This is a genomic window from Rhizobium sp. NFR07 (assembly GCF_900111905.1).
Lineage (GTDB): Bacteria > Pseudomonadota > Alphaproteobacteria > Rhizobiales > Rhizobiaceae > Neorhizobium.
Window position 1 is genome coordinate 1 of sequence record NZ_FOKM01000022.1, and the last position, 57,671, is coordinate 57,671.

A 57,671-nucleotide genomic window follows, 5' to 3' on the forward strand; every position below is an offset into this window, starting at 1 on the left:
GGTAAGCGGTGTTCCGCTCCCACGTTGTCCTCGCCGCCGTGATCTGTGATCGCCTTTCCACGGACGAGCAACTGGAGTTTCTCCATGGAGAGTACATTGGAGTTTCTCACGACCAGAAAGTCTGGGCGTGAGCAGCATCGGCACTGGCCGGACGAGATCAAGGCGCAGATCGTTTCGGAAAGCCTACGGCCCGGAGCGTTGGTGAATGAAGTAGCTGAGCGATATGGGCTGAAGCCGAACCACCTGTCGACTTGGCGAACGATGGCACGGCAGGGCAAGCTGGTTCTGCCAGCACCCGAGGATGCGGTGGAGTTCGCGGCGGTTGTCGTCGATCCACCAGTTGTGGAGCCGCCCATCAAGAAAGCCAGCCGTCCCGAGATCATTGTCGGCGCTGTCACCATCCGCTTGGAGGAAGGCGCGTCCGCCTCCCGGATCGCCGCCGTTGCGCGGGCTTGTGCGGTTCCGGCATGATCTTTCCGTCGAACCGGGTTCGGATCATGGTGGCGACCAAGCCTGTCGATTTTCGCAAGGGTCACGACGGCTTGGCCGCACTGGTCAAGAACGAGCTGCACAAGGACCCATTTACGGGGACGGTCTTCGTATTCCGATCACGCAAGGCGGACCGATTGAAGCTGATCTACTGGGATGGCAGCGGTCTGGTGATGGCCTACAAACGACTGGAGGAGCACACGTTCACTTGGCCAGACATCCGGGACGGTCTGATGACCTTAGGCCATGCCCAGTTTGAGGCGCTATTTGCGGGGCTCGACTGGCGGCGGGTCCGTTCTGTTGAGGTAAGAGCGCCAACGGCAATCGAGTAGGTGCGTCACGATGACTCGGTTCGTAAATTCCGACAGCGAGACGCCGCCCAATTTGATAAACTTCCAGTATGTTGGATGCGGTCGATCTTCCAGACGATATCGATGCCCTGAAGGCGATGCTGGTTGCGTCGCAGGCGCGTGAAGCCCGCAAGGATGAGCGGATCGAGCGGCTGGAGAAACTGGTCGCTGCTTTTAAGCAGGCAGCCTTCGGTCGTAAATCCGAGAAGACTGACCCTGAGCAGTTCGATCTTGCACTGGAAGACTTGGAAACGGCCATTGCGGCGATTCATGCCGAAGACGAGGCCGACAGTGCTCCGGGCAAACCGCAACCCAAACCACGCGCCGCCAATCGGGGCTCTCTTCCCGCGCACCTTCCTCGTGTCGAAGAGGTGATCGAGCCGGAAAGCTTGATCTGCACCTGTGGTGGCGGCTTGCATTGCATCGGGGAGGACGTGTCCGAGCGACTGGATGTCATCCCGGCGCAGTTCCGCGTCATCGTCACTCGTCGTCCCAAATATGCCTGCCGTGCTTGCACCGATGGCGTTTCCCAGGCTCCAGCGCCTGCACGATTGATCCACGCTGGACTGCCGACCGAGGCGACCATCGCGCATGTGTTGGTGTCCAAATATGCCGATCACCTGCCGCTCTATCGGCAGGCTCAGATCATGAGTCGACAGGGCATCGATCTTGATCGATCCACTCTTGCCGACTGGGTTGGCCGGGCAGGATTCGAACTCCGCCCGGTCTTCGACGCTCTTATCGCCGACCTGAAGCGGTCGACGAAGCTGTTCATGGACGAGACACGTGCGCCGGTCCTCGATCCTGGCTCCCGGAAGACCAAGACCGGATACTTCTGGGCCTTGGCTCGTGATGACCGACCGTGGCGCGGCGGTGCGCCGCCCGGTGTTGCCCTTACCTACGCACCCGGTCGCAGTGGTCTATATGCCGAGCGGATATTGCAAGGGTTCGCAGGCATCCTCCAAGTCGATGGATATGCCGGATATAATCGCCTGATCGCACCGGATCGCGTTGGACCGGATATCCGGCTTGCCTATTGTTGGGCCCATGCTCGTCGCAAGCTGGTCGAGATCACGCGCAGCGGATCGGCACCAATTGCAGAGGACGGCGTACGGCGGATAGGCGAACTCTATCGGATAGAGACCGAACTACGCGGGCTCTCCGCAGAAGCTCGCCTCGCCGGGCGGCAAGAACGATCATCGCCATTGATTGCGGACATGCGAACTTGGCTGACGCATCATCGCGCCCGTGTCGCTGGCAAGTCGCCGCTCGGTGAGGCTCTTGCCTACATCGACAAATACTGGAACGGACTCTGCCTATTTCTCAGCGACGGCCGCATTGAGATCGACAACAACACAGTCGAAAGAACAATCAGGCCGATTGCCTTGAACAGGAAGAATACGCTCTTCGCCGGACACGATGCAGGAGCCGAGAACTGGGCGACCATCGCCTCGCTCATCGAAACCTGCAAGCTCAACGCTGTCGATCCGTTCGCCTACCTGTCCGCCACGCTCAGCACCATCGTCAATGGGCACAGGCAGAGTCAGATTGACGTGCTGATGCCGTGGAATTATCCGCAGCCAGCACAAGGCTGAAGTCTGCTATCGAGCCAATTCGCTCGTGACATCGAATTTCACCATCCCAACTTGACAGCATCGCGGCGACGTAATCTGCTCGCAATCGCTTCAACGCTGCTGGGGATCATAGATGAATACTGGGCGCTTGTTTCTGATTGCCTATCTCACGATCACTGGTCACGCTGTCGCACAAGGCAATCCGCAGCCCTTGAACGCCGAAACATTCGAATACAGCGCATCCATAATTCGGCAGCTTCCATCCACGCATGACGAGATGATCAAGGGCTGCCCCAAAACTGGTTTTCTGGAGCTGAGCGAAGCTGGACTAAAGGAGCTTCGGCAAAAGAGCGGCTTAACTCGCTCCGCTCTACAGGAGCGCCTGTGTCGTGATATCATTGAAGGAATTGCGTCAGGCGAGATTACCTATCGAACTTGGCGTGATTGGATCAGCACTCCTGATACCGAACGAAAAATCAATGTGTCCGGAAAGTGAGCCACCATTTGAAGCAATTCACTACGGAGTAGCTGTAGGCGAATTCTAAGCATCTCTGTCTCAGCGGTAGCGCTGGAAACGAGCTACTTCAAATGGGTCAAGGTAGCGGGGAGACAGCGCTTACCTTTCATGTACCGGCATGACTGCTCTAAGTCGCGGGGGAAACGCGATATGGTCGTCCATTCGTGCCCTTGGCAAATGCGCACGGCAAAACTCAGGATGGGCTAATTAGACATTTGGAGCATACCCTAATAACCATATCTCCATTCGCTCTGGTTCCTCATCGTCAAGATATGGGCATGATGTTGCGGGCTCGCCTGTTTGCCCTGCGATCGATCCTTCATCGAATATAGCCGCGCGATCCGCACCTGATAGGCTTATCATATCGACTGAGGCATGCCCTTCAACCCAAGCGGCTAAACAGATCGCGTCAGCTTGCATGTATGGATTTGCGATCGGCGACAAACCAATCCGCCCTGCTCGTCGCCCTTCAGCGAAGCATCTGGCGAACTCCTGGTCTTCATCAGCCTCTGACATCGAAAGCCTCTTCTGCGTGACATAGCAACACCGCGAGCCGTTGTGGATGTTTGGAAGGCGGACGACTGCAACTGGCAGAGCTACTGCAGTTGAAGCAAGGTCACCCAGCGTGCAGAGACGCAGGGCATTAACGGATTCAGCCAGGCAATCCTCTACCTTACCGGACTGAGTCCGAGATGACTTATCGGGAGGCGCGGCTTCAATTCAAGCAGGTTCTTCTGTCTGACCACTGGTACACCGACTTGATCATGTGCCGACTCGCCAGAAGCCAGTTCGATATGTCCCGGAACAACAGATGCCTGAAGCGGTCCGGAAAAGGCGAGACTAATCACGCTGGTGTTTCTGCACTGGAACTCCTGCCGACCCGTCCTCGGCAGTTTTTTCAATTTTGTGCGGTGCGGAACTTATCTCGCACGTGCGAATTAGATTAGTGCTGATCCGATCCTCCTCCCTAATTTCCGGATCAGCGCCCTCCCCAAGACCTAGTCGGACTCTCCCTCCGGCTAGGTCACCGCCCTATTCCTTCTCGTGCGCGCCCTTGGTGGCGGATTGTATGTACACAACCACATCAACTCGCCAGAGATCGACATCCTTCAGCAGCGCAACGCCACGCCACCCTGCCTGAAGGAACGGCATGCGGTCGCCCGTTGAGTTCGAGAAGCAGCAGAGAATCTAACCCGAGGGCGTCTCGAAACTCGGCGCTATTCAAACTGCGAATTTTCACTAGCGTGCCGAAACGCATAATCGTGATGCCGCTCAATTTAAAATGGCTCCCTGTTTGATATTCTGTGGAAACCCCTAACTTTCGTGGTTTGAACGCATTTCAGCTTCGGCTTATATTCACATTCGTGCGTTTGGGGGAATAAGCAATGGTCTACGCCTTCATCACGATCCTCATCATCGCAGCAGCGGCACATTTCTACCTTGGACATCTGAATGACAAGCAAGGTGAAGAAGCGCTTCGACGTGGCGTCTACTGCGATCGATCGGCAAATTATTACTGGATAGATGTTGCTGACGATCTTTGCCCGCCCGCACTGCGCAAAGCATATGTTGTTACCAACCGACTGATCAACGTGAACTTTGCTGTCTTCACACTGGCACTATGCCTTATCGTCTGGATAGCTTGAAGCGGAAGACAGCCCGGCTTCCAACAGGCGCCTTCCGCTCGTCGGGAAGCTTCCTTGGCGAGAGCCTTCGACGCCCATCCGATAACGAAGGCGGCTGCTTAACACAATGGTAAAACAGCCGCACAAAGGAAGCATTGTTCGAAAACAACGGGGGTGACTTCCACAAACGGCGGTAAGTCGCGAAGATGTTCAGAATGTGGTAGGCGAGGAAGACCAGCCCGCAGTGCGACCATCCTTCGACTATCGTCAATCCAATGGGGGAAATCCGACGACGTATCGGATCTATTACATTGCAGGAAATACAAGAGGCGAACGGCACGATGAGGTCCTCCAACAACAAGGTACCGCCCGCCAAAGCCACACGGTTCTTAGAAGCCTTCCAAGACTCGCGCGGCCGACCTATCATCAGTTGCGTATGCTTAATTAGCAAGAACGCGGTGGCTGTGTCCGCTACCGGACGGAAGTTACTCCGTTGAGCTAAGGCAAATATTAGCCATCGATGGCTATCGTCGCGGAACTGACGGATGCACGGCGTGTTTGCATTCTTGCTGTCGTGTTCAAATCGAGCCAAACTCAACGTGAGCAAGAAAGCCGTGAGGGTGTCATCAATAGCCTCCAGCAGCTAGCAGGAACCATGAACGGCTTTATGAAAGGCGGCGCCTAGCAGTTGAAGATGGGCCAGTCCCCCAAGTTCCACGCAGCGGCGAGGACGGTTGACCAGCCCATCGAACACGCCAAAGTAGGTTGAGGCAACGAAATGGCCCTCACCCTATCTCTTTATTCGATAACGACAGGCGACAAAACCAGTCGCCGAGCGAGGCCTTGTAATGCGTAGCAAGCCCAAACCACTTGTCAGAGAACCAAGCGTTGCCCGATCGAAGCCGCGTAAGCGACGAGACCCCGAGCAGCCTGAGCTACCCTTCGATGAGATGCCTGAGCGTATTGAGCCTGCGCTTGCGCTTCTTAAAACAGTGGCTCCAAGCGCTGGAAACTGGGCTTACGAGTTGAAATTCGACGGCTATCGCCTCGCCGTCCACATAGACCCTAAAGGTGTTCGGCTTCTCACACGCGGCGGCCACGACTGGACGCATCGATTTCCGGAGATCGCACTGGCTGCAAGCATGCTGGGTGTAGGCACCGCAATTCTTGACGGCGAAGCCGTGGTTTTGGACGAAGAAGGTCGCTCCGATTTCGGCGCTCTTCAACGCTCCCTCGGCGGCAGAGGCGGCAAACGAGCATCGTCAGAGGCTGTATTTTACGCTTTCGACCTGATCTATTTCGACGGGCATCTTCTGACCGAGACAGAGCTCTCAGTCCGAAGACACCTGCTGGCGGATTTAATTGGCGAAGGCGCGAATGGTGCAATCAGGCTTTCTGAAGAGATAGCCGGAGATGGTGCTGAACTATTGCAGGCAGCCTGCGACCTTGGGCTCGAAGGTATCATCGCAAAAGACCGAGACAGCATATACCGGTCCGGCCGCACTGGCGACTGGCTGAAGATCAAGTGCGTGCAGAGCGAAAGCTTCGTCATCGTGGGATACGAGAAGTCCTCGCTCGCCAGGGGCGGTGTCGGGAGCTTGCTGCTTGCCGCCCGGAAGGGTGATGGGTGGGTTTCGGTGGGGTCGGTCGGCACAGGTTTCAAAGAACGGGAGGCCACAGAGCTGAGGACCACGTTAGATAAGCTGAAGGTTGCCAAGCCTGTCGTTCCGCTGAAGGGGAAAAATTATGTGTTTTCGGCCCCTACCCTGATTGCCGAGATCAATTTTCGAGGTTGGACCAACGATGGGAGCCTGAGGCACGCCTCTTACAAAGGTCTGCGCGAGCGTCAAGACAATGCTGACATCTACGAGCTCTGAAGCAGAGTTAGCCCCGCCCGACGAGCGCGGCGGCTTTAGGCGAACGATGGGCGACCATCCAAAAGCGCCATCGTCTATAGCGCGGCAATCAGGATGAGACGAATCTCACCTAGATCGCCGTTATGCAATCGTCCGCCACGCTCGCGCTACATCTGGAGAAGACCAACAGACTTGTGTTCCAACTCATGGTTTTAACAGGCTTGATCGGCAATGGGCATCCTACGCGTCGCCGGTTCAGAGTAAGCAGCAGACCAGATGTTTCCGTAGCTCCGGATCCAACGCGCTGCCAAACCACTTGGGTGGTCGGGGTCGTACTCGCTCGTGCAGAGCTGCCTGAACGTGAGGCGTGTCGGCTATCCCAATTTGGTGGAAAAGATGGAAGGTCGTAGTTTAGAACTGGGCCACAGTAGCGCCCGCAGCACTCTGGATGGAGGCGCTGGCCTCCGATGACGGCCCGGGACATTGCTTCCTGCCACCCGAAAACGGTTGGTACGTGTTGTCCTCAACCCGATACGAGCTGTATCGCTCCATGCACCAGCGCTCGCTTGCGGATGGCTTGCTTAAACCAACTTCGGCAACCCGCTGAACAGTAACTGCTTCGATCGGAGCTGCACACGTCCTCCGCGGCCCGCCACCGTAAGGCTGGTAGGTGTTGTCGGCAGGATTATATGAGCGGTACCGGGCGCCGCACCACTCCCGGGTCTTCCCGGCCAACGTATCGGCCAATGGAGCAACCTGATCGCCGACGACCTCTGGCTTGCTCGTCAAGTCGAGCGCCACTTTGTTGCTCTCTTCGGGCCTAGCCGTTGCCACGAGCGTATCTGTGGCCAACACCGCCGGAAGCCGCTCGTAAGCTTGCAAGCTTGGATCAACCCTCCGGACCTCGGACGACCACAATGGCTCGCCAAGCAAATCAGTAAACTCATGCGGGGCAACAGGTTCCGATAGGTAGGTTGACACCCGCATCCCCGCCGCTGCAACCGGGAGGAGGCAAGAGGCCAGCACGAGGCCTGTTAGTAGTTCGCGCATACGATATTAACCTAATGGATTTGCTATTCAAAATGTCGATCGAGACCGTTTTGTTCCCAAGGTTAGTCCGATATCGTGCTAACCTTTCAAGTATGGGACATCTTGCTCTGACCGAAGCTCGCGAGGACCTGGAGGCGGCCCGAATAACATGCGCGAATAGAAACTGCAGCAGATGACGAGGATCGCGGGAAACATCTGGTGATTTTCAGGGTCTCACATCATCTCAAGCGAAGTGTAGATTTGACCCTTGGAGTTTCTCACTTCGCCTGACACATCAAGCCCAAGCAACCATGGATGCCGTCAAGAGTGACATTCCTACGCTCTTGGACGGTGAAGCCTCAGCACATGATGGCGGTCGTTTAGAAAGGGCAACCGAGACAGGCTAAACGACCTAGCATCTCCGTCACCAGAGCCAGGTGACAAACGCGATCAAGGCAAGCCACATGGCAAGCGAAAGGGCAAAAGCCAGTAGATAGTTTCGAAGACGCTTCGTCATCGTCACACCATGCGTCAACTCGGCATGATGGTTAAAACCAAATCAACCGACATGGTCAATCGATCCTTAAAAGGAGAGGCTATCTTCTTGCCAGACGGCAGAGTCGTTTCGTTTCGATCCGATAGTTCCGCACACGGCCGGTATATTCAGGATCAATCGCAACCGGGGCTCTCGTGACCAGTCAGCAGCGTCATTTCGCGACGATTCGTCCAAAGCCCTGGCCGGACGCGTTTACCGCTGTTCGCGAGCCGCGCTTGCGAGCAAGCGCTGCAGAGAGGTACGTTGTCGCTTGTTCCAGTTAAGGGCGGCCCGTCGAGCAGCCTCACTCGATCTTGTCTGCTGCGCGACATTGTCGAAAAGTGCAAGAACTGCATTTGCGAAGGCTTGCGGATCGTAGTCATCGACCACGGTCACACCTTGGAGGTCCTGTAAATCAAGTCCCTCCATGCCTTTCTTGGTACTGACGACTGGCACGCCATGCGCCATCGATTCAAGGAGTTTGATCTTGACGCCCGTGCCGGCAGTGATCGGATTTATGGAGATCGGCGCGCGGCGGAAGGCCTGTTTGAGATCGGCGACAAAGTGGAGTTTTTCGACATTCGGATGGTCGGGAATATCGTTGCAGATAGTGCCACAAACCAAAAGCTTAAAATTGGGACGGCGTTTCAGGATCAGGGGAAGGACGTCGTTAAGGAAATAATGGATCGACTGACGATTGGCAGCGAAAGAGGATCCGATGAAGGTTGCTCCAAGATTGTCAACAGGGCAAACACCTGTCGTCGAGGGAACGATATGACTGATCGTGAAGATCTCTTGGTCTGACTGTTCGAGCTGCTGCTTGAAAACCTCTGCCTCCTGCTCCTGGATGGCGACGACCGCGTCAGCTCGTTTCAATGCAGTTGCTTCAACATTGTCGCCGGCGACCTGGGCGAAACTGTCATGGGTGTCGATGACCTTATAGACGTGGGACGGCAATGATCGCAGCGCGCTTGAGAACCAGATATAGGTAACGATTGCCGCATCATAATCGTGCTTTAAATTGAGCCTGCGGATCTGGCTTGAAAAAGGGTGATAATAGATCTCGTCGAGAAAATGCGTCGAGGATATCGGGGCTCCGACGCCACGTGCGAGCGCGCGGAAGATCCGGTAGGCGGCTCGTTTGCCGAGATATAGGCCGGCGCGTAAGCCTTGGCGCTTCAGCTCGTGGAAGTGTTCCGCCCCCAGAAACTCGAGATGCTCGTCCCTTCGATACTCGCCTTGCTGGCGGGAAGGCAAAAATATGAAATCAACCTCGTGGCCGAGGGCCTTGATTTCGCGGATCAAGGTCCATTGCCTAGCGCGATTGCCGCCCGACAGGGGGAAGATCGGGATAGTCGAAATGAATGCAACTCTCACCGCGCGCCTCCGGCTGACTGGACGTCTATTCAAAACCAACGGATCAGAGTGGCCAAACTTTATTCAATCCTGCCTATCTTTCAGAAAATCGATGCGTGAGAATCGCCCCATCTCCAGCGCCGATGTCGCTCTCGAGATCTGCGCGAGAGACGCTTGTTGCGGTGATACAACGTCGGCAATTGTGCCAGCTAGGAAACCAGGTCAATCTGCCGCCAGACGTAAGTATTTCATACACATATCCGCACCACTCACGGAGCCTTACGTCTGATGTAAATCCAACTCCATCGTAGACATGCGCCCATCAATAATCAATACATCCATATATCATCGTAGAACTATAATATATACGCAAAATAGCCCTCACCAACCCTCTTGACTACATCATTTTAGATACTCATACTCAACATATTCAGTGGCACATTAAAGACCATAGAGCGCTCCATCATGAACAACGAACGCAGTCTGCTGCGGCGCGCGCGAGGGCGCCTGCACACGACATCGGTTCTGATAGCCTTTGTTTTTCCTGTAAGCGGTTTTGCCGCTGAGGGGTACCAGCTTGGCCCGATGGACAAGCTGAACATCAAGGTTGTGGAATCGCGTGACAGCCAAGATAGCTTCAAGGAATGGCCGGCACTTAATGGGCTATATATAGTTGGTCCAACCGGCTCGATCCTTCTGCCTTATGCAGGAGAGGTTGCCGTGTCAGGCAAGAATCCTGCAGATATTGCCGCCGAGATAGCCGTCAATATCCAGCTAAAATTCGGTCTTTCGGCGCTACCGGAGACGGCGGTTGAGATAGCCGAGTATCGTGGCATCTACGTCGTCGGCGACGTCGCAACGCCCGGGACGTACGCGTTTTCGCCGGATCTGACGCCGTTAAAGGCGGTCGCATTGGCTGGAGGTATGAGCCGCGGTGGTGAATCGCCGGAAAAAACCACACAGGATTTTCTGGCTGTGAGCGGTGAACTTGCCGTATTGATTGCGCAGCGCGATTTCCTGTTGATCAAGCAGGCACGCTTGAGTGCTGAGTTAGAAGAAGCCAAACAGATCGCCTCGCCGGCTGACGCCAGGCCAGGCGACTATACGAGTGACCTCCTCGAAAGCCAAAAGAAGCTGATGACGGCCAGGCAGGAAACGATGGCCTCGCAGCTCAATTCGCTCAATGAGATCAAGTCGCTCTACTCAAATGAAGTCGTCTCGCTTGAGCAGAAGTCGGTCACGCAATCGCGACAGATCCAGCTGGTGACCAAAGAGCTCGAAAAAGCCAATAAGCTTGCCGACCAGGGCCTTGTTCTTAGTGCCCGGGTACTGGGACTGGAATCGACTATTGCCGACTTGCAAGGCAATCTCATCGATCTTGGAACAGCGACCCTGCGGGCCAAGCAGGAGATCAGCAAAGCGGATCGTGAGACTTCGGAATTGCACAACGAACGTCGCGCAGAACTGGTTGTTGAAGTTCAAGATACGCAGTCGCAGTTGAAGGAAACCGAGCTCAAAATCACCAACGCACATGAGCGGCTTGCGGCGCTCGCGTTGGCTTCGCCGGCCATTGCCGGCCAGTCGATGTCAGATCTGCAAGATAGACTAAGCTATCGGATTACGCGTGTCATCGATGGCAAATCGCAGGATATCGATGCCTTAGCGCATACTGCTCTGACCCCCGGCGACCTCATCAATGTCAAGCTACAGCGACAAGGCTTCACACCGATCAGCGGATCGACTCCGGCCAGTATCAAAACGGTCTCAGCCGATCGGTAGTCGCCATGGTCGATCGATCTCACGCAGTCCCTGGGACGTTGTCTCCGACAGGAGACATGCTGAAGGTCGGTAGATCAAGGATTAAATGGGTTGATAGCGCGCGAGGTATCGGGATCGTCCTTGTGGTTTTCGGCCACACGCTTGGCGGGATGCTTTCGGCCCGCCAGCTGGATCCGACCGGTCTCGGAAAATTGGTATTCGACGCGATATACACTTTCCATATGCCGCTTTTTTTTCTGCTAAGCGGCTTGTTCATCGTCCCGCGGCTGGACAGAGGGACACGGCAATTTCTCTCTGCAAGCCTTTCGTCGATCGTTCTTCCGTATTTCCTGTGGGGCGCAATTCAGAGTATTGTGATTGCCACGGCAAGCTCTCTGGTGACGGCGCCGGTGCCATTGAGCGGCATGCTGATCGTTCGGATGCTGTGGTCTCCTCCGTCGCAGTTTTGGTTTCTTTATGCGTTGTTCTTCATGCAGGTACTGGCGGTGATGATCCTGCCAACGCTTGGTGCTTGGCGCTTTTTCCTCTGCGCAATTGTCGCTAGGCTTTCGCTAGAGTTTTCCCTGTTGCCGAATGTCTTTGATATCGTCATGCGCAACTGGCTCTACTTTGCACTCGGAGCATGGCTTGGTCACCACGCCGTAGATGCCATCGCAACATCCCGGCCACGCGGCGAGCTCATCACGACTACCGGCTTGGTGTTTGTTACCTTTGCCTATGACTGTGTCCGTAGAGGCGGCGACTATGCATCGCTTTCGGCCATGCCTGCTGCCGCTTCAGGCATTGTGTTGACCATCGTCTTATCACTCAAACTTCCTGACGCCCTTACCCCTACCATGACCTATCTTGGTCAACGGTCCATGCCTATCTATCTTCTCCACGTGTTTATCGTTGCCGGTACCCGCATTCTGTTCGTGCGCATTCTGCAGATCGATGAACCGATCTTTATCATGGCTATTGCTGTGACGCTTGGTCTAGCTTTGCCGCTTGCAGCAGACTGGATAGCTCGGAGGATCGGCGTTGGTCGAGCCGTCGGGTTTCCGTAAGCTCGGACATAACAGGTTATTGGCAAATCGCCTTCGACACATCCGCAGAAGCGGTGAACCGTCGATCTTATCTGAGCCGGATGCCAGCCACAGTCCTGATCGCAAGATCCCGCATCTCTTCTGTTGCCTTGGTCAGCATGGTAGCCCTGACATCTTCGGGCCGGCTTTTATCGATGGCATCTGAGAACAGCCGAAACTCTACTTGGCACGCCGCCATTGTTGCCTCAGCCAGCCCGTCGACCGTGTCATCAAGTTTGGCGAATTTCCCGGCGGCATAAAGGACGCATTTGCTCAATACCTGGTAGGCGCGATGCTCGTCCTGGGTCTTCGGCCGTTCCTGAGCACCAGTTGGCGAGGCAAAGAGCGCTAGGACGATTGCGACGCAGTATCTCATAGTGAATTTGTGCGCCAAACACTTGCTGCTGGCAACCCCCGGGACATTCACCACCGATCGGAATCTCGCTCTAGAAACGAACGGGATGCCCCGCCGCGTATTGCCGGGCGCCGGCGAGTGGCAAAGCCGCAAGCTCGTCGCTTGGGCTATGCAGCGCGCTTCAATCGATCTGTCCGATCACCGTCGTCGGCGTCAACCATCTCGTTGATCGAAATATCTTCCTGGTAGGCCTCACGCACGGCGCGAGACTGGGCACAAAGAGAGGTTATTAGCATGACGGTGAGAACCGACAGGGCTGATGCCGCGAGGATCACGGCGTAGAGGAAACGATGACTATGCATGCGCGCAATCCACCTGAGGGCTGTTATAGCGGCTTGCTCATACGCTTGACTCGACATTGCCGCAAGATTGCGACTTACCTTGCAACGATGGCACGTTCGTTGGGGCGTCAGGCCGTTACCGGAGCCTGTTACCGGTAGCCTTTCTTACCGGATGTCAGGCGAAGTGAGAAACTAACCTCCCAGGGGGTCAAATCCTCACTTCGCTTGACACCGGACCAACGACCTACTTGAAGGCTTGACGTTGTTCACCTGCGCGCCATGCCCCGATCTGAGAAGTCCGAAAAGATGAGGACGCAAGCGTCGGCAAGTCAGCCCTTCGCCCCTTAGTCCCCACTAGCTGTCCTTTGCCTCGCGCAAAGCTGTGTTTCGGCGCAGCCGCAGCTTGTTAGTGACATCATGCCTTCTCTACAATTGTCGCTCGTTGAAGGGCGGTGGCGCTTGAGGCCATTTTCGGCCAAAGGCACCGAGCCTTTCACATCACCAACGACGCGCATGGTTACGACATGCGACGGAGGATCCGGTGGAGGCTTTCTATTCTCGGGGCGGAGCGTCTGTTTATTTAAAAGAGCAGCACCCATCCCTCCGAATTGATTAAGCTCGGGTGAGTAGAGAAATAGGAAAATGACGTTCAATGACATGCTGTCTGTTGAAGATGAGGACGGTTTGGCGACTAGCGATCCATGACAGCGGCAACGACTAGTGCGACCACACGAAGAGCCACAGGATAAACAGAATAACCACGACGGCTGCGATCGCGACACACCACGCCGATCTTATCTGTCCTCGCGAGGCTTCTTCCTCTGCCCATATTCGGTCGACCTGTCACCAGTGCCGTAGGGGTCCTGATCTGACGGCGTCATTGACCTGTTTCTCCTGACGTAGAACCGAATTTACCTCCGGGTGTTCCACAGACCTTGCGCAGATGCGTTGATCTTACCACCTTCGAGTAGCGTTTCCCTCGGGGTACGTCGACCGCTTCGCCCTTCCTGCATTTCACATCCAGGCCTGCTTGATGTTTCACCTCATATTCAGTCTTCCGTGGCTGATTGTCGTTTTGCGCTTTATCGAGCCGATGCCCTGGCCAACAACCTTTAAGATTGTTGTCAGCGCCGTTCTTCTGGTCGCATCGCAATATCACCTGATAAGCCGCCTATCCTCAGGGTCGGTGCTTTCGCCGGAGTTTCCGCGTCCTGTTGTCATCGCCTTCAATGTGCTCTTTGGCGCGATCGCATTTCTGGCGGTTTTCCAGATCGCATTGGACGTCCTCTCGCTTGCGGTCGCAGCCGTGATCTGGCGATTTCCAGAGACGCCGCTCGAACTACGATACGGTATCGCAGCCCTTGCGTTCAGTCTGGCAGCCTATGGTGTCAGCCAAGCGGTACGCGTTCCGCCCGTGAAGACGATCGAAGTCGAGATAGGTGGTCTGCCCAAAGCCTTTGAAGGATATCGCCTCCTGCAACTGACCGATCTCCATATTAGCCGACTGTTTGCGAAAGCCTGGGCGAGCGAGGTTGTTGCCCGCTCCAACGTACTTGACGTGGATCTGATTGTTGTGACTGGCGACTTTATCGATGGCGACATTGACGTGCGACGGGAGGATGTCGCTCCGCTTGCGGGGCTTCGCGCGCGCGACGGCGTGATGGCGATCCCTGGGAACCACGAATATTATTTCGGCTACGAGGATTGGATGGCGCATGATGCCGGACTGGGTATCCGCATGCTCCTCAATCAGCATGCCGTAATTCGACGGGACGGCGAGGAGATTGTCATCGCAGGTGTCACGGATATAGCGGCAATCGGAGGGCCCTACCCGCCACCCGATATCGACGCTGCGCTGAAAAATGCCCCTAGTGGTGCGCCGGTCATTCTCCTTGCCCATCAACCGAGGATGGCAGCCCGCGCGGCCCGAGCCGGAATTGCTCTTCAGCTTGCCGGCCACACGCATGGCGGCATGGTGCGTGGGCTGGATCTGCTGGTTGCGCGCGGCAATGATGGATATGTCTCTGGCATGTATAGCGTTGGCGGCATGCAGCTTTACGTCAACAATGGAACAGGCCTATGGCCCGGGTTCGCACTCCGTGTTGCCGTCCCGTCTGAACTCACTGTTATCGTCCTGAAAGGAAGGATGTAGGGATCTTTTTGCCGGCACCTGATCGTCTCGGTCGATCCTTAACCGCTCGCTTCAACGCATTTGTATCGACCGCTTAGGCGTTTGGGTCCACGTTTTGAGCAATTCCCCGTCGTAAATCTGCGGGCATCTCGGCCTTGGCGCCAATTGGACCGAGGAGCTATATGGTGGTGACCTTGGAAACACAGTGCTCTTGTCTTCCTTAAAGGGCGATCGGATGTCGAGCGAAAGGACATTGATTGAAGACGCGTTTTCCCCTGATCCTCACCGCGTCCATTGCAGAGCGCGATCGCGAGCTTTTCGATGATCTGCGGCGCCAGCATTTTCCGCCGGACCGCAACTTACTGAAAGCTCATTTGACGATGTTCCACCGGTTGCCGGGCGAGTATCGTGAGCAGATTGTGGCTCAGATCACGATGAGTGCCTCTGCCGTTCGCGCGTTTGAGGCAAGCGTCGTCGGTATCCGTCATCTTGGAGCAGGCGTGGCGTTCGACATCGACAACGATGCCTTGGCGGCAGTGCGTGCCGAATTAAAATCCGCGTTCAAGGCCTGGCTTGGCCCGCAAGACATGCAGCCGTGGCGCCCACATATTACAGTGCAGAACAAAGTATCAAGGGTGATCGCCGATAGACTATACGGCGACCTGACGGTCGATTTTCGCCCACGTGCCATCAGAGTGATAGGCCTGGATCTCTGGAGATATCTGGGGGGCCCATGGCAACACGACAGCTTCATCCCATTCGCCAACGACAGCCGAGTTCCCGACGGCGCCGAAAACGGATCTTAGCCACGCGCTCTATCTGGCTTTGGACGCGCGATCGAACAATCGCGATCCGAAAGGCCAAGTGACGATGTCTCCAGCGAACAACGCTGCCCAGATGAAGACCGGCTGAAGTGGGAGCCGGATGATATGATAGGTCCATTCCCAGACCGACGAATCGCTCGCCCCCAAACCGTCCAACGCGTGCTTGATATTGGCAGGGAATACGCAACACGCGTAAAGAGCGAGTGTAGCAGCAGCAAGCCGGCTTACTCGTGGCGTGCAAAGACCGATCGCGCCCGCGATCTCGCATAACCCGGTCAGGGCAATTACCGTTTCAGGATGAGAAACCCAGGTTGGAGTGATCGACAAGAAGGGCTGCGGCCAGGTGAGGTGTAATATCCCGGCGACACAATAGAATACGGACAGGCTCTTGACGATCCGCGGACGCCAGGCCCTAGTTGCTGCGGTCATTTGCTATTTTCTTTTCAACCCTGCGGACGGCGGCGAAAAGATCTACCTTGCGGCCGGCAATGCGTTTGATCGCGGCAATCGCGAGATCCCCGGCAACATAGTCGGACTTGTGTCCGAGGTTATGGACGACGATCAACCTGGCGCCTGGGATATCACGCGCCAAATGCCGGGCATGGATGTCCGGAGAGACGATCTTGTCGGCATCGCCGGTGATGATGATCGTCGGCACCCTTATATGCCGATAGTGCTTGCTGGCCAATTTCGCCCAGTCGCTGAGTGCTGCAATTTCTCTCGCATTGTGTCGAAACGCAGCCGGACGAAGTGCCTGCACCGCCTTGGTGTCTTTGACGTATCCAGGAGGTGGCGAGTTGGGGGAGAACACAGCCTTTGTGGCGCGGTTGATCGCCAAAAGGCCGAGCGGCGGCACGACGAACGTCGTGAACAATGCGCCAGTGACCGGAGCACGCGCTGCATCGTAATACCAGGCCACTCCGCTCGACCACGAGTAGACGGCCGGAGATAGGAAAACGAGGCCGCGTATCTTGTCGGGATGGCGTATCGCCAATGCCGCAGCTATTGCACCGCCGAATGAGTGCCCGACGATGATCGCCCGGCCAATGCCGCGCTTTTCCATCAGCGTCGCGATCGCATCGGCTTGCCCATCGGGCAAAATATTCTCGGGCCCACCCGGATCCGACCGTCCATGGCCTGGCCTGTCGACAAATAAAAGCGTCGCCCTGCCCTCGAGCTTTTTGCGAAACGACAGAACCGGATCATAAAGGCTCGTGCTTGCACCATGAATGAAAACGATCGGCGGAAGATCTTTCCGCCGATCCGCTTCGATGAGAATGCTGTTGAGATAATAGCCACCGACATCGATCCGCACCGGGGGCGCTTCGCGATCCCGCGCTACGGCCTGTCCGAAACTCATTGACCAGCAGATGAGCAGAGACATCAGAAAGATGCTGGAACGTCGGGCGCGCACCTGCCTACCCGTCACCGCCACGGACCGTTTATGCTCAGGCACTCCGTTCACCGCCCAACCTCTTTGTGGATCGACATGCGCAACAGACGCGCGGTCACCCGATAGCCGGCACCACTTGCGATGGCGGAGAGGAATGTGCCCCAGCATAGATCGGCGATCGTCAAGGCCGTCGACCAGCGTATCAGGGTCGCCTGGTTGGTCAGGTCATAGGTGGCGTAGGCAGTAAAGCCCATCACAGCGCCCGAGAGGATTGCCACTTGAAGCGATCCTTGGTTGAAGGCCGGCCGAACCGCGAGAAAAACCAGTCCGACGGGATAGATCAGATAAAAAATGACTGCCGGAACCAGCCTGAACTCCGGCGCCAGCATGTCGCCGATCGCCGGACGGTATAGCAGGTCGGCCATGGTGCTGAGCCACACGGCATCGATCAGGACCATCACGATCAACGTCACGAGATAGGCAACGACATACTTCCTCATCGGCATTTCCTTTTTGTCGCGCTCAATCGAGCCGTGTCCACTCGATGCCCTTGCACAACAGACCGGCAACGATGCAGCCTTTCGTCGTCATCGTGTCACCCTTGACGTTCACCGTGAGCCGGTAGGTCAGGTTGCGTTGCGGATCAAACGCGCTGCCGGAATAAATGCCGTCTGCATCGGGCTTGATCGTCATAACCAGCTTGTCGCCCTTCTTCTCCTTCGGCGTGCCAGGCTTGATCCAGGTATTGACCGCGCAGATATCGGAGCCACATGGCGCGATCGTCACCCTGGCGTTTCCATCGCCTCGGGCCCAGCGGCCATCAATATCGGCGGCACCGGCGGCTGTTGCCGATGCGAGGCAAACACCGATTGTCACAATGCTGATCGTCCTCATCACAAACCTCCTCCCTGCTGCGCCGGTGCATGCTCGACCGTGTAGAGCCCGACACTGATTGTCTCTTCCTCAAAACCCGCCTGGCAGTAACAGAGGTAATAGAGCCACAGGCGCCGAAATCGCTCGTCGAAGCCGAGCGCGGCAATCTGGGGCCAGTGCTCTTCGAAACGAATTCGCCATTCTGCCAAGGTGCGGGCGTATGACATCCCGAAATGCTCGATTTCGCTGACGGCGAGACCCGCATCGGCAACCGACGCCAACAGGGCGTTGTCGGATGGCAGAAAGCCACCTGGAAAGACGTATTTCTGGATGAAGTCGGTGCTGCCGCGATATGTCCTGAACCGCTCTTCTTCGATCGAGATGATCTGCAGGACGGCACGGCCGCCAGGCTTCAGGCACCGTTTCAAAGCATCGAAATAGCTTGGCCAGTAGGCCTCGCCGACAGCTTCAAACATCTCGATGGAGACGACGCGGTCAAACTGGCCGTTGATGTCGCGATAGTCCTGGAGGAGGAGCGTGACATCCCCTGACAGGCCAGACTGCTCGATGACAGCGTTGGCGAAGGAAAGCTGTGAGGGCGACAGGGTGATCCCGGTCACCTTTGCCCGGTTTACCTTTGCCAAATGTGTAGCTAGTGCGCCCCAGCCACAGCCGATTTCGAGAACGGTCTCTCCGCCTGCAAGCTTCAGATTTTCGGCGATCAGATCAAGTTTTTTGGCCTGCGCTTCCTCCAATGTCGACGTCGTCTCGTCGAAGATCGCAGAGGAATAGAGCATGGAGGGATCAAGCCAAAGCGCATAAAAATCATTGCCGAGGTCGTAATGCGCCTCGATATTCCTACGGCTGCCACGCTTGGTGTTGGCGTGAAACAGATGCTTGATGCGATTGACGATACGCATTGGCAAGCCGCCTTCGATTGCGGGCGTCAGAGCATTGCCATTCCTTGCTGCGAACCGGATCACTGCGGTAAGGTCCGGCGTGGTCCAATCGCCTTCGATAAAACCTTCGGCAAATCCGATATCGCCTGCAGCAAGCACACGGCGCAACATCCGCCAACTTCGGATCAGGATGACCGCCTCGGGACCGGGGTGAAAGCCCTGCTTGTTGATGACCTGGCCGGATGGAAGCACGATCTTGATATGACCGTATCGTATGCCCCGCAAAAACCGCTCGAGGATCTTCCCTGCCCAGCCGAATTGAGCAGGCGCCTGAGAAAGATCAAGTTGCGTTCCGGTGATCTCGTCTGACCAGCTCATGCCATCTCCCTCTGTCCGTTACGAGGATTTCCACGATGCATATGCAGGACGTTACGAGCGCTAGCGGCTTTCAGTTTCGTCGCGTGAAAAAAAATCTGTTTTTTTCTGATCGCCATGAAACTGGTCGCGTCGTTTCTTCGTAGATCGCACGAAAGCACCGAGACATTTCTTTGCGCGCGAGGTCGCTATGGACATGGTTTTGCTGGTCATCATCGCATTGTGGCTGTCGCTGGCCATGGGCGGCGCATGGGCAATCCAGCGCCTAACCGGCCTCAGTGGATGGATCGATACGATCTGGTCATTTGCAGTCGGGGTCGGCGGGATCTTTGCAGCGATCTTTGCGCACGGCGCGTTTGCGCGTCGCATCACCGTTTTGGTGATCGTCGCCGCCTGGGCACTCAGATTGGGCAGTCATATCGGCTCGCGGACCAGAGGTGCCGGCGAGGATCCTCGCTACGCGAAGTTCATCGAAGAATGGGGTAAAAGCGCCTCGTCGCGGCTGTTCATCTTTTTACAGATCCAGGCGCTCGCCGCCTTCATTCTCGTCCTTGCAGTCTATATGGCAGCGACAAACGACGCCCCCTTCCCTAGCATTCCTGATGTCCTCGGCATCATCATCGCCGCCCTTGCACTTGCAGGCGAAGCCTTCTCGGACCTGCAACTGAGCCGTTTTCGCAAGACGCCGCAAGCTAAGACGGACATTTGTGAAACCGGTCTCTGGCGGTATTCGCGTCATCCGAATTACTTCTTTGAATGGCTGTTCTGGTGCTCTTGGATTTTCCTTGCCGCTTCAGCCGAGATTGCAAGCTGGCTGTCGCTGCTTGCCCCGCTGCTCATGTACTTTCTGCTCGTACATGTCTCCGGCATCCCGCCGCTTGAAGACCATATGCTGCGCTCGCGCGGCGAAAAATTCCGCGCCCTGCAAAGGCGCGTCAACGCCTTTTTCCCCGGCCCCAGAAAACACGATACCCACCTGGAAGGAGAGTTGAAATGAACATGCTGGCCTTCGCCATCAACACCGCCGAACGAGCGCCTTTGACCGACGGCATGACGCTCGCGGGCATCGACTTTCTCTGTGCCCGGACAAAGCGCCGTTTGGCGGCCACGATAGCCGACACGGAAAATCTGTTTGTCGATGCGATGAACCAATACCCTGTGGCCATCCATTCGAAAGACGCCAATCGCCAGCATTATGAAGTGCCCTCCTCCTTCTTTTCGCGGGTTCTGGGCCCAAGGCGAAAATACTCCTGCTGCTTTTATCCGAGCGAGAATACGCCCCTTAATGAGGCAGAGGTTTTTGCGCTTGCCGAAACGGTCAAGCATGCCGCGATCGAGGACGGCATGTCGATCCTGGAGCTTGGCTGCGGCTGGGGTTCGCTTTCGTTTTATCTCGCAGAGACTTTCCCGAACTCACGCATTGTCTCCGTCTCCAATTCCGCCTCACAGCGCGCCTTCATCACGGCTGTGGCCGATCAACGCCGGTTAACCAATCTGTCGGTGATAACAGCCGACATGAATGATTTTTCGATCGATCAGCGTTTTGATCGCGTCGTCTCGATAGAAATGTTCGAGCACATGTCGAACTGGCGGACGCTTTTTGAACGTGCCCGGGACTGGGTGACGCCGGAAGGCCGCCTTTTCCTGCATGTCTTTACCCATAAGGACCGATCCTACCGCTTCGATCATGCCGATCCATCCGACTGGATCGCCCATCATTTCTTCACCGGGGGGATCATGCCGGCGCATGATCTGCCGCACCGTTTCGAAGATCTGTTTATAGTTGAAGAGGAGTGGCGGTGGTCGGGGCGCCATTATCGTCGCACCGCACTCGACTGGCTTGCCAATTTCGACCGGGAAATCGATCGCATCCAACCGATCTTCGCGCAGGTCTACGGCAAGGACTCCTCGCTCTGGCTAAGGCGGTGGCGGTTGTTCTTTCTTGCGACTGCCGGGCTGTTCGGGCACGACAACGGAGATATCTGGGGGGTGGGTCACTATCTGCTGAAGCCTGCAAGGCCATGAGGGCGCAAAAGGCATCTCTCGATCCTCTTACCCGGGCGACGGTGACGATCGCTTGGGTCATATGTCTCAACAAGCCATTTTACCCGATCTATGTCTGGTATCTGGTTGGCCATGGCGTCTCAACGTCGCTCGGTTCTCTGCTAGCGGCGCCGGCTTATCTGGCGATCCCGTTCTTGGCGCGGCGATCACCAATCGCAGCGCGGGCTGCGCTTCCGCTTGTCGGGGCATTCGACACCCTGTTCGAGACGCAATTGTTCGGCCAGGCTTCCGGAACGGAGTTGTTCTTCGGCGCCTGCATCATGCTGGTAGCTGTTTCGTTTCGCGCCGACGAGAAGTGGATCCAGCGCGGCCTGGCAGTCGTCGTATTCGCCGTCTTCTTTCTTTCGCGTCATAGCGGCGGCCCGCCGTATTATGGCTGGAGTGGCGCGGATCTTGCCGCGCTTTCTAATCTCAACATCTTTGCGGTCGCATGCCTGATGGCCTTCATCGCCATGAGGTATGCGGGCATCGCGATCAGGGCAGGCCCAACGAACGGGAACAATCTCTAGGAACACACACGGGAGGATGTCATGCAGCATTTCTGGAAATGTCTATTACGCGCGCTGTGCCTTGCCGCAGCACTTGCACCGCAGGCCACGACCGCAGCCGAACCAGACGTGGTCAAGGTCGGCAACGACCATTACCGTGGAACATGGCTGGAGATCGGTCGCCGGCCGATGTGGCTGACCGACGGCTGTGTCGCTGGTTACTCAACCTATCGCCGCGGCAAAACACCTGATCAGGTGCTTGTCGAGGACGGTTGCCGCGTCGGTAGCCCAAATGGTCGGTTAAAGACGGTGAGGGGGATAGGACGCATAACAGATTTCAACGGTGACAGGGCGAAGATGCGTGTCCGCTATCCTCTGTTGATCACTTTCAACTATTGGGTTCTTTATAAATCGCCGGACAAGACCTGGTTCATCAGCGCCGACCCGCACATGACCAACCTCTGGATCTACGCGCGCACTGTGCCGTCCAAAGCCAAATTGAAGACAATGGTTCGAAAGGCAAGAGAGCTTGGTTACGACGTGCAGAAGCTGGAGTTTCCCGAACTGTGAAATCCTGCCAGCAGTCGGCCGGAAAAGATGATCGGTCGCTTTAATCGCCGCAAAAAAGCTAAATCCAAACAAGAAAGATTGCGGCCGCCGCCGGCTCAAAAGGCGGCGTTCAATCTGACGCGCGAAACGGCCCGAAAAGCGAAAGAAGATGACCGACCGTCATCCGCCACCCCTCCGACCTGAGGTGAATGGCTTCGAAGGCAGTCATCCGCGTCAACCGCCAGACGTCTTTAGGTAAAGGCGCCCTGAGTATCTTTTTGCCAGCGCTGCATGACCGTCTCTAGCGAGGACGGGAACTGAAACTGATGCGACATCAGCCAGGTCGGATAGATGTCGGTCGAGCGAACAAGTTTCGTGACCCGGTCGGGATGGATGCCGATATTGAGGAAGCCGACGGCACCCAATCCGGTTGCCGCCGTTGAGACGAAGGCACGCGGGAGAAGGTAGGATCGGGCTCTCGGGAAATGGTGCTGGATGAGCACGGTGACGATCTGCTCGAGCGTGTAGCGGTCGGGATAGGCGCCGTTGAACAGGACGAAGGGCTCGGGCTGGCTTTGTGCGAAGGCGAGCGCATCGAGTAGGTCCTCGACATAAATGCAGGCTTTGATTGTGTCCTTCCGGCCGGGATAGATGAAGAAACCCTTTTTCAGTAGTTTGGCCAGTCTGGTGAAGTTACCCCCCTCGCCCGGCCCGAACACTACGGCTGGTCTAACGATCGTCAGCTTGCGCTTGGGCTCGCGATCGAGCCAGCCGCGATGGATCTGTTCAGACAGAAGCTTTGAATAGCCGTAGGCGGATACAGGTGCCGGCACACTGTCTTCCGTTTTCATGTCCTCGCTTGGTCCGTACACGGAGATGGAACTGGTAAAAACGATCTCTGGGATGGCAAGGCGATCCGCTAGTCTGGTGACCTGGAGAGCGCCGAGGACATTGGTCTCGTAATATTCGTGGTTTTGATGGCCGGGGGTCGTATGGATCGCGGCAAGGTTGTAAATGCGGTCTATTTGACCTTCTAGGTGAAATTCCGACAGGTCGCGCACATCAGCTTGCCGATAATCGACACCAGGCAGGTTTTCGCGCGGGGGTTTGAGGTCGACCGCGACCACCTGCGCACCTGCGGCACTCAACCGTCTTATCAGATGCGTGCCGATAAAGCCTGATGCTCCCGTCACCAGATAACGCTCGGTCATTTCCTGTCTCCAGCTTATGCCAGTCGGTGATCGCCAAGGCGACACGCGACAGTTGATTTTGACGTGTAGTCATACGTCCGATGGCTCCGGATCATTCCGATACGGTCGGCCTGGCGGCGCCGATATCGACCTTGTCTCCTGGGCAAGATTGCTGCTCGGGCAATGGTTTGAAGGTGTAGGCATGAATGTAGTCGATCAGCATGACCGACGGATCGGGGGTCTTGTCGATCGGCCAGCCAGATCCGAGTGCTAGATTGGCCATCAGCAGCAACGGGTTCTTGTGGCTTGCCGGCGTATCGACGCGCCAGATCGGCCGCCGATCTAGATAGAAGGTGATAAACTTGGGATCGACCTGGACGCCATAGGTATGGAAGTCGTCGCTCAGACTGCCCGGAGGAACCTTTGTCAGGTTTGTCTTGGGGTCACTGCGACCTTGGTGCCAGACGTGGAGGACCGAATAATATCCGTCACGGGCATGGCCATAATATTCGATGACATCGACCTCAATCGATGGCTCCGTCCAACCGGGCGGCGCGCTCGTTGCAAGCCAAAAGGCAGGCCAGACGCCGGGGCCGTCAGGAAGTTTGGCACGCGCCTCGAAATATCCGTACTGCGCGGCAAAGCCCTTGTTCTGTGCGTCAGCGGAGGCGATTAGGCCACTGCGCCATTGGCCGCTCTCATCCTTTTTTGCCGTAATCGACAAGATCCCGTCTTTGACTGTGAACGGGAATGCGTCGCCCGGATCGGTAAAGACCGCGTCGCCAAAATCGCCATTCCACGGCGTGTGGGCGATCCAGCGTTTGTCGCCGATCTCTCTTGAGGCGACGCTCAAATCGTCGAATTCCTCTGCGAAAGCTGACTGGAGGAGACAGAAGTTCACACTCTCCTCGGCTGCCAGCTCGCGGGTTGTCAGGCTGAAGAACGCTGCACCGGAAAGCGTTGCCACACAGGTCGCGGTGAGCGCGAGTTTTGAAAACCGCTTCATCAGGATGCCCTTTTGGTATTGGAGAGCAGGCTCTTCGTCATTTCCACATGCCGGCGGATGTAGGCCGCGCAGCCCATATCCGGATCCCCCATCCGGGCCTGAGCCCGTAATGCTTGCTTCTGCATGGCTGGAGGATCGGCAGCCAGTCGCCTTACTTGCCGCAAGATCTCGGCTGGATCTTCCGGGCGAACGTAACAGACCGCATCGTCGTCGAAATAAGCGCGCAGCCCCCCGGTGTCCGATGCTATGATGGGCAGACCAAATAGGGCGGCCTCCTGGACGACCGTGATACCGCTGGCATGAACATTCTGCTTCAGCGGCACCAGCATCAAGGAGGCCTGTCGCAGCGCTTGCGTGAGATCTTCGTTCTTGTCGACTTTAGTGACTTTGACGTTCCGGCGAATTTTCGCCAGCGATGCGCTCGCGGTCGAGGACAGGATGATCAATTCGATCCCCTCTTGATCCCCAAGCGCTGCGACGGCGCTTTGCCAGTCCCGATGACGGTCATTTCCGACGCAAAGAACACGCAAGGGATAGGTCTGCCTTGCCCGGACCGGTTCCACCGCCTCGTTCGGTATGCCAAAGCGCACAAACTCGATTTTCTTTTCCGGAAACAGAGATTTTGCGATTAATTCATTGTCCGGCGAATGTACCGTTAGGATATCGACCTCACGGATCAGCTTGCGGTACAGCCAACGATGGACCGGCCAGAGGCTTGGCCACTTGTCAAAAAGCCAGACTGCCTGGCCGATCAGCTTTGGCCGCTTTGCACCTTTCGGCAGGTTGGCCAACAGCATGGCTACAGCGAGAAATTGCGATTCCGTATGGGTCCAAATCACATCGGCACTCAAGATGCGATCACGGTTGGCTTTGGCGTGGACGTAGTCGAACCCGAGCAACAGTCGCAGAGCTAGACGGATGGCCTCCGTCGCTCTGCCTTTCCCGGCGGGCTCCGAAAAACTCACTTTGCAGCCCATCTCATTGGCACGTGCGTAGCCATAGGGCGACGGGTCATTGACGCCTACCAACGAGCGTTGTTCAAACGCGTGTCGCCACTGCTCTGCATCATGTCCTGCAGCCAGATGAACGTAGACGTTGAGCGACCGCATATGTGTGTTCACCGTCATCCTCATGCGAAAGCGCGGCTTTCAGAGCAGCAAGCATTGCCTGCCGCAATCGAACGACCGCAGCATTATCTGTGTCTCGGAAATGATCAGACGGACGACCGGGGAACCTGCTTGAAGCTTCTCCGGTGCACCCTCTTTTATTTACTGGTTAATGGTGACTTAAATTTCCACGAAGTCAAACATATTTTATATTACATTACTTACTTTTCCGTACTTTTCTTCTGTGTTGACTGACTTACCCGCCATAAATTAATTATCTACACACCACTCCAGTTTATTAATAGACCGGATATTTATCTTTTCCTATACGGCACTCTGCACGAACTATTATTATACACATGATTTAGGAGTTGATTTAGAATTAACTTTAGATTCTGCGATATCATTATGCACGCGGGAAGACTTTTCATTATTGCCCACCTTAAAACCTATATGATATTACGATACTGAAAGACGACCAGCGCTTACTGTTGGATGGACGCAATGCGGATAGACATCGGAATTGCAACCTCGGACCGGCGAGAAGTGCTGCGGGAAACGATCGCACATCTGTCGACATTGCACCCTCTTCCGTATCGGATCATCGTTTGCCCGGCTAAGCCGGAGCATATTGATCGGCAAGCTGCGCTCGCATCGAACAACGTCGTCCTGATCATAGAAGGGCCTCAGGGCCTGCCGGCACAAAGGAACGCCATTCTTGATGCAAGCGATGCCGATGTGATGGTGTTCCTGGACGACGACTTTCTGCCGGCTCCAAATTTCATTGAAGAAGTCGACAAGATTTTCACAGCTCATCCGGATGTGGTCGTGGCAACCGGACATGTCATCGCTGATGGCATAATCGGGCCTGGTCTCGATAACGACGCGGGGCTGCTGCTCCTCAATGCAGATAAGGGAGCGTCCAATCCGTCTCTTGAGCCGGTTTTCAATGCCTATGGCTGCAATATGATCCTGCGCGCCAAGCCAATCAGGCAAAATTCGCTACGGTTTGACGAGACCCTGCCCCTTTACGGCTGGCTAGAGGATGTCGACTTCTCACGGCAGCTCGCCCCATACGGGAAAATCGTGCGGGCAAATTCCTTGCGCGGGGTGCATTTGGGCACGAAACGGTCCGGACGAACTCCGGGCCGCAAGCTGGGTTATTCTCAAATTGCCAACCGCGTCTATCTCGCTCGCAAAGGAAACCTCCCGTGGCTCCAGGCGGTCGGCGGCATGGCGCGCAACATCGGCGCCAATCTTTTGCATTGGCACGCACCGGAGCCTTGGGTTGATCGCCGGGGCCGTCTGGCGGGCAATGCTCTTGCCATTGCCGATTGGCTGTCTGGCACAGTCCAGCCAGGCAAGATCTTAACGCTCAAGTAAGTCAGTCCACAATATTGCTCAGCCCCGCCTGACGATACCGGTGCGCGCAAAAGACTGAGATCAAGAAAGTCGGATGAAGTGCTGCTTCGGCGGATGGAACGCGCCCCACTGGACACGGCGTCAACAAGCTTCTTGTCAGGCGATCCATCCATTGCGCAGTGCTGTCGCCACCAGTGCGGTATCCTTACGCACCCCCGCCGCTTGCTTGGCGCGGTCTAGATATTTTTGAACGGTCCACAATGAGAGACCAAGAATTTCGCCGATTTCGGAGGCCGTTTTACCATTGGCCAGCCACTGGATCATTTCCACCTGCCTTTGAGAAAAAGGGCACTTCTCGATAAGAAAGCTCGTCACCACATTTTGAGTGCCTCGCGGATCGATTATGGCTGCATCGCCGTCCCTTGGCCCGCCAGGCCCGATGAGGACATGAAGCCTGGAAAGATGATCATCACTCATCATGCCTCCTCCGCGTTGTATCGTCTTGACGTCAGCAACGTCGCTCGAAGGCCGCGCATGGCACATGATAAAAACATGGGGTGATGACATACGAGCAAAAGACTAGGTGGTAACACGAACGCCATCTCCTACAAGGTTGAACTTAAACGCGCCCCCCGGCGATCCCGCGCATCAAAAACACACGTATTCCTGCTGAAACCTGTATTGTCTCATTTCGAGACGAGAACGTTTACTTTAGGCAGCTCCGCCTCGCCGCTTAATCCGCTAAATATAGCCTCCACTTAAGACACGTGATCAGCGTCTATATTCGCGCAACGGCCATATATTCTGAACGCCGCTGCCGAATATAGTTTATAAATCGTAAAACAATCTACATAATCTCGGCGGTTTTGTACACAGCGGTATCTAATTATGACACAAAATATTCTTAAACTGCGCCGTCAACTGACTTTTTTTCTCAGTTAGCGGGAGCTTCGGCATGTATCTCTCTGAGGCATGCGGTAGATAGTTAATTCCCGCGTATGAATTTCTGATTCGTTCGGCGTACTCATAAAGGATACAGTTGCTAAAACGTGACTACCCGACAGAACCAAGACTATCTTTTCCAATAGCATCGACATTCTCTTTACAAAATGTACTAGATTTGGTTGATTGCTACTTGCCGATCTTGAGGCAAGGCAATTTTGTAAAAGAGCCCGCTTTCTCACCTGAGTATTATGGTGGACGCGCTCTGCATGATTATTCAATTCAACTGCAGAGGACCAAGAAATGCCAGCGTACAATGAACCCAGACATCCAAAAATCCAGAGCCAGCGAAGCAGCAACGCCCGCGCAGAAGCGCAGGCCGCACTGATGACCATCGTGCGAGAAGCAGAGCGACGCGGCTGGCTGCCCATCGAAACAGCTGTCGCCTTGGCAGATGCTGCCGATGATCTGGTGTACGATCTTTACGGGGATCGTCCCGCCGCAAACTAGTACCTCGCGCCAGCCGCATCTTCGTCTGCGCGGCGAAAGTGAATATCACCTTCGGAAATAGGGCTTTCTCGAAGGTGACAGAAGGCGCCGAGCCTGAGCACGGGCGTAACCCGCAGCTTCGATTGCGCCGATCCAGACTACGAGACCGATATAAAGCAGTTTCATCCACACCGTCATAGAGGCCTCCGCCTTCTTTTGCAGTATGGATGAGAAATCTTACCACATTGTGTTCATCCTTTATGCTTGGTTGCGCTCCTCAATGGCACGCAAGCGACGACACCGACGAGCGGCTGTCGCTCTTCGGTCGGTTTATCATGCCGTCTTGTACCTCAGGCCGGGCTCGTAAGCCCGCCTGAGGCGAGCGGTTGTCTTCTTTCCACCTGACGCCTTCAAGTGTGCCTGTGCTCTGCGGTCACATCTCCTCGCGACGACGTCAATTTGCCCACCGCTTTGTGATCAATCGTACGAAGATGTTTTCAGCGCCATCGGGCCTGCCAGCCACGAGCCAGAGCACTCCTGTCAGTGCAACGTAAAGACCCAGCATTAAGCTGGTCGCGGCGAGGTAGCGCAGGTTGTCATGGAAATTATCGCCCGAGAGAGCAAGCGCGTCTTGTAATCCGTAGATGGCGGCTATGCAAAGGACAATTGCGATCACCGGTCGCGCGAAGACCGCCAGGAAAGAGCAGACGGTCAAGCCGGTCATCATGCGTACGCTCCAGGCGCTCACACCGAGAATGAGGATCGCCGTGACAGTCTGCGAAGCGAGAGCACCAGTCACACCCCACAACCATATCCCAAATCCTGTCAACGGTAGACGGATGAGGAACTCTGCTCCCATCTTCAGGGCGATGAAACGGGTCATATCTAAACGCATTGCAAGCGGATAGATTAGGTTTCCGGGTAGAGCGAGAATGGCGTTGAGGGCGAGCCAGGACAGGATCCATCCGGCGTCCATCCATTGCGAGCCGAGCATTGTGCTCAGAAGTGGAGTCGCCACCAGAGCGATGGTCAAAAATACAGGAGCCACGAGCAGAAAATAGGCGGCCGACGCCTTCTTGTAGAGATCGCGCATGTCCCGTCCGGGCTCGACCGTTGCAAATGCTGCCATCAACGGCCGGATGATCGGTTGCGAGAGCGTCTGATGAGGAACCGCCGCCAGATCGGTAGCCACCGCGAACTTTCCAAAGTCGGCAATGCTGATAAATCGTGGCAAGAGAATACGATCGAGCTGCCAGTTCAAGGCCGAGACGATCTGCGCCACGCTATTCCAACCAACCATATTGGCCAGTACTGGCCAGGCGGAGAGGTTCCAGACCGGGCGCATCGGTGCAACAATGTAAGAGACGACGAGCATGACGAGCGGCGCGGTCACTGTGGCTGCAGCGATCGCCCAGTAACTCCCGTAGGCGGAGGCCGTTATAAACGCGACAAAAAATGCGCAGCTCTTCGCACAAATATCGACAACGAAATCCTTGGTAAAATCGAAATTTCGGGCAAAGACAATCATTTTTGGGCTAAGCAGCCCCCGCAATACGGGCGCCAGGCTGAGGACTAGGACAACAGGCAGGAGTCGCGCCTCGTCGTAGAACTGTGCGATCGGCCAGGAAAGTCCAGCCAATAGAACCGCAATCGAAATCCCGCGCAAGACACCTAGCGTGAGTGCGGTCTGGAACAGGGCCTCATCCGGCTCCTTCACCCTGATGAGTGCTGCCGCGATCGGCAAGTCCAAGACCGCCTCGATGACGAAAATTGCGGTCATGGCTATCGCCACCAGCCCTAAGTCATGGGGCGTAAGGTAATGTGACAGGACGACGAAGGTGGCAAGATCGATGAGCTTGCCGAGAAGTTTTCCGCCGACCGCCCAAAGGCTGGCACGCGATGTGCGTCTCGACAAAGTAGCGGAAGGCGTGGTCTGCGTTGTCTCGACAGGGTTGACAGCCACGGTCATCGAGCCACCACGGTATAGCGCGTTGCCGGCGCGATTGAGGTCTGCGACATCGACCATGGTCGTGCTGTAGTTGTCGCCGCAATCGCAGCGGCAAAGAGCCAGGCATTGACTATGCCAAAATCAGGCGAGCCGCCGACGAGGGCCGCAGCAGCAAAGGGTGCAATGAAGGCCCAGCGCGCTGCATGGGCGGTCGCATCATTTATCCCACCGTCGCCGGCCTTTCTCATCAATGCGAAAATCACGAAACTATAAAAGAGCAGGCCGCCGACAACGCCGACGTTGCTGAACATTGCGACAATGGCGTTCGAGGTGCGGGTCGAGCCTACGCCGACACCCAGACCGTAGGTCTGAAACAAAGCATTGAGTGACGTGGAGGTCCACAGGCTGCGTTCCTCGAAGGATGAACTGCCGCCCTTGGTAAAGATCAGGTCATCGAGCATTTCAATCACGGGGTTCCAGATTGAGATGTCGATGAGCGTGGCGATTGATACAAGGGAGATGGTCAGAGCAACAATCCAGAACTCAAAGGCGAGGCTTCTATTTAAAAGTTCGCCACCTGATGTTGTAATCCCGCGCCATATCCAGTTTGTACCAGCCGCCATTATAAACACCGCAAGGCCGACAATCGCAGCCGATGAGGTCGACAGCCAGGTAAAGGCCAGGAGGCCGGCCAGGCCGAGAAACACCAGAAGGGCTCGCGATGGCTTATCAGCGAGAACATGGCGGAAGAAGTATAGCGCGCTCAACAGAGCCAGACATGTACTTCCATAGGCAGATGCTTCAGGCATCAGGCCGACAACCCGTTTACCGCCGAACATCTCCACATCTGTCAAAAGCGCATATGTCGCCGTTCGAAATGGCTCGAGGAACGCGCCGATCGGCACATGCTGCCCAATGAAGTCCAGGAGCCCGGTGATAATGGCTGCGTAGGCGCCAAAGAGGAGCGCCCTTATTCCCTTCAGCCGATTGTCTGCGTCGCGAAAGTGGCAGGCAAACGCAAGAACGGCGAAGATTGAGATCGACAAGTAAGCGATCTGGGAAATGTTTTGCGTCGTTGGCTCCAGCAACGTTACTGTCGACACGCCTTCGAAGCGAACTGGAATGATATCTGCTTGGCGATAGAAAAAACGTGGCAAAAAGTAAGTCGCAAGCGTCGCATAGATCCAGAAGATCAACAGCAGCGTCATCCTACATGGCTTCATGACAAGAGACGCAAGGTAGTTGAGGCCAGACAGGGTGGCGAATACGCGCCCGATAAAAATGAGCGCCAGCATTGGTGCGGGCGTCAGCGTCAGCCCAGCGGTCGCAGCCGGTGATATGACAGCGAACGATCCAAAGGACAAAGACACCATCAAAACGGAAACAAGCGAGGCTGCGCCACGCAGACACGCGATCGCGGCAATCAGCCAAAACAGCAAGACGACGACTATGTCCAAGCAAGCCTCCCGACCTCAGACCGCAATAGCGCTTGGTACTGTTTCGGACACGGGCGGCCTCAGGCGCATTAGCGAGGCGCCCTCCTCGCTGATGCGCGTTGAGATGAAGGTGGACAGTTCGTGCTGGAAGCGGGCATTGCTGTAGGAGAGCGCGTGGCGACGGATGTCGTCAGGAACAAAGCTCGAAGCGACGTCCTCGAAAGACTTGATCGCATCAACGAGGGCGTCAACGGTCTGTTGGTAGAAGAAAATACCAGTCCTGCCCTCGACCACCGTTTCGCTTGCACCACCCCGTCCCATAGCGATAACGGGCCGCCCGCTTGCCATGACTTCAAGAGGCACGATACCGAAGTCCTCGACACCTGGATAAAGCAGCGCCTTACAGCGCGCAAAATGCTTTTCCATCGTTAGATCGTCGACGTTATCCTGGAACGTGACGGTTGGGCCAGCCATGCTGCGGAGCGCCGGCGTTGCACCGGAACCGAGCACGAGCAGGTTACGATTGAGACGGGTACAAGCTGCAACAGCAATTTCGATCTTTTTGTATGGCGTGATCTGACCGGCACACAAATAGTAGTCCTCGACGACGTCAGATATCCCGAAACGCTCGACATTGACGGGAGGATTGATGACGACTGCCTTGCGTCGATAAAATTTCTCGATGCGTTTAGCGACGAATTGTGAGTTGGCGATGAAGTGATCAACCCTGGCGGCGGTTGTGACATCCCAGACCCGCAGAACCGGAAAGCTCAGATACATAATGAGCCGTGACAGGCGCCCTGCTCCACCCAAATATTCCGTCGAGCAATCCCAGATATAGCGCATGGGGGAATGGCAATAGCAGATGTGCAGCGCGTCAGGTCGGGTGATGATCGCCTTTGCTGGACCGGCTTCCGAGGAAATGACGAGGTCATAGTCGGTGAGATCGAAGCGCTCGAGAGCAAACGGCATCAATGGCAAAAATTTTTGGTAATGCTTTACGCCACCCCACGATTGCAGGAACGACGTCTTGATACGGTGATGATTGATCGTCGGCGAGAGTTTTGATGGATCAGCCACCAGCGTGAATATATCCGCATCGGGATAAAGCTTGCAGATTTCCTCCACAACCTTCTCCCCTCCCCGCATTCCCACAAGCCAGTAATGTACAATAGCGACCTTCATGGTCTTCTCCATTGCCAAAGTCCAATTTCTACGACCTTACTACGGTTTTCCATTGTTACAATATCTTAATTGTATCTTCGCACGTAAATTCACCATGACATCAAGATAAAATAACTTTTCACTTCGTAAGCCAGCAATACATATAAGTGCAATTTGAAATTACATCTCATTCTATATAAAAATCACTTAAGCGTTATTTTCGGGCCTTGCTTCCGTAGAAAATGGCCATCTCCCCCTTGTTCGTTGCTGCACCGCTTAACGATAGGGCCCGATTAAACCACTCCATTAATATCAATCGGTCAAAGGTGGTATCGGCACAGGACCCGCTCGGTTTTCCTTCCGCAAGCCCAGAGTATAACCGCACCACATTGGGATTTTATATATCGCCCTTAGGATGATATATTCAGTCATGTATTGCATGTTTAACTCCTTATCCACGATAATAAATTCGATTTAACTTCCTGTTGACTTTGCGCTTATCTATAAAATATGAATAATTCTGACATATACGGGGTGGATGCGCCGATGACTACAGTGTTCATCAATGGAAGGTTCTTGTCGGCGCCCCTAACTGGCGTACAGCGGGTCGCTTTCCAGCTTCTCGAGGCGCTCGACAGCAATGAACCCTTTATTTCTGATAAACTTGGCCTGAGTTTTGAATTACTTTATCCCGGCGGCGCCGCAGTGGCGAAATACAGAAATATCGGTTCTCGCAAGGTCGGGATCCTGGGTGGGCAGGCATGGGAACAATTCGAGCTTGCCCGAGCGGCATCTGGCGGATTGCTTCTGAACCTTTGCAACATGGGGCCAATCGCAAAGCGGCAATCCGTAACAATGATCCATGATGCGCAGGTCCACACGTCGCCGAAATCCTATTCGGCGGCTTTCCGGCTTTGGTACCAGTTTGCGCATCCGACCATTGGCCGGTTTCACCGACAGATCTTAACCGTATCGTCGTTTTCGAAGGCAGAGTTGGTTGATCGCGGAATTGCTGCGGCCGAGCGTGTTTCGGTCATTCCAAACGGCTGCGACCACATCACGAGGGTCACGCCGGATCCGTCGATTGTGGCGCGTTTACGATTGGAGAGCGGTCCCTTCGTCGTCTCTACCGCCAATACGCAACATCATAAAAATATTGGCATTCTCCTGCAGGCTTTCGCAAACCGAAGGCTCCACGACACACGGCTGATCCTGTTTGGGTCGGCGACGCACAAAGACTTCGAGGCCGCGGGCCACCATGTTCCGTCCAATGTCGTGTTTGCCGGGCGGTTGCGTGACGAAGAGGTCGCGGGGCTGCTTGGAAGTGCGTTGTGCCTTGCCTGTCCTTCTCTCACAGAGGGCTTTGGGTTGATGCCGCTTGAGGCCATGGCGCTCGGCTGTCCAGCGATTATCGCGCCTTGCGGCGGACTGGCTGAAGTCTGCGCCGGGGCTGCGCTGATGGCAGCACCCGATGATCCGATCGAATGGATCAGACAGATTGAGCAACTGACATATAGCCCGGGGCTGCGGGAAGAGATGACCCAACTGGGTCGCGAGCGAGCCTCCCATTACACCTGGCGCAATTCCGCCAGCATGTTGGTCGGGGAGCTTTCCCGGATCATCTCGGCGCACCCACGAACCCATGCGAGTTCTCATGCAGCAACACACGAGCTTGTCTGAGCACAAGCGCCTATCGCGCGCTTTGCCATTTCCGTCGCCGTCAATGCTTGCGCCGCCGAGCTCGGACACGGTGCATCTAGAGCAACTCTTTGCGGTTGCGCGCAGGCAATGGAAAGTGGTCGTCGCTGCCATGTTTGCCGCGATAGTGCTTGGGGTTATCTATGCCATGGCCGCGATCCCGCTTTATAGCGCCTCAACGAGCGTCCTGATCGACCGGCCAGAGGGCAATCTTGTCGGACAGCTTTCAACGATTGGCGGCAAGATTGAAGACGACTCGTCGGTCATTAGCGAAGTGGAACTGCTAAGCTCGAAAGCGATCGGCTACGCGGTCGTCGATCAGTTGAAGCTTGGGGAAAACCCTGAATTTCTTGGCCAAAGAACCTCGGTTCTGTCGGTATGGATAGACGATATAAGGACGTTTATAAGCGGTTTTGTGGGCATGGCCGAAACGGATGCGGCCCCCACCACGCCCGACCAACGTCGCCACAGTGCTTTGCAGATCCTCATGCGCAACACGTCTGTGTCGCGCATCGGACGGTCCTACGTGCTGTCCTTGGACTACGTCGCGCCATCACCACAGATGGCAATGCGGATCGCCACGACATTTGCCGACGTCTACATGCTCGACAAACTGAACTCAAAATTTGAATCGACGCGGCGGGCAAGTAACTGGCTTCAGGACCGCATTGCCGAGCTCGGCAAAATGGCAACCGACTCCGATCTTGCCGTGCAGATGTTCCGCGAGCAGAACAACCTGGTGACAGCGGATGGCAAGCTGGTTTCCGATCAGCAGTTGTCGGAGCTCAACAGCGCGCTCATCGTCGCACGCTCCGATACCGCCCAAGCCCGTGCCCGAGTGGAACGGGTACGCTCGATCGTGGCGAGCGGCAGCACTGAGGCCGTAGTTCCTGATGTTCTGGTCAGTGCAGTATCGAACGAACTGCGCACCAAATACCTACAAGCCGCAAAGATGGCGTCTGACGTCAGTGGCCGCTTTGGTCCCAACCACGCCCAGGCTGTCCGATTGCGGGCCGAAATGGCAGAGTATCAGCGCTTGATGTTCAGCGAACTCAATAGAATCGCCGAAAGTTACCAAAGTGAACTCGAGGTCGCAGAAGCACGTGAACGCGAGTTGACGCAGAATGTGCAGCGGGCCGAGTTGACGGCCACAGATGCGGGCAAGACGCAAGTGCAACTGCGTGAGTTGCAGCGGTCGGCAGAAACCTATCGCAAGCTGCACGAGACCTTCCTGCAGCGTTATCACGAGGCCGTTCAGGAGCAATCTTTTCCTGTCACAGAAGCGCGCATCATTGCCCCTGCTGAACTTCCGCTTGCACCGAGCGCCCCGAAAAAATCACTCGTCGTTGCGCTGTTTGCGTTTCTCGGGATTGTATTTGGCATTGCGGTTGCAACAGTGCGCGAAGTTCGCGACAGGTTTTTCCGTACCGGCGACCAGGTCCGGGACGAGGTTGGTCTCGAATACCTTGGCTCACTGCCGGTGACGCCGACGAGACGCATCTGGCGGCGGGGCTCGGCCAAATCGGGACAACGGGAAATCGGCCGCGTTAACACGATCACGCATTATGCGGTCGAAAATCCACTTTCGATGTTTTCCGAGACGATGCGCAGCGCAAAAATCGCGATCGATGTCGCGAGCAAAGGCGAAAGATGCAAGGTTGCCGGCTTTGTGTCGGCTTTGCCCGGCGAGGGAAAATCCACGGCTGCGATCAACTTTGCGCAGCAGTTGGCGAGCAATGGCGCACGAACGCTTCTGATTGATGCCGACCTTCGTAATCCAGGATCCTCCCGGCTCCTTGCGCCCCAGGCCGAACACGGCTTGGCGGAGTTTTTGCAGAACGACAGGATCTTTGAGGAGATCATCTGGACCGATACATCGACCGGCCTAAAATTCATTCCGTCACGCCTACAGCGCAACCCGACCCAATCGGCGAACCTACTCGCATCGTCGGCCATGGAAGCGTTGCTCGATCGGGTACAAGGTCAGTACGACTACATCATCCTGGACCTGCCACCTCTAGGACCGGTTGTAGACGCGCGCGCAATCGCCCATTTGATCGGAAATTTTGTTTGGGTCGTCGAGTGGGGCAAAACTTCACGACGAATGGTCAAGGAGACGGTGTCGAACGAGGTCGAGATAGCGGCCCGTACGCGTGGTGTGATCCTCAACAAGGTCGACACTCAGAAGCTGAAGCTTTACCGGGCTTATGGCTCAGCGGAGTACTACTACCGCACCTATGGATCCTACTATCAAAGCTGACGTCGATCCGATCGATAGCCGTCGTAGTTGGGTGACCCTGGCTATGAAGTCCCGCAGACTTTGCTGCAGGCGATGATCGTTTGATCTACCTTGCTCAGGATATTCTCCCACGAGAAATCCGAGGCACCACGAGCCTCATCGGAAAATTGACTGGTCGCTGACAGCGATGGGAATGCCCCTGCCAGTAGGATTCCTATACGCCTTTTCCTTTAAGCTTGGATTGGTTTGTCTTCCGTTTCAAGTTCCAACTCAAATCAGCAAACAATTAAACGCGCGAAATATAGTTACCTTCTCGTTAATTTTAGTAATGACGCAATCTCAAAGCGGTGATATATTAAATTTGTACTCAACTTCATCAAAATCACCAGCTATAAGGGCGAAACGATGAGCGCTTATGACGTGCATCTTCCGGGTGCATTTAAAGTCGACACATCTTCTTCCACGGTGGCTGTTCCAGGCCAGTTGCTTCCAGGTGCCATGGCGCGGCGCGATATTCCCCAGCGGACTGCGGCAGGAAAGCGGGGAATGGACATCGTAATATCCGGGATCGCGTTAGTCATCCTTTTCCCGCTTCTTCTCATGGTCGCGTTGGCGATCAAGCTCGACAGCTCGGGGCCGGTCTTGTTTAGGCAGAAACGCTGGGGAAAGGACTGCAAAGTCATCGAGGTTTTTAAATTTCGGTCGATGCGGCTCGAGGACTGCGACGCGAGCGGGATTGCTCAGACAACCAAAAATGATTGTCGGGTAACACGGATCGGCAAGATCCTACGACGCACGAATGTTGACGAGCTGCCGCAGCTTTTCAACGTCCTCAAAGGTGATATGTCCCTGGTCGGGCCGCGGTGCCACGCGATCGGCATGCTCGCCGCCGGCAAACTCTACGAGGATCTTGTCCCCGTTTATCACAACAGGCATGTAGTGCGCCCTGGGCTCACAGGCCTTGCCCAGATGCGCGGGCTGCGCGGACCAACAGACCGGCCCTCGAAGGCCCGAGCGCGCATAGCGAGCGACCTCTACTATATCGAGAACCTGTCGCTGAGGCTCGACATTACGATCATGATCGGCACCGTCATCAGTGAGCTGAAGGGTGGTAAGGGCTTCTAAGTCGATGTCCGACACAGACGGATAACGAGAGAATTGTCGCCGATCGGCATGTGTCCTGAGCGTTTCATGGCCTCCTGGCCGCCTGCGTCGCAGCCGCCTGATATTCTATTTAACGGCTTGCTAACTACCCTCATTGACACTTCCGCAGGCTTGGCACGCTATCGATGGGAGACTGTTATGAGGCTCTCATGTCATCACGTTTAAAAAACACCCTTGGTGCTTTTGGAATATCGATCACGTTGTGGATGTTGATCATCCACGGGTCGATGTCGCTGTTACAGGCGAATGGCAACGCCGTTGACCAAAGTGTGACGGCAAGCGTCCGCTAGCGGCAAAGCCCGTGCGACAGCGCCTTCTACATCGGACAGTCGGGCCGTCGCCTCGACCGCCCCGCAGCGAAGACTGTTGACGCGATGTCTCAGATAACACTCCCCTCACCGCCGTCGATTTTCAACACCGAGAGATGTCGGCTGAAATAGGCCCCGGTATCAACTGCGATCCTGCTTGGCTTGAACTCGATTTCGCTGCATGGCGTATGACCATGGATGACGAGATAAGGAAGGTCGGGCCCGTCCGTCAGAAAGGGCTCCCTGATCCACATAAGGTCTTCATCACGCTGATCTGCAAGTGGCACGCCGGGCCTTAGGCCAGCATGGACGAAGACGTAGCGACCTATGCGCAGGAGGACTGGAAGGCTTTCGAGAAAACCAAGATGGAATTGCGGCATAAGTTCCGTTAGCAGGTCGCGAACGTGGTTCGGCCTTCGAAGCAGTGCCCTGTCGATCTCGCGGATGTCTATGCCGTAGGAAAGAAGGGTTTGCTGGCCACCAAGCTCGAGCAATCTGTGCAAGCTCTGCTGTCGTTTCAGGTATTTCAGGAAGACGTCGTCGTGATTGCCGCATAGAGCAATGCGCGCGATATCCGGATCTGGGCCTGAACTGAGATGATCGATCACGTCTGCTGACGCTGGACCACGATCGACGTAATCGCCGAGAAGCACGATCAGGGCGCGCTGGCCGCTCCCTTTCAGGTCATCCTTGACGCGCTGTTCCGCTGCCTTCAACTCGTCGAGACATCCATGGACGTCACCGATTACGTAGATAGGATAAGTCGGATCATCATCACCAAGATCGATACGACGCCGACCCGCGGAATGGCGCAGCGCAGGATCGATACCTAACCATTGCATCAGTTTGTGCATCTGCCCGCCCCCGTACCCAATCCGTGAACGCCGACATTGCTAAGTCTTGGATTTGTTTCACGGGATGATCCGGACGGCAACCTAATCCTCGCTTGCTAATAGGAAACGAGACTAATCCCTGAAAAGTCTGACGAACATAAATGATTGGAAGATGCTAAGCGACATGATGACCGGCTTATTTTGCGCAAGCCACTGCTAGTTGGGTGCAAGTGGCCGTGGAAACGCTTTTCATGTCAGCCGAAACGACAGAATGCCGCAAGTCGCGCCTTCACGTGCTCGCTTTGATGATAGTGTCTTCTCTGTCGAACGTCTTTGCAATCGCAAGAGGCTCAAATGCGGGCGCCACTTGTTTGAGAAGTAGGCGAAGACCCGCGGCTACTGCCGGGGGTACGAGTCCTCGCCACTCCTGCAATAGTATTCCTATCTTATACTTTCTTTGTCAAACCGTTCCGCAGCTAAATCCACAGGACTATACTTAATAGTACCTTAGCTCTCACGCAAAGCGTCGGACCCGCCTTTAGGACACTCGTCACATTATCTGCTCGCACCGTGTCCTTTAGTTCTAAGCGCGCTCTTCCTCGTCATCTGCATTCATCCCGAGCGCCGCACGTGCGGCGCGCTCGCCGCTTAGGAATGCCGCATCCGTCCAGATGTAACCCCATTGGCCAAATCGCCCGCAATATTCGATGCCGACTTCATCAAGATAGCCGTGTACGATATCGACGGCCGCCTTGCGCTCGAGATCGAAGATGATATTGCCGAAGGGCAGCATTATCGCGCTTTGGTGGATCACCTCTGCGCGGGACGTGACCAGTCCGGCTTTGATTAGAGCGTCGATGGCGGGCTCAATCCAGTCACTTGCGGGACCCTCCAGAGGACGATATTTTTCGCTGAAATAGATCTCGGCCTGCATTGCCCCGCACCCCTTCGGAACCGTCATCGGAGACAGGTTATCGCGGTAGCTCACCCGAGCGAAAGGGATGTCCTCGTCGTAGAAATAGGACCATTGCGGTTTCGTCTCGATCGGCCGGTTCAGGCCGATATTAACAACCACGACCTGGGTGCATGCGAGGCGCGCCGCAGCCTCGCGGACCTCACGCGGCGCGTCTTTGATCAGTGGCACAATGACAGTGAGCGGTAGGGAGGAAATCAGTTTTGAAAACCGGTCCGATGTCCCGTTCTTGAACATCAGGATCTTTTCCGTGATGTCGATCGAGGCGATCTCGTGATCACACAGAACCTCAGCCTTGTCGTAGAAGCCTTTGATAAAAGACTCAAAACCCCCTTCGGTCGGATAGCGAAACTCGTTGACGTAGAAGACATCGAGTGGCTCATGCTCGAGGGCGCCCCTCAGGACTTCGTCAAGGTTCGGCCTATAGAGCCTCGGTCCGAGCCAGTCCGTCGACATGTTTGCGGCATCGGTTGTATGATATTTCCGGGTATAGACCATCGGGAAGGTGTCGGCGAAGGTCTTGCCATAGGCCGCCATCAGCCAGTCTTCATAATTGGAAATTTTAGGCGCTTCGATCTGTCGCGCTTCGACAAAATCTTTGATGCAATTCACCACAAGATCGGTCGGCAGTCCATGCAAGTTGACCTGGGCCGGATGTTTTATCCAGTGACCATGCCAGTAGTTGTTGCAATAGACATTGCCCACCTGGAAATGCTGACCAGTGGATTGTGCAAACAGCTCTTTTACGCGTGTGTTCTTGGTAAAAGAGATGTGGACGCCCTCGTCGAAGACAAAGCCATCACCTGACCCGAAGCTCGAGGTCAAACCTCCCGGCCTCGGGCGCTTGTCATAGAGCTTTGCTTTTACCCCGTTGGCAAACAGGACGTTGGCAGCACCAAAGCCAGCCATACCGCCGCCCAAGATGGCATATCCCTTGTGTTCCATATCGTCCTCTTCAGGTCAGTTTAACCAGCGGACATCGGCCGAGATCCGTCCCGCGTTCATGTGATTTTCCAGGATAGCGAGACGCTTGGTATCGGCAGGGATGACCTCGCGGCTGGCATTTTTGGCCTCGGTCAGACCGTCGATGAGGCGATCAATCGACTGAGACAGGGACATGACCGGCTGATGGTCTGGAGCGATCTCAGAAAATCGGCGAAAATCGACCTGATAGGATCGCCGGTCGGGCGGCGCATTCTCGTTGATCGAGATGCGAGTGCCGGGAATCTTTTCGGCGACGGCGTTTGCGAGGTCCGAAACGCGGTGATTGTGATCGTCACGACCGGCATTGATTGCCAGGAACTGTCCGCCGTTGGCTGCATCGCGGGTCAGTGCCCACTCGATGGCACGCGCCATGTCGTGGACGTCGATCAGCGGTCTCCAGGGCGTGCCGTCACTCAAGACCTTGATTTCGCCAGTCGACAAAGCGGTGGCAACGAAGTCGTTGAGCACAAGGTCGAGACGCAAGCGCGGGGAATAGCCGCAGGCAGTAGCAAACCTCAAGCAAGTCACCACCATATCAGGTGCGTTGAGCTTCGACAGCGCTTGTTCTGTTGCAATCTTCGAGCGAGCGTAGGCTGTGAGCGGGTTGAGCGGATCCTCTTCCTTACGCGGGCCGCCCTCGGCAAAGCCGTAAATGCTACAACTCGACGCAAATATGAAGCTCTTTACGCCCGCCTGCGCTGCAGCGGCTGCGATCGCAAGACTTGCAGCATAGTTGATACTGTCGGTCTGCGTTTCGAACCGGACGCCAATTGGATCATTGGAGAGGGCCGCCAGATGGACAACCGCGTCGACGCCCTCGAGAAGAGAGGCCGGGAAATCGCGGACATCACCGAACACCTGTTCGTTAAGAATACGTTCGGGGAAAGCACCTGGCGAGGTCAGGCATTGCGCAAAAAATCCGCTGTCATAGCCGATGAGTTCGGCGTCGGGCCAGCGGTCGCGAAGATGGGCCACAACGACCGGGCCGACATAGCCCATATTTCCAGTCACCAAAATGCGCATGATGTCTCTCCCGTTACCTGACGCTGACTAGATTGGTCTTTGGATCTTTGCGGACAATTGTTTTGAGTTGCGCTGGGCGGTACCGCCAGCGGGTAAAAATGCGGGCAATCATTCCGCATCCCACTCTGAAGGCATCCCTTCGGCATCTCATTCCGGCTGAGACCCGTACGAGGTGGATGCCGTTGCTCGCATTGGCTGCCGCGCGGCCGACCCGCTTGCCTTCTGCAGTAATGCCACCATAGATGAGCTTGCCCTTCGGCAGTTTGTCGAACGACCGCCTTACATCGCGAAGGTCGGCCTCCGGATCCATGCCAAGGCGCTTGAACGTCTGGTAGATTTCGCCCGAGTAAAGCATTCGCGTGTGGATCATCGGTGCGGCGTCAATGAAGGCTGCACGATAGACCGGGTTTGGCATCAGCATTGCCCAGATGTCATCCTGCCCCCAGCCGGTCGGCCAGCGCTCGATGCTTGGCAAAAGCAGGCGAAAATAGGAGGTCTTGATCACTGGGCACATGGCTTCGATGTAGTTCGAGTATCGCAGCAGAAACGCCGGGCAATGCGCTGTAATTGGATAGGAAATGTGACTGGACGGCATAAGGGATGGCTGCGCAATATCGAGGTCGTTTTGAGCAGCAATCGCAAAAAGCCGGCTGATATTTCCAGGATCAAACAGCAGATCGTCGTCGGGAAACATGACGTATTCGTAGCGGTCCAACAGTTCAGGCTGGTCGCGAAAATACCGGCAAATACTGTCCCACTTGGTCCCCATATCGTAGGACAAGGGGGTGTCGCCATCGTTGAGATCGGCGAGACCCTTGTCATAAGTGCTTAGTTGAAGATCCCAGTTTCGATCAGGTTTCGGCTCGACGAGCCACGTACGATGCAAGGACAAACGCCCGACCCTGGCAAAGACGAGGTTTGGCCGCCTGAGACTGTTGTTCATCTGGCGATCTCCAGACGCTGCGGATGGGGTACTGCTTTCAAGAAGATGCCGCCGTGATCGTGGAACGCCTTCTGCTGCGAGACAATTTCATCGGCAAAATTCCAGGGCAGGATGAGCAAGTAATCAGGGGGCGAGGCGTCGAGGACGTCGACCGGCTTGATTGGTAGACGCACGCCCGGCATCAACTTGCCAACCTTGTGGGTATTGCGATCAACAACGAAGGCAATCGTGTCATCGGGTAGGTCTGCGTAGTTGAGGAGGGTTGCGCCCTTTGCGGCCGCGCCGTAGGCCGCGATTGTCTTGCCGTTGGCGCGAATGTCTTGAAGCATGATGCGCAGGTCTTGGCGCAATTGCTGAACGTGGCGGCCGAAGCTCTGGTAATAGTCGGCGCCGTTGAGACCAAGCCGCTCTTCATCCGTCTGCAGTTGCTGCAAGACGGCCGTTTTTCCTTGCTTCTTGCTCACCCGTAGCCGTAGCGAACCGCCGTGGATTTCAAGCTTCTTGGCGTCATTGAGATAAAGGCCATGACGGCCAAAGAGTGGTTCGAGTGCGGCGAGCGAGTAATAAAAGACGTGCTCGTGATAGATAGTGTCGAAGGCGCAGGTCTCGACCAGATCCCGGACATAAGGGAATTCGAATTCGGCGACGCCGTCCTCAGCGAGCAAAATTGCGAACCCTTCAATGAAGTCATTGATATCGTTAACATGGGCAAGGACATTATTGGCCAGCATTACGGAGGCCGAACGCCCCTCTTCGACCAGCTTCTTGGCGACCCTCGCACCGAAGAAATCGATAAGGGTCGGTACCCCGATTGCAATTGCTGCTTCTGCCGGCCCCTTGGCCGGATCAATACCAAGCACGGGGACGCGGTTCTCGACGAAGTTCTTCAGGAGATAACCATCGTTGCTGGCAATCTCGACAACAAGGTCGTCTTCCCCCAGGTGCCGCTCGTCCATAAGATCAAGCGCGTGGGAACGGCTGTGGATGAGAAGAGCGGGAATAAAGGAGGAATAGTAAGGATAATCCTGACCGAAGAGGATTTCAGGAGCTACATCTTCACTGACCTGCAGCAACCCGCATTCCATGCAAAGGACGACCTCGAGCGGAAAAAGCGGTTCAGAGACGGCGAGGCTGTCGGGCTCCAGGAGGGCGTTGGCGAGTGGCTGCTTTCCGAGATCCAAAATCGAGACAAGCTCGCCGCATCCACAAGAGCGGCATGCGGTAATGCGCCCGTAAATCTTCGTCGGCATGGCGTTATTGGCTGTTTCAGCGACGTGCATGGCTCACCTCTTTGATCAGATCAGCTTGAAGACAGATTTGCGTTGCGGCCCAGGCTCGAAGGAAAGGGATCCCTGCTCGCTCGGCGATGTCGAAGATGGAATGGCTGCCATCGCTCAGGTTCAGCACCCACAGAAGATCCATTTGCGACGGTCCGCCGGCATCTCTTTGACCGGCGATAGCGCGGTAGAGACCACGCCGCCCAAGCTGGGGCTCGCCGCGGCCATCGATCCGCTCGTAAACGCGGTCGCGATCACAAATTGAGACGACCTCGCGCACGACACCCAGGGATGCGATCAATGCCGCCTCGTTGATAAAATCCAGATTGTCGAGCGAGGTATGATACTCAGGAAAGGTTCCGTGTACGGCGCGCATGAGACAGCCGACGGGCATATCGATAGCAGGAGAGCCGTACTGTCTTTCGTCGTAACCGTAGGGTGAAAAGTCGACGACCTCGTATTTGAGATTGGCGTGTTCGAGGACATGCGTCACAATCTGATCGATTGCTGCCTCCGATCGGCATTTCTTGTAGTGAAAAGGGCCCGCGTCCCCCACACAGGTCAAGACGAGCCCGTGTCGAACTCGGCCAAGCTTCGGCTCATTTTGCGCCAGCCAGGTGATCGATCCGATCGTTGCAGGAACAAAGAGCACGCGTAGCCCGAGTTGAGCGTTGTTGGCGGTGCTCTCCCGTTGCCGCACCCGCTCCGCCGCCAGGGCGACGGCAACAGCAATTCCGGAAAGGTTATCATTGGCAAGACTCGGGTGACAGATGTGGACCGAGATCAGGACTTCCTCGGCCGTCTGGCCGGGAAGGAAAAATTCGCCATAGGTCAGAGATCCGTCTGCGAGCGTCGTGTCGATCTCGACGCGATAATAATCATCCTGCATCGACATCCAAAGGCTATGGGGCAGGCAAAATCCCCAGTTTGAGGCATAGTAGGACGTGCGATAAGGAATGACGTCGGGCTGATCTTCGAGTGTATGAATATGCCTGGTCAGCTCTTCGCGGCTGAAGGTGCCATTGACGGGTATGCTATAGCCAACCACGTGCAAGTTGTTGTCGCCGAAATCGACGAGCGTCTTGCCGTCCATCGTCTTGATCGTCGCACCGCGGATATTCCATTCCTGGGGAACCTCCCAATCGAACACTTTCGTGCCCGTAGGAATCTCGTGGATGGTGAGCGGGATATGATCTTTGATGATGCTTAGCGTTTCGCGGACCCCATCACCAGTCAGGCTGCGCGGCAGTGGAAACAAGGTGTGAAGGAGATCCATCATCCCGACCGGAGATGAGATTGGCTCAGCCAGTTGAACCGCCGCGCTGATCGTCCCGTTGATCATGACATAACCTTCTGGCCAAGCCACGGCATTCGCGGACCGAGATCCGGCCATCGCAGATCATTTTCAGAGATTTCGGTTACAGGCTCTGGCCAAGAAACCGCAAGCAGCGGGTCGTTGAAACGCGCGCCATCGTAGAGGCTCGGCATATAAGGCACCCCCATCAGATATTCGACGACGACAGTATCGCTGAGCGCCTGGAACCCATGGGCAAAACCACCTGGAATGTAGAGCATGGTGTCGCCCTCCCCGTCGAGCACGGCCTGATAGACGGCCCCTGGCCTAGCCGACGTTTCCCGCAGATCGACGACCACGTCATGGATCCGCCCCAAGCTGCATCTGACGACCTTGGCATCCTCATGGGGAGCCCGTTGGAAATGCATGCCACGCACAGCGCCACGAATTGTGGTTACAGAGGTATTGGCTTGAACCGGCCGGAAATCGAGGCCGGCCTTTTCGAAAAGATCAGCACACCAGGTGCGTGCGAAACGGCCGCGTGTGTCGGCGCGAATATCGAGTTCGATCAGCTTCACATCTGAGCCGGAAAGAGAAACGAACTTCATGGTTCACCTGGCTACCAGACTTTCCACTGCGCTTGTTGATTTGACCACATCTCATTGAGCACGACTTTGTCGCGAAGCGTGTCCATTGGGTGCCAGAAGCCATAATGGCGATAGGCAACCAGTTCGCTTTGGCGGGTCAGTTGAACCATGGGACCTCGTTCCCAAATCGTCTCATCGCCGTCCAGCAGGGGGAAGATCGACGGATTTAGGACGAAGAACCCGCCGCTGATCCATGTGCCGTCTCCGTTCGGCTTCTCGTTGAAGGTGCGCACGACAGGATCGTCTTCTTCCAGATACATGGCCCCGAACCTGCCGGTTGGCTGCACGGCCGTGACAGTCGCGCTCTTCCCGTGGCCCTGGTGGAACTCCATAAGCGCGGTGATGTCGATGTTACCGACCCCGTCACCATAGGTCATGAAGAAGGGCTCGTTGCCGAGAAGATGTCGTATTCGCCTTAGCCGCCCGCCGGTCATGGTTTCCAGGCCCGTGTCAACCAGCGTCACGCGCCAGTCTTCTTCCGGAGGATCAAGATAGGTGACAGCGGAGGTTCCAAGGTCAAAAGTGACGCTCGCGCCACGCACGCGAAAGTCCTGGAAATACTTCTTGATCAGATGCCCCTTGTAGCCGCAGCAGATGATGAAGTCTTTGACGCCATGACGGGCGAAAATCTTCATAATGTGCCAAAGGATGGGCTCTGAACCTATCTCTACAAGCGGCTTGGGAAGAACAGAGGTCTCTTCCGACAGACGCGTGCCCAAGCCACCAGCAAGAATAACAGCCTTCATCACCCACCTACCAATGCACCCATAATACTTCCCCAGAGGGGCCCATCATTTATTATATGACGGCCAAAACCGAAGAGATTAATCAATAACTAAACATATCAATTTACGATCATCAAGTAGTTTCTTCTGTTTATCCAGAAATCACACCCGATTTTACGAAATCGGTTTTCATCTTATGCGGAACTAACCACTATTTAGTTGACATAAGTATTTCGTCGTTAACATATCCAGGACATACTCCAACACACAACACTCACAGAATTCGCTTTATTTATCACACATGCTGGACCTCTTCTTATAAATCTGTGATTTATTCGATGCCTTACCACTTAATAGACTAGAGATCAGTGATTGTCCGCTCAGACCAACCTATGTATATATTCTCCTCTCTTTGGCGACTTAGGGTGGGACCATGAATGTCAGTCAGGGCAGATATTCATCCTACGCATTCGACGTCTGCGTTATTGGTGGCGGCCCGGTCGGTCTTGCGACAGCCCTCGCCATCGCACGTGGAAGCAAGGGACGCGTGCTGCTGCTTGAATCGGGCGGGACTGAAACGGACGTTGAGGCCCAGGATCTTTCCAGACTGGTCATTCCAGACGAAACACACCACAGACCGGCAGCACTCACCGTATATCGTGGACTGGGTGGTACATCGCGCTGGTGGGGAGGACGCTGTGTCGAATATGACGATATCGATTTTGAAACGCGAGACTATGTAGCCGACAGCGGTTGGCCAATCGACCATGCTGAGATCAAGCCGTTTTACTCCGAAGCGCACGCTTTTTTGACAAGTGACTTTGTTGCCGCCCGGCCGGCCAGCATTCTTGCGGACCACCCGGCCAATGTGGAAAGCTGGGCGCGGGTCCAAAATGTTGAGAGATCGAAACGATCCGCCCTGAAATCGACGCCGAATTTGACGATCGCCCTCCACACGACCGCTATAAGTTTCGAGCTCGACACGACGACCGGCGTTGTCCTTGCCCTTAATGCCAAGGAGAAATCGAGGCCGCAGAGGTTTCAGGCACAATATTACGTGCTGGCTTGTGGCGGCCGGGAGAATGCCCGCCTGCTATTACAGCTTCAGGCCGTATCCAGCACGATTTTGAATGGTGAAGCCGCAACGACCGGCCACTATTACATGGGACATCTAACCGGCGCGATCGCCTCGGTCCAGTTTCGCGATCGCCAGCTCGCCCAGCACGTCCTATTCAAACGAACTGCCAATGGGACATATATGCGGGGCCGGTTCCAGCTGAATGCGACAACGCAGAAATCGCAGCAGGTGCTCAACACGGTCATGTGGCCTCAAAATTACGAGCATCTTGCCGATGGTGCTCACGACGGCGCCTCAGCCGTTTATCAATTACTGCGCTTCCGCGCCCAAAGCGAAAGCGCTAGACGGCAGGATTTTTCGGCCGCAAAGGCCGCGGGCGCAATTTTGCGCCATCCCGGTCAGGCGGCACTTACCTGCCACAACTTGCTTAAGAACCGACTGCTGCGATATCCGCATTTCTTCGTTCCCAATCCAACCAACACCTACTGGCTACGCTATCACGCCGAACACACGCCGCTATACAGCAGCAGGGTCCGCTTATCGAATGAGCGGGATGCCTTTGACGCTCACCGCCTGGAAGTCGACTATCGCTACTGCGATGACGACTATAGATCGGTTGTAAGGTCGCACATGTTGCTCGACCGAGCCCTACGCGGAGCAACTGCCGGAAGCCTGACTTTTTTTGGTCCGCCTCAGGAGCTTGAAGCTCAAGTCAAAGCGCAGGCGATTGACGGCTACCATCAGATCGGATTGACCAAGATGTCGACGAGCAGGCGCAACGGCACAGTTGACCGGAACTGCAAGGTTCATGATCTTGAGAATCTCTACGTCGCGGGCAGCTCAATTTTTCCGACATCAAGCCAAGCCAACCCCACCCTGCCTGCTGTCGCTTTCGCGCTCCGTCTTGCATCCCACCTGACGCATAAGCTCACAACGCGGATCCATGTCGACATCTGAGCATCATTTGCGACTGCAACGTCAGAAGGCAAATCGCGCCGGCCCGGCCCCCTGCTACGCATCGCTGCGGCACGAGAAATTATCGGGCCGGCGCGAGCGGCTTGACAGAGACGCTGGAACCACAGTGAAGTAAAAGCATTATTTGGGCGAGATATCTTCAAGCGAGGGCCCAATGTCGTCTGAATCTTCCCGTCTCAGAACTGAAGCGCTTCTCCTCTCCAATTCTGCGATCCTGTCCTCGCTGCTTACGCTTCTGGTCGATAAAGGCGTCTTGAGTGCAGAGGAGGAGCACAGCGTCCTAGGTCCTGTTGACAAAGTACGGTAGCCATATGCGGCTGCCAGGGCGAGGAATGCCGAGAAGGATTTTCGTGTCTTATCGTATCGGGTCGCGACGCGCCGGAACTGCTTGAGACGGTTGAACATCCGCTCGATGCGGTTTCGATCCTTGTACACCCGAAAGTCGCAGGCAGGCGGGTTCTTTCGGTTGGCTTTTGGCGGAATGACCGGCCTGATACCGTGGATCAGAAGCTCTTCACGCAGGAAGTCACCGTCGTAGCCTTTGTCGGCGAGGAACAGTCGCGGCTTGCCGACCGGTATCGCCAGCAAGTCAGGAACGGCGTTGTAGTCTGAAGCTTCGCCGCCTGTCAGGACGAAGCCAAGAGGGCGGCCCTGACCGTCTGCTCGGGCGTGGATTTTCGTCGTAAAGCCGCCGCGTGATCGACCAAAAGCCTCCTGATAAGTCCCCCTTTTGCTCCCGCCGCCTGCGAATGGCCGCGAACAGTGGTGCTGTCGATCATGTGCTGCCAGTCATCCGCCAGCCCCAGTTCGACGAGGGTCTCAAGCAGGGCGTCCCAAACGCCTTGTTCGGCCCAACGGCGGAAGCGCACATAGACTGAATTCCACTTTCCGTATCGCTCATGCATGTCGCGCCAGGGGCATCCGACCCGAAGGACATGCAGCATACCGTTCAGATATTGCCGATTATCGTGCGACGGTCGGGACTTCCTGCCGCGTTCAGTGGGCAACAACCCCTCGATAATCCGCCATTCCATTTCTGTCAGGTCGCCGCGAGCCAAAACTGCCTCCTAAAAAGCAGTCTTGAATCACGCTTTTGCTGATTTTGGAATCCACTTTGTCAACAGGACCTAACGACCGCACTAGAGCTGATCGACGAGGCCGCAGGCGAGGATGAAGACGGTACCTATGAGTTGGCTCGGGAATTGCTCGAGCAACAAATTGCTTGAGATTGCTTCCCCGGAAACGTTTACCGCCACTAGCCCAGCCGGTCGACGAAATACCCTGCGACGCGCACTCATAATAATGGCTATCAATCCTCTCAACGCACCGCGATTTTCTCAGTAGATACGTCGTCAATTGCGGCGTTCATGATAATTCACCGACCTATATCTAGGCGAGAGAACGCCACCCTCCTCAACATGTGGTCTTTAGCGCGTTTTGCAACGCAACAATACTTGTGACGGAGTATTCCCGTCGGAATGCGCAATAATTCTATATTTAGTCTAACGGATTTACATTGCCATTATTTAATGATTTATTAATTTCAATAGACATGCACATCCTTAGCTACTTCTTCACTCTTTAGAGTACGGCCATTTGTGCGAGGGTAATCGTGTACAAGTATAAAACAATTGAAGCTGCATCCGATGGGCCCCTTGGGCTTGCAGGCGAAACCATAGTCGGGGCCAAAAGGTCCGAAGTCTCGGCAGAAGAATGGGATGAGTTTGCCAAACTTTGCGACGCCTCCTTTCGCTGCTCTTACGCAGGCACCCGATTGTGGCAGTTCGAGCATGATCCGCTGTGCCGGATCGAGCGTCTCGACATATATTTGGCGCTCAGCCTGACACCAATCAAGATTGGCCAGTGTGCAGTCGGCATAGGCCGCCGATCGAGCGTTTTTACCGATACGATCCAGATATTGCCTGCTTTCAACAGCTACTTCCAGCAGAGCATGCAAGCCGTGCTGAGGCACCTAGGTCCTGGTCAATATAAATATGGTTCGGAATGGACGATCGCGCCTTGTCGAGTGCATGAGGTAGCGTCGATCGCCGGGGTAAAGGATGTCCACGCGCGGCACGTCGACGTCTTTGCGATTGACTTCACGCGGTGGAACGACTTCGAGACCTATTTTCAAGCCGTCAGCACGAATGCCAAGCGAAATATCAACAAGGCTCGTAAAACCTACGAGAAATTGACGGTCCAGGAACAGAGGAAACTCAACGTCTTCCTCAATATCCTGCCGCTGCAACGTCTGCGCCACCGTTTGTTTGTCAAGAAGGGTGTTAAGAGCTCGATCTTCACCTTGTTCCTAAGATCAGCATTCCGGACGCTTGCAACATCGCGATATAGTTCATCCGCGCGCCTTGCTGACGGCCACGCCACGCTTGCGCGATTTCTACAGATTACATTCGGCCGCAATAGCTTCTACATGGAAGCCGCCGCTGATAGCGGTCACCCCTATGCGTCGGCTTTCTTGCTGCGTGAGATGATTAAGCGCGCCTTTGAGCAATCCGGCGGGCTTGGCCGGTTCGTCATGGGGCCTGACGATCACGGTCAGGCCGGCACGCCTTCCTGGGACGGGCTCGTGCGCTCTCGACTGCAATGGAACGCGTCCGCTCATCCGACTTCTGTCTTTGAGTTCACCTACGCATCGTGATCGGCGTTTCGCTCCAGACTTGGAGATGTCGGTGAGTTCGGGGGACTTTGCGGCGAGAAGCCCTGCAGCGCTTGTCATTAACAACTAAAGCCAGACAGGCGTTCGCCAAAAGGCCAAGGCTTTGAGGTGGCAACGGCAGCATCGCCAAGCCTCTTCCGAAGGAAATGAACAGATATGAGGAATGGGACTGCAATGAGTTTCTCGACGCAATATATCGTGCGCGATCCATATCAGAGCGCATCATCGGACCGGATGGAACTTGAACGACGCCTTGGCGATCTCGGCCTCTTGCGGGAAGCTTTCACAATCTCCGACGAGATCGACGGCAGAAGCGTCCTGACCTTTTGGGAGCCGGATCGCAGTGAAGCCCTTCGCATCCTCTCGATCTTTGAGCCTACTGCTTGTCACGTGCGGTGACGGCCACGCGATGATTTGCCGACTATCGGCGTGGCAGGTTGCTGATATCAAGCGGGAGGAGCTCAACGAGCTCACGCTTCTACGCGGTGGGAGGAAAAATGACCGGCGAGTACAGTTTTTGCTCAAAAAAAGCAGCGAGATTGATCCATGTCTTGGCACACGACAGCCGGCTAAAAATTATGGCGCTTGTCGCGCAGCGCGAGTGGGACGTGACGTCGCTGGCTAGGGAAACCAAACTCGCACAGCCCGCGTTATCGCGTCACCTCAAAAAAATGCGAGATACCGGGCTCGTCCAGACCCGCCGCGAGGCCCAGACGATTTATTACTCTTGTACCGATGCCAGTGTCGCAAGATTGGTCGAGCTACTAACTCAATCGTCCCTGGGACCAGTGCAGTTGGACAAGGATACAGAGCACGATCGGACGACCGAGGCCTGCTCGGCACCCTGTTCAGCTTGAAACGGGCGAGCGTCTGCTTGGCTCGCGCTTCACTCCTCGCGCAACTGGCGAAACATGACCTGGGCAAGCGAAGTCCGTAGACGACGCAATGTGCTGAGCGGTAAGCGCGCTACGCGTCTGAGGGATTCGACCTTCTCGTCCTTGAGGGAGGCCTTCATGGCCATGATTGCCCGGATTTTTAGGAGCGTCGGAAAAAAGCGGGCCGCACCCGTTATGCTCAAGGGCAAGAAATAGCTGACATGCCTGGTCGAAGCGTTTGTCCAGCTGTCCTTCTCCTGCGATGGCATTACCCGCAGGTCTACGCTGAGACCGCGCTCAAATCCCCATCTGAGTGTGTCCTCGATTAAAAGCATATCCGGGGTAAAACGCGCGTAAGAAGGATCAACACTCGTTACGAAGACTTCGATGCGGGTGCGATCGATGGTGGCGAGGAAGGCTGCGATCGTCCTCCCACCGGACGTTAAACGGAAGAGCCCTACCCGTCCGAGGTCAGATCGCTGCGTTGCAGCGACAAGGAAGAAATGACGTGTCGCATCCTCAAAAAACCACTCGTTCGTTTTCCCGTTGCGCAACAGCCAATCCTGCCTCTCCTCAATCACCCAGTCGACGGTTGACGTGTAAGTATCGCCATCGTCCGGAAGTTCGAACTGCAGCGGCCCCAGCTTGGCTAACTGTTTGCGCTTTTGCTTGAGGTCTGCGCGAAACCTGGACGGAAAGCCGCGTTGGAATTTATGGAAACCCTCGTTGCGCTTCTTTTTGACGGCCGACGCTTCAGTTGGGATCGGAAGGCGATAGAGGCCGAAATTTGCAAGTGCCCGCTTCATCGGCCCATCGTCATCCACCAGTGGCACATGCATAAGATCGCCTGCCGACTTCAAAAGACCTAGGAGCTCCTGGCAGACAAGGTCATGATCAACGTGGCAAGCAATTAGAGGATCGCCATATTCTTCCTCGGAACCACAGCCGACCGGATCAATTCGCGCGCCGAAACCTCCCTGGCGCGAGATAAATGGCCATACTGCGATCAATTGATCGTCGTCCCACACGGTCGCACAAAGCAGCCGATCATTTTCGCGATGCTGTCTGGTCTGCCATCCCACCTGGCACCACTGAAAGGTTTGGGTATAGCGACTTGTTGGCACAGCCCTTGCGAGATCATCCCACGCGTTCTGCAGACGAATAAAGCCGCTCTCTCCATCTATAAGCGAAGCTTTAATCATAACAAATCACACCTTCTAACGATATATCTAGACTAACTAGAATGTAGGTTACGAACAGCTACACCTTTCTGTCAACCAATACGCTCCAAATCGCAATCACATTTCCAAGATATACATAAATTCAAGCCGCTATGCTCGAAACAAATTCACTACCTAATTTCTATCCTTTCATAAGCCATCCCATGTGAAACATAGCTAGGCAATTGATGTGGCCTTAAGAACCAGTAGTTGATGCGAGCGAAGGCGCTGGAGGATGACATAATACGTTCTGGCCCTGCCGGACGTGCGACTGCGTTGTCAGTTGAAACTGGAGCAGCAGGCTGGCGTTTGTGGGCAGCCTGCGTTAATCCGCAGGGATGAGCAAAATCACCCGTGATTGGATCATTGTCAGCATTGCGTTGATTGCAATGATCTTCGCCTTGAACGGCGGGATCATCTGGTATTCCTACAAACTTCAAGACGAACGTTTCTCAGCGGAAACGCGCTAGCGACCGTGCCTCGACTTGTTGCTCCGCTCAAGGGCGGAATAACGGCAATCATGAGCGCCTAAGGCGCAAATAGACGTCGTCGGCAATCGCAAGAGAGGCGGTAAGACCCGGGGATTCAATGCCATAGAGCGCGACATAGCCTGAATGGCCGGTCTCTTCCGGTCCCTGGATGACAAAGTCGCCGCCACCGCCGCCATCCGGGCCGACAGTCTTCGGCCGGATGCCGGCATAGGCCGGCTGGAGCATATTGTCCTTCAGAAGCGGCCAATACCGGCGAATCGCTGCGTAGAACTTTTCAGCGCGCGCCAAGTCGACATCGTAGTCCGGCTGAACGGTCCATTCGACATCCGGGCCGAAACGCGCCTGGCCGGCAAAGTCGAGCGTCAGATGCACCCCAAGACCACCCTGTTCCGGCACCGGATAGATCAGCCGGCTGGCCGGCGACCTGCCCGAAAGCGAAAAATAGCTGCCCTTGGCAAGATGTCTCTGCGGTATCGTTGCCGGATCCAGGCCATGCATGCCCATCGACACGGACCAGGCGCAGAGACCAGCCGCGTTGATGACGAGGCCAGCCTTGGCCCGAAAGGGATCGCTGCCGCCAACCGAGAGCAGAGCTCCCTCGGCACACAGTTCACCATCCAGGACAGCGGAATTGACCACGATCGTGCCGCCATGGGCTTCGATGTCAGTGATATAGGCCTCCATCAATCCGTGGCTGTCTATGATACCCGTCGAAGGCGAGAGCAGCGCCGCATACCCCTCGATCTGCGGCTCCATGGACCGCAACTCGCTCGCATCGATCAGACGGCAATCGTCGACGCCGTTGGCGGAGGCCTGGACAAGCAGCTTTTCCAGATAGGCAACCTCTTGCGGGCTAGACGCGACCACGAGCTTGCCGCATTGTCGATGCGGCACATGACGCTCGCGGCAATAGGCGTACAGGTCCTGCTTGCCTTTGACGCACAGTTCGGCCTTGCGGCTGCCGCTCGGATAATAGAGCCCGGCATGAATGACCTCACTGTTGCGCGATGACGAGATGCTTCCCGTCAGCGGTTCGCTCTCGAGCAGGACGACGTCCCGTCCGGCGATCGCCAGTCGGCGGGCAATCGCCAGGCCCACCACCCCGCCACCGACCACCACGCAGTCGAGTTCAAGCAATTCATCCATGCGAGCCTGCTCCTGTACGTAGTCCGCGCGCGGTTTTACGCAGCCTAAATTCGTGCCCTGCCAGTGCGACAGCCCATGATACAAGCGTGGGCGTAAATTGTGCGTGGCGTCAGACGAGACGGGACAGTTCGCACCACTCAAAAACCGCCTCGTGCCGGCGCCCCTGTTCTGAGACCGGCGAGGTCAATATGACCGACTTCGTAGACAAGGCAATTCTAAGCAGTTGCGTATCAACACAGGATGCCTTGTGTCGCGACGGGCTTGCCGCACCGCTGTTGCACGCCGCCGATGCAGCGTGAGGGCAGCTACCTTCTCGAAGCCCAGCCGCCCTCACCCTTCAACGACATCATGTCGAGGTTTTGCGCTCATCGCAGCGGCGGGATAGCCGGGGGCGAATGAGTCGGCAAGATGCTGGTCTATGGTGAACTGCGCACGGATCAAGAGCGTCGCAGCGATGACGTGCTGACTGTGCCGGTTCGATCTCATTGATCGAGGCTACCTGAGGTACACAAGAAGAAGAGACATACTGCGACAGACTACGTGCCACCTCCTGTTCAGCAGGGCTCAATCCGACCTCAAGGGGCGTAGGCAGGCGGGCCCGGTTTGAGCCTACAAGATTGAAGTTTCGGATTTTTCTCGTCCGCTCAGCCTGGACTGCTCGGCCTTTGCTACCGGCATTTGGGTTTCGCGACCGTCAGCTATACCCGTGAGGTCGCAAAGCCCTACGCTGTAAGGCGTACATGGACAGACAAAGATATTTATGGCTCAATCCGTTCGGGCCAGTTGCTGATGGCTCTCTGATTCCACCCCATTCTCCCCTCTGCGTTAGCGTCAGAGGGGATTTTTTTGAGTGGTAGCGCATGGAGGAACGTTTCGTGGGATGATAGGTCACAAACCTGGTTATCTGCTCCAACAGACCATGGCTATCACGTTAGAACCGGGAAACCAGATGCTCCGCGAGGGTCGAAGGCGCACCTGCGAGAGCCGACCGTTTTCATGGTCCGTGATGTGAGCGATAATAAGCCGATGACATTTGGGTCGAGACTGCTACTCCGGCGAGCTCCGTTTTGCAAACGGACTGTCGCGCAGGAAACGGCGCAGAAAACCCAAGGATCCGTTAGCGAAACTCACCGATGAGATGTCTATAGGCATATTCGGCGCGACCGTAGCAATCGCGGGCAACGACCTCCAGACCCGCTCGATTGTTGACGACAACCCTGTTACGGGTTGATCGGACCAACCTCTGGGCCTCCAGACGAGGGAGGACTTCGGCAACATCGTCGTAATCTGCGAGTGCCATGGCGGAAAGTGATTTTTTGGTCAACGGTATCTCGTCCCCATCCATGCGATCGTGGCACATCAACAGGCATCGCGCCACGCGTTCTTCCGGGCTGTGACTGACAGCGGCGAAAGCGTTGTAGGCGGACTGAACAAGAAACGCCTCGACGAAGCGATCCAGGAGCTGGCGCAGCGATGGCAAGGTCTCAACCATTTCCTGCAGAGATTGAACCGAGATCTGATAGCCACGGCCCTCGATTTTCATGATGACGTCGAACAGGCTCGGCTGACGCGACAGCGCTGGCAAAGCCGGTATTATGCCCTCGCGGCCGATGATGCCGATCTCGCTTGTCTTTTTTTTCGGGGAGCGAGCAATAACAGAGGCGACTCCAGCTTGCAGAAAATAAGCCTCTCGGGTCTCCTCCCCGAAAGCAACCAGGACTGAACCTACTGGCAGGTTGACCGGCTCAAGCTTGCTCGCCAGTGCCTCACGCGCTCGCAGATCCCCGTGGGCAAGAAGCGTGTGGGCCGATCCGATATCAACACCGTTTTTCATGTAAGCCCCGCTTGCTGTTTCTACTGCATGGGGCTGCGATGAGGCATGCCTCTCGCAGACGGCAACTGAATTTCCCTCTGTCAGGGTAGCCCAGTACGCGACCAAGTCAGAACATGACGGTCGACCGGCCGTATATTAGAATATCGCTACATAGAAAGCCA

At 55.7% G+C, this 57,671-nt stretch carries 50 protein-coding genes and 1 pseudogene; 23 read left to right on the forward strand and 28 right to left on the reverse strand.

Features of this window, described 5'->3' with window-relative positions; genetic code table 11:
* Window positions 1-84: 84 nt before the first annotated feature.
* The 6 genes from BM216_RS33800 to ligD all read left to right on the forward strand — a co-directional run bounded on the left by BM216_RS33800 (window position 85) and on the right by ligD (window position 6,432).
* The gene (locus BM216_RS33800) at window positions 85-471 is read left to right on the forward strand and encodes an IS66-like element accessory protein TnpA (RefSeq protein ID WP_143102877.1); all 387 of its coding nucleotides are present in this window, start codon (window positions 85-87) and stop codon (window positions 469-471) included.
* Window positions 468-821: an IS66 family insertion sequence element accessory protein TnpB gene (gene tnpB, locus BM216_RS33805; RefSeq protein ID WP_143102878.1), complete on the forward strand. Its 354-nt coding sequence runs from the start codon at window positions 468-470 to the stop codon at window positions 819-821. The genes BM216_RS33800 and tnpB overlap by 4 nt, the downstream gene beginning before the upstream one ends.
* Window positions 822-889: 68 nt before the next feature.
* Window positions 890-2,434, forward strand: coding sequence for an IS66 family transposase (locus tag BM216_RS30295; RefSeq protein WP_093002731.1), 1,545 nt, complete (start codon window positions 890-892; stop codon window positions 2,432-2,434).
* Window positions 2,435-2,546: 112 nt separating this feature from the next.
* The gene (locus BM216_RS30300; protein WP_093002733.1) at window positions 2,547-2,909 is read left to right on the forward strand and encodes a hypothetical protein; all 363 of its coding nucleotides are present in this window, start codon (window positions 2,547-2,549) and stop codon (window positions 2,907-2,909) included.
* 1,406 nt (window positions 2,910-4,315) lie between these two features.
* The gene (locus tag BM216_RS30305) at window positions 4,316-4,576 is read left to right on the forward strand and encodes a hypothetical protein (protein WP_093003628.1); all 261 of its coding nucleotides are present in this window, start codon (window positions 4,316-4,318) and stop codon (window positions 4,574-4,576) included.
* A gap of 827 nt (window positions 4,577-5,403) precedes the next feature.
* On the forward strand, window positions 5,404-6,432 hold the full coding sequence (ligD, locus tag BM216_RS30310; RefSeq protein WP_093003630.1) for a non-homologous end-joining DNA ligase: 1,029 nt from the start codon (window positions 5,404-5,406) through the stop codon (window positions 6,430-6,432).
* Window positions 6,433-8,188: 1,756 nt separating this feature from the next.
* Here ligD and BM216_RS30320 read toward each other — a convergent pair.
* Entirely contained in the window at window positions 8,189-9,352 is a 1,164-nt protein-coding gene (locus tag BM216_RS30320; RefSeq protein WP_177230988.1) for a glycosyltransferase, read from the reverse strand.
* A gap of 444 nt (window positions 9,353-9,796) precedes the next feature.
* Here BM216_RS30320 and BM216_RS30325 point away from each other — a divergent pair, with 444 nt between their 5' ends.
* The gene (locus tag BM216_RS30325) at window positions 9,797-11,110 is read left to right on the forward strand and encodes a polysaccharide biosynthesis/export family protein (protein ID WP_093003636.1); all 1,314 of its coding nucleotides are present in this window, start codon (window positions 9,797-9,799) and stop codon (window positions 11,108-11,110) included.
* 56 nt (window positions 11,111-11,166) lie between these two features.
* Window positions 11,167-12,156: an acyltransferase family protein gene (locus tag BM216_RS30330; protein WP_177230989.1), complete on the forward strand. Its 990-nt coding sequence runs from the start codon at window positions 11,167-11,169 to the stop codon at window positions 12,154-12,156.
* 67 nt (window positions 12,157-12,223) lie between these two features.
* Here the strand turns inward: BM216_RS30330 and BM216_RS30335 are convergent, their stop codons facing one another.
* Together BM216_RS30335 and BM216_RS30340 are read right to left on the reverse strand one after the other, a co-directional pair.
* Window positions 12,224-12,568, reverse strand: a complete 345-nt coding sequence (locus BM216_RS30335; RefSeq protein ID WP_143102913.1) for a hypothetical protein — start codon at window positions 12,566-12,568, stop codon at window positions 12,224-12,226.
* A 128-nt stretch (window positions 12,569-12,696) separates the two neighbouring features.
* Entirely contained in the window at window positions 12,697-12,891 is a 195-nt protein-coding gene (locus tag BM216_RS30340) for a hypothetical protein (RefSeq protein WP_143102914.1), read from the reverse strand.
* Between the two features lie 1,012 nt (window positions 12,892-13,903).
* On the opposite strand from BM216_RS30340, the gene BM216_RS30345 reads away from it, so the two are divergent.
* Both BM216_RS30345 and BM216_RS30350 read left to right on the forward strand, forming a co-directional pair.
* Complete coding sequence (locus BM216_RS30345) at window positions 13,904-15,022, forward strand: metallophosphoesterase (protein ID WP_093003644.1); 1,119 nt, start codon at window positions 13,904-13,906, stop codon at window positions 15,020-15,022.
* A 236-nt stretch (window positions 15,023-15,258) separates the two neighbouring features.
* On the forward strand, window positions 15,259-15,807 hold the full coding sequence (locus BM216_RS30350) for a 2'-5' RNA ligase family protein (protein ID WP_093003646.1): 549 nt from the start codon (window positions 15,259-15,261) through the stop codon (window positions 15,805-15,807).
* A 9-nt stretch (window positions 15,808-15,816) separates the two neighbouring features.
* Here BM216_RS30350 and BM216_RS30355 read toward each other — a convergent pair whose 3' ends face one another.
* From BM216_RS30355 to BM216_RS30375, 5 genes are all read right to left on the reverse strand, one after another.
* Window positions 15,817-16,254 carry a DoxX family protein gene (locus tag BM216_RS30355; RefSeq protein WP_093003648.1) on the reverse strand — a complete coding sequence of 146 codons (438 nt, stop codon included), beginning with the start codon at window positions 16,252-16,254 and terminating at the stop codon, window positions 15,817-15,819.
* Window positions 16,238-17,209 carry an alpha/beta fold hydrolase gene (locus BM216_RS30360; RefSeq protein ID WP_093003650.1) on the reverse strand — a complete coding sequence of 324 codons (972 nt, stop codon included), beginning with the start codon at window positions 17,207-17,209 and terminating at the stop codon, window positions 16,238-16,240. The genes BM216_RS30355 and BM216_RS30360 overlap by 17 nt, the downstream gene beginning before the upstream one ends.
* Before the next feature lie 77 nt (window positions 17,210-17,286).
* Window positions 17,287-17,718, reverse strand: coding sequence for a DUF2177 family protein (locus BM216_RS30365; protein WP_093003652.1), 432 nt, complete (start codon window positions 17,716-17,718; stop codon window positions 17,287-17,289).
* 22 nt (window positions 17,719-17,740) lie between these two features.
* On the reverse strand, window positions 17,741-18,112 hold the full coding sequence (locus tag BM216_RS30370) for a DUF2147 domain-containing protein (protein WP_093003654.1): 372 nt from the start codon (window positions 18,110-18,112) through the stop codon (window positions 17,741-17,743).
* On the reverse strand, window positions 18,112-19,368 hold the full coding sequence (locus BM216_RS30375; RefSeq protein WP_093003656.1) for an SAM-dependent methyltransferase: 1,257 nt from the start codon (window positions 19,366-19,368) through the stop codon (window positions 18,112-18,114). Before BM216_RS30375 ends, BM216_RS30370 begins: the two co-directional genes overlap by 1 nt.
* A 187-nt stretch (window positions 19,369-19,555) precedes the next feature.
* Between BM216_RS30375 and BM216_RS30380 the strand changes: the two genes are divergently transcribed.
* From BM216_RS30380 to BM216_RS30395, 4 genes are read left to right on the forward strand one after another with little or no spacing between them, the layout of a single operon-like run.
* Window positions 19,556-20,362 carry a DUF1295 domain-containing protein gene (locus BM216_RS30380; protein ID WP_093003658.1) on the forward strand — a complete coding sequence of 269 codons (807 nt, stop codon included), beginning with the start codon at window positions 19,556-19,558 and terminating at the stop codon, window positions 20,360-20,362.
* Window positions 20,359-21,390: an SAM-dependent methyltransferase gene (locus tag BM216_RS30385; RefSeq protein ID WP_093003660.1), complete on the forward strand. Its 1,032-nt coding sequence runs from the start codon at window positions 20,359-20,361 to the stop codon at window positions 21,388-21,390. The genes BM216_RS30380 and BM216_RS30385 overlap by 4 nt, the downstream gene beginning before the upstream one ends.
* Entirely contained in the window at window positions 21,387-21,938 is a 552-nt protein-coding gene (locus tag BM216_RS30390; protein WP_093003662.1) for a hypothetical protein, read from the forward strand. Before BM216_RS30385 ends, BM216_RS30390 begins: the two co-directional genes overlap by 4 nt.
* Window positions 21,939-21,959: 21 nt before the next feature.
* Window positions 21,960-22,487 (forward strand): lipocalin family protein, encoded by a 528-nt coding sequence (locus BM216_RS30395; RefSeq protein WP_093003664.1) that lies wholly within the window; start codon window positions 21,960-21,962, stop codon window positions 22,485-22,487.
* 230 nt (window positions 22,488-22,717) lie between these two features.
* Here the strand turns inward: BM216_RS30395 and BM216_RS30400 are convergent, their stop codons facing one another.
* The 3 genes from BM216_RS30400 to BM216_RS30410 form a co-directional block, all read right to left on the reverse strand.
* Window positions 22,718-23,677: an NAD-dependent epimerase/dehydratase family protein gene (locus tag BM216_RS30400; RefSeq protein WP_093003666.1), complete on the reverse strand. Its 960-nt coding sequence runs from the start codon at window positions 23,675-23,677 to the stop codon at window positions 22,718-22,720.
* Between the two features lie 91 nt (window positions 23,678-23,768).
* A complete protein-coding gene (locus tag BM216_RS30405; RefSeq protein WP_093003668.1) occupies window positions 23,769-24,662 on the reverse strand; it encodes a glycoside hydrolase family 16 protein in 894 nt (297 codons plus the stop codon).
* Entirely contained in the window at window positions 24,662-25,783 is a 1,122-nt protein-coding gene (locus BM216_RS30410; RefSeq protein WP_177230990.1) for a glycosyltransferase, read from the reverse strand. Before BM216_RS30410 ends, BM216_RS30405 begins: the two co-directional genes overlap by 1 nt.
* 489 nt (window positions 25,784-26,272) lie before the next feature.
* Between BM216_RS30410 and BM216_RS30415 the strand changes: the two genes are divergently transcribed.
* Window positions 26,273-27,151, forward strand: coding sequence for a glycosyltransferase family 2 protein (locus BM216_RS30415; RefSeq protein ID WP_093003672.1), 879 nt, complete (start codon window positions 26,273-26,275; stop codon window positions 27,149-27,151).
* Window positions 27,152-27,286: 135 nt separating this feature from the next.
* Here BM216_RS30415 and BM216_RS34890 read toward each other — a convergent pair whose 3' ends face one another.
* Window positions 27,287-27,490 (reverse strand): helix-turn-helix transcriptional regulator, encoded by a 204-nt coding sequence (locus BM216_RS34890; protein ID WP_280141723.1) that lies wholly within the window; start codon window positions 27,488-27,490, stop codon window positions 27,287-27,289.
* Window positions 27,491-28,375: 885 nt separating this feature from the next.
* On the opposite strand from BM216_RS34890, the gene BM216_RS30425 reads away from it, so the two are divergent.
* Window positions 28,376-28,582 (forward strand): hypothetical protein, encoded by a 207-nt coding sequence (locus tag BM216_RS30425; RefSeq protein ID WP_093003674.1) that lies wholly within the window; start codon window positions 28,376-28,378, stop codon window positions 28,580-28,582.
* Window positions 28,583-29,015: 433 nt separating this feature from the next.
* Here BM216_RS30425 and BM216_RS30430 read toward each other — a convergent pair whose 3' ends face one another.
* The 3 genes from BM216_RS30430 to BM216_RS30440 are packed head-to-tail and all read right to left on the reverse strand — an operon-like array spanning window position 29,016 to window position 33,130.
* Window positions 29,016-30,587: an oligosaccharide flippase family protein gene (locus tag BM216_RS30430; RefSeq protein WP_093003676.1), complete on the reverse strand. Its 1,572-nt coding sequence runs from the start codon at window positions 30,585-30,587 to the stop codon at window positions 29,016-29,018.
* A complete protein-coding gene (locus BM216_RS30435; protein ID WP_093003678.1) occupies window positions 30,527-31,966 on the reverse strand; it encodes a hypothetical protein in 1,440 nt (479 codons plus the stop codon). The genes BM216_RS30430 and BM216_RS30435 overlap by 61 nt, the downstream gene beginning before the upstream one ends.
* 15 nt (window positions 31,967-31,981) lie before the next feature.
* On the reverse strand, window positions 31,982-33,130 hold the full coding sequence (locus tag BM216_RS30440; protein ID WP_093003790.1) for a glycosyltransferase: 1,149 nt from the start codon (window positions 33,128-33,130) through the stop codon (window positions 31,982-31,984).
* A 525-nt stretch (window positions 33,131-33,655) separates the two neighbouring features.
* Between BM216_RS30440 and BM216_RS30445 the strand changes: the two genes are divergently transcribed.
* The 3 genes from BM216_RS30445 (at window position 33,656) to BM216_RS30455 (ending at window position 38,171) form a co-directional block, all read left to right on the forward strand.
* Window positions 33,656-34,789: a glycosyltransferase family 4 protein gene (locus BM216_RS30445; protein WP_244530411.1), complete on the forward strand. Its 1,134-nt coding sequence runs from the start codon at window positions 33,656-33,658 to the stop codon at window positions 34,787-34,789.
* Window positions 34,764-37,067 (forward strand): polysaccharide biosynthesis tyrosine autokinase, encoded by a 2,304-nt coding sequence (locus BM216_RS30450; protein ID WP_244530412.1) that lies wholly within the window; start codon window positions 34,764-34,766, stop codon window positions 37,065-37,067. Before BM216_RS30445 ends, BM216_RS30450 begins: the two co-directional genes overlap by 26 nt.
* Before the next feature lie 384 nt (window positions 37,068-37,451).
* Complete coding sequence (locus BM216_RS30455; RefSeq protein WP_093003686.1) at window positions 37,452-38,171, forward strand: sugar transferase; 720 nt, start codon at window positions 37,452-37,454, stop codon at window positions 38,169-38,171.
* A 418-nt stretch (window positions 38,172-38,589) separates the two neighbouring features.
* Here BM216_RS30455 and BM216_RS30460 read toward each other — a convergent pair whose 3' ends face one another.
* The 8 genes from BM216_RS30460 to rfbF form a co-directional block, all read right to left on the reverse strand.
* On the reverse strand, window positions 38,590-39,372 hold the full coding sequence (locus BM216_RS30460) for a metallophosphoesterase family protein (protein WP_093003688.1): 783 nt from the start codon (window positions 39,370-39,372) through the stop codon (window positions 38,590-38,592).
* Between the two features lie 562 nt (window positions 39,373-39,934).
* Complete coding sequence (locus tag BM216_RS30465; protein ID WP_093003690.1) at window positions 39,935-41,269, reverse strand: protoporphyrinogen/coproporphyrinogen oxidase; 1,335 nt, start codon at window positions 41,267-41,269, stop codon at window positions 39,935-39,937.
* A gap of 15 nt (window positions 41,270-41,284) precedes the next feature.
* Window positions 41,285-42,331, reverse strand: a complete 1,047-nt coding sequence (locus BM216_RS30470) for an NAD-dependent epimerase/dehydratase family protein (RefSeq protein ID WP_093003692.1) — start codon at window positions 42,329-42,331, stop codon at window positions 41,285-41,287.
* Between the two features lie 13 nt (window positions 42,332-42,344).
* Window positions 42,345-43,274, reverse strand: coding sequence for a DUF707 domain-containing protein (locus BM216_RS30475; protein WP_093003694.1), 930 nt, complete (start codon window positions 43,272-43,274; stop codon window positions 42,345-42,347).
* Window positions 43,271-44,554, reverse strand: coding sequence for a class I SAM-dependent methyltransferase (locus tag BM216_RS30480; protein WP_244530413.1), 1,284 nt, complete (start codon window positions 44,552-44,554; stop codon window positions 43,271-43,273). The genes BM216_RS30475 and BM216_RS30480 overlap by 4 nt, the downstream gene beginning before the upstream one ends.
* Window positions 44,541-45,893, reverse strand: a complete 1,353-nt coding sequence (locus BM216_RS30485; RefSeq protein ID WP_093003699.1) for a DUF4910 domain-containing protein — start codon at window positions 45,891-45,893, stop codon at window positions 44,541-44,543. The genes BM216_RS30480 and BM216_RS30485 overlap by 14 nt, the downstream gene beginning before the upstream one ends.
* Window positions 45,890-46,453 carry a dTDP-4-dehydrorhamnose 3,5-epimerase family protein gene (locus BM216_RS30490; RefSeq protein ID WP_093003701.1) on the reverse strand — a complete coding sequence of 188 codons (564 nt, stop codon included), beginning with the start codon at window positions 46,451-46,453 and terminating at the stop codon, window positions 45,890-45,892. Before BM216_RS30490 ends, BM216_RS30485 begins: the two co-directional genes overlap by 4 nt.
* An 11-nt stretch (window positions 46,454-46,464) precedes the next feature.
* Window positions 46,465-47,238: a glucose-1-phosphate cytidylyltransferase gene (gene rfbF / locus BM216_RS30495; protein WP_093003703.1), complete on the reverse strand. Its 774-nt coding sequence runs from the start codon at window positions 47,236-47,238 to the stop codon at window positions 46,465-46,467.
* Between the two features lie 412 nt (window positions 47,239-47,650).
* Between rfbF and BM216_RS30500 the strand changes: the two genes are divergently transcribed.
* The gene (locus BM216_RS30500) at window positions 47,651-49,252 is read left to right on the forward strand and encodes a GMC oxidoreductase (protein ID WP_093003705.1); all 1,602 of its coding nucleotides are present in this window, start codon (window positions 47,651-47,653) and stop codon (window positions 49,250-49,252) included.
* Between the two features lie 138 nt (window positions 49,253-49,390).
* Here the strand turns inward: BM216_RS30500 and BM216_RS34895 are convergent, their stop codons facing one another.
* Window positions 49,391-50,059 (reverse strand): IS5 family transposase, encoded by a 669-nt coding sequence (locus tag BM216_RS34895; RefSeq protein ID WP_244530417.1) that lies wholly within the window; start codon window positions 50,057-50,059, stop codon window positions 49,391-49,393.
* A pseudogene (locus tag BM216_RS34900) lies at window positions 50,056-50,304 on the reverse strand (transposase); the annotation flags it as partial. The pseudogene BM216_RS34900 and the gene BM216_RS34895, both read right to left, overlap by 4 nt.
* Window positions 50,305-50,882: 578 nt before the next feature.
* Between BM216_RS34900 and BM216_RS30510 the strand changes: the two are divergent.
* The 3 genes from BM216_RS30510 to BM216_RS30520 all read left to right on the forward strand — a co-directional run bounded on the left by BM216_RS30510 (window position 50,883) and on the right by BM216_RS30520 (window position 52,801).
* Window positions 50,883-51,926 (forward strand): hypothetical protein, encoded by a 1,044-nt coding sequence (locus BM216_RS30510; protein ID WP_093003707.1) that lies wholly within the window; start codon window positions 50,883-50,885, stop codon window positions 51,924-51,926.
* 192 nt (window positions 51,927-52,118) lie between these two features.
* Window positions 52,119-52,343 carry a hypothetical protein gene (locus tag BM216_RS30515; protein ID WP_093003709.1) on the forward strand — a complete coding sequence of 75 codons (225 nt, stop codon included), beginning with the start codon at window positions 52,119-52,121 and terminating at the stop codon, window positions 52,341-52,343.
* A gap of 98 nt (window positions 52,344-52,441) precedes the next feature.
* Window positions 52,442-52,801, forward strand: coding sequence for an ArsR/SmtB family transcription factor (locus BM216_RS30520; protein WP_093003711.1), 360 nt, complete (start codon window positions 52,442-52,444; stop codon window positions 52,799-52,801).
* 29 nt (window positions 52,802-52,830) lie between these two features.
* Here BM216_RS30520 and BM216_RS30525 read toward each other — a convergent pair whose 3' ends face one another.
* The 3 genes from BM216_RS30525 to BM216_RS30535 form a co-directional block, all read right to left on the reverse strand.
* A complete protein-coding gene (locus tag BM216_RS30525; protein WP_093003713.1) occupies window positions 52,831-54,021 on the reverse strand; it encodes a GNAT family N-acetyltransferase in 1,191 nt (396 codons plus the stop codon).
* A gap of 536 nt (window positions 54,022-54,557) precedes the next feature.
* On the reverse strand, window positions 54,558-55,676 hold the full coding sequence (locus BM216_RS30530; RefSeq protein WP_093003715.1) for an NAD(P)/FAD-dependent oxidoreductase: 1,119 nt from the start codon (window positions 55,674-55,676) through the stop codon (window positions 54,558-54,560).
* A 1,117-nt stretch (window positions 55,677-56,793) separates the two neighbouring features.
* Entirely contained in the window at window positions 56,794-57,510 is a 717-nt protein-coding gene (locus BM216_RS30535) for a Crp/Fnr family transcriptional regulator (RefSeq protein WP_093003717.1), read from the reverse strand.
* Window positions 57,511-57,671 lie beyond the last annotated feature (161 nt).

Coding starts and splice junctions, on each gene's coding strand:
- BM216_RS30490 (WP_093003701.1), bottom strand. CDS start 46,453: ATGAAGTTCGTTTCTCTTTCCGGCTCAGATGTGAAGCTGATCGAACTC.
- BM216_RS30380 (WP_093003658.1), top strand. CDS start 19,556: ATGGACATGGTTTTGCTGGTCATCATCGCATTGTGGCTGTCGCTGGCC.
- BM216_RS30305 (WP_093003628.1), top strand. CDS start 4,316: ATGGTCTACGCCTTCATCACGATCCTCATCATCGCAGCAGCGGCACAT.
- tnpB (WP_143102878.1), top strand. CDS start 468: ATGATCTTTCCGTCGAACCGGGTTCGGATCATGGTGGCGACCAAGCCT.
- BM216_RS30500 (WP_093003705.1), top strand. CDS start 47,651: ATGAATGTCAGTCAGGGCAGATATTCATCCTACGCATTCGACGTCTGC.
- BM216_RS30450 (WP_244530412.1), top strand. CDS start 34,764: ATGCAGCAACACACGAGCTTGTCTGAGCACAAGCGCCTATCGCGCGCT.
- BM216_RS30415 (WP_093003672.1), top strand. CDS start 26,273: ATGCGGATAGACATCGGAATTGCAACCTCGGACCGGCGAGAAGTGCTG.
- BM216_RS30475 (WP_093003694.1), bottom strand. CDS start 43,274: ATGAACAACAGTCTCAGGCGGCCAAACCTCGTCTTTGCCAGGGTCGGG.
- BM216_RS30390 (WP_093003662.1), top strand. CDS start 21,387: ATGAGGGCGCAAAAGGCATCTCTCGATCCTCTTACCCGGGCGACGGTG.
- BM216_RS30345 (WP_093003644.1), top strand. CDS start 13,904: ATGTTTCACCTCATATTCAGTCTTCCGTGGCTGATTGTCGTTTTGCGC.
- BM216_RS30340 (WP_143102914.1), bottom strand. CDS start 12,891: ATGCATAGTCATCGTTTCCTCTACGCCGTGATCCTCGCGGCATCAGCC.
- BM216_RS30520 (WP_093003711.1), top strand. CDS start 52,442: ATGACCGGCGAGTACAGTTTTTGCTCAAAAAAAGCAGCGAGATTGATC.
- BM216_RS30430 (WP_093003676.1), bottom strand. CDS start 30,587: ATGGTCGATGTCGCAGACCTCAATCGCGCCGGCAACGCGCTATACCGT.
- BM216_RS30325 (WP_093003636.1), top strand. CDS start 9,797: ATGAACAACGAACGCAGTCTGCTGCGGCGCGCGCGAGGGCGCCTGCAC.
- BM216_RS30365 (WP_093003652.1), bottom strand. CDS start 17,718: ATGAGGAAGTATGTCGTTGCCTATCTCGTGACGTTGATCGTGATGGTC.
- BM216_RS30455 (WP_093003686.1), top strand. CDS start 37,452: ATGAGCGCTTATGACGTGCATCTTCCGGGTGCATTTAAAGTCGACACA.
- BM216_RS30360 (WP_093003650.1), bottom strand. CDS start 17,209: ATGTCTCTGCTCATCTGCTGGTCAATGAGTTTCGGACAGGCCGTAGCG.
- BM216_RS30535 (WP_093003717.1), bottom strand. CDS start 57,510: ATGAAAAACGGTGTTGATATCGGATCGGCCCACACGCTTCTTGCCCAC.
- BM216_RS33800 (WP_143102877.1), top strand. CDS start 85: ATGGAGAGTACATTGGAGTTTCTCACGACCAGAAAGTCTGGGCGTGAG.
- rfbF (WP_093003703.1), bottom strand. CDS start 47,238: ATGAAGGCTGTTATTCTTGCTGGTGGCTTGGGCACGCGTCTGTCGGAA.
- BM216_RS30400 (WP_093003666.1), bottom strand. CDS start 23,677: ATGACCGAGCGTTATCTGGTGACGGGAGCATCAGGCTTTATCGGCACG.
- BM216_RS30480 (WP_244530413.1), bottom strand. CDS start 44,554: ATGCACGTCGCTGAAACAGCCAATAACGCCATGCCGACGAAGATTTAC.
- BM216_RS30445 (WP_244530411.1), top strand. CDS start 33,656: ATGACTACAGTGTTCATCAATGGAAGGTTCTTGTCGGCGCCCCTAACT.
- BM216_RS30515 (WP_093003709.1), top strand. CDS start 52,119: ATGAGTTTCTCGACGCAATATATCGTGCGCGATCCATATCAGAGCGCA.
- BM216_RS30370 (WP_093003654.1), bottom strand. CDS start 18,112: ATGAGGACGATCAGCATTGTGACAATCGGTGTTTGCCTCGCATCGGCA.
- BM216_RS30395 (WP_093003664.1), top strand. CDS start 21,960: ATGCAGCATTTCTGGAAATGTCTATTACGCGCGCTGTGCCTTGCCGCA.
- BM216_RS30530 (WP_093003715.1), bottom strand. CDS start 55,676: ATGGATGAATTGCTTGAACTCGACTGCGTGGTGGTCGGTGGCGGGGTG.
- BM216_RS30470 (WP_093003692.1), bottom strand. CDS start 42,331: ATGCGCATTTTGGTGACTGGAAATATGGGCTATGTCGGCCCGGTCGTT.
- BM216_RS30405 (WP_093003668.1), bottom strand. CDS start 24,662: ATGAAGCGGTTTTCAAAACTCGCGCTCACCGCGACCTGTGTGGCAACG.
- ligD (WP_093003630.1), top strand. CDS start 5,404: ATGCGTAGCAAGCCCAAACCACTTGTCAGAGAACCAAGCGTTGCCCGA.
- BM216_RS30385 (WP_093003660.1), top strand. CDS start 20,359: ATGAACATGCTGGCCTTCGCCATCAACACCGCCGAACGAGCGCCTTTG.
- BM216_RS30440 (WP_093003790.1), bottom strand. CDS start 33,130: ATGAAGGTCGCTATTGTACATTACTGGCTTGTGGGAATGCGGGGAGGG.
- BM216_RS30300 (WP_093002733.1), top strand. CDS start 2,547: ATGAATACTGGGCGCTTGTTTCTGATTGCCTATCTCACGATCACTGGT.
- BM216_RS30295 (WP_093002731.1), top strand. CDS start 890: ATGTTGGATGCGGTCGATCTTCCAGACGATATCGATGCCCTGAAGGCG.
- BM216_RS30355 (WP_093003648.1), bottom strand. CDS start 16,254: ATGACCGCAGCAACTAGGGCCTGGCGTCCGCGGATCGTCAAGAGCCTG.
- BM216_RS30425 (WP_093003674.1), top strand. CDS start 28,376: ATGCCAGCGTACAATGAACCCAGACATCCAAAAATCCAGAGCCAGCGA.
- BM216_RS30465 (WP_093003690.1), bottom strand. CDS start 41,269: ATGGAACACAAGGGATATGCCATCTTGGGCGGCGGTATGGCTGGCTTT.
- BM216_RS30330 (WP_177230989.1), top strand. CDS start 11,167: ATGCTGAAGGTCGGTAGATCAAGGATTAAATGGGTTGATAGCGCGCGA.
- BM216_RS30460 (WP_093003688.1), bottom strand. CDS start 39,372: ATGCACAAACTGATGCAATGGTTAGGTATCGATCCTGCGCTGCGCCAT.
- BM216_RS30525 (WP_093003713.1), bottom strand. CDS start 54,021: ATGATTAAAGCTTCGCTTATAGATGGAGAGAGCGGCTTTATTCGTCTG.
- BM216_RS30375 (WP_093003656.1), bottom strand. CDS start 19,368: ATGAGCTGGTCAGACGAGATCACCGGAACGCAACTTGATCTTTCTCAG.
- BM216_RS30485 (WP_093003699.1), bottom strand. CDS start 45,893: ATGATCAACGGGACGATCAGCGCGGCGGTTCAACTGGCTGAGCCAATC.